Source organism: Paracandidimonas soli (assembly GCF_004342005.1).
Lineage (GTDB): Bacteria > Pseudomonadota > Gammaproteobacteria > Burkholderiales > Burkholderiaceae_B > Paracandidimonas > Paracandidimonas soli.
The window spans coordinates 1-55,608 of the sequence record NZ_SMBX01000014.1 but is presented as its reverse complement, the minus strand read 5'-3'; the positions used below and the strand labels follow the sequence as shown (position 1 = coordinate 55,608).

The 55,608-nt window shown below is 61.2% G+C and carries 58 protein-coding genes and 1 pseudogene (1 of these 59 only partly in view); 32 read left to right on the top strand and 27 right to left on the bottom strand.

What is annotated here, in order from left to right; translation table 11 throughout:
* Window positions 1–72, top strand: the 3' portion of a protein-coding gene (locus EV686_RS17705) for a TOBE domain-containing protein (protein ID WP_132478290.1). It extends 357 nt beyond the left edge of the window; the window shows 72 of its 429 coding nt (coding positions 358–429); the start codon falls outside the window, past its left edge; its stop codon occupies window positions 70–72.
* 27 nt (window positions 73–99) lie between these two features.
* Here the strand turns inward: EV686_RS17705 and EV686_RS17700 are convergent, their stop codons facing one another.
* Complete coding sequence (locus EV686_RS17700; RefSeq protein ID WP_132478289.1) at window positions 100–1,779, bottom strand: FMN-binding glutamate synthase family protein; 1,680 nt, start codon at window positions 1,777–1,779, stop codon at window positions 100–102.
* A gap of 173 nt (window positions 1,780–1,952) precedes the next feature.
* On the opposite strand from EV686_RS17700, the gene EV686_RS17695 reads away from it, so the two are divergent.
* Entirely contained in the window at window positions 1,953–2,420 is a 468-nt protein-coding gene (locus EV686_RS17695) for a GNAT family N-acetyltransferase (RefSeq protein WP_132478288.1), read from the top strand.
* Between the two features lie 26 nt (window positions 2,421–2,446).
* Here the strand turns inward: EV686_RS17695 and recJ are convergent, their stop codons facing one another.
* Window positions 2,447–4,153 carry a single-stranded-DNA-specific exonuclease RecJ gene (gene recJ, locus EV686_RS17690; RefSeq protein WP_165972678.1) on the bottom strand — a complete coding sequence of 569 codons (1,707 nt, stop codon included), beginning with the start codon at window positions 4,151–4,153 and terminating at the stop codon, window positions 2,447–2,449.
* Window positions 4,147–5,148, bottom strand: a complete 1,002-nt coding sequence (locus EV686_RS17685) for a hypothetical protein (RefSeq protein WP_132478286.1) — start codon at window positions 5,146–5,148, stop codon at window positions 4,147–4,149. The genes recJ and EV686_RS17685 overlap by 7 nt, the downstream gene beginning before the upstream one ends.
* A gap of 178 nt (window positions 5,149–5,326) precedes the next feature.
* On the opposite strand from EV686_RS17685, the gene EV686_RS17680 reads away from it, so the two are divergent.
* The 3 genes from EV686_RS17680 to EV686_RS17670 are packed head-to-tail and all read left to right on the top strand — an operon-like array spanning window position 5,327 to window position 8,071.
* A complete protein-coding gene (locus tag EV686_RS17680) occupies window positions 5,327–6,559 on the top strand; it encodes a lipoprotein-releasing ABC transporter permease subunit (RefSeq protein ID WP_377748293.1) in 1,233 nt (410 codons plus the stop codon).
* Window positions 6,552–7,247: a lipoprotein-releasing ABC transporter ATP-binding protein LolD gene (lolD, locus tag EV686_RS17675; protein WP_132478284.1), complete on the top strand. Its 696-nt coding sequence runs from the start codon at window positions 6,552–6,554 to the stop codon at window positions 7,245–7,247. The genes EV686_RS17680 and lolD overlap by 8 nt, the downstream gene beginning before the upstream one ends.
* A gap of 5 nt (window positions 7,248–7,252) precedes the next feature.
* Entirely contained in the window at window positions 7,253–8,071 is an 819-nt protein-coding gene (locus EV686_RS17670; RefSeq protein WP_132478283.1) for a TatD family hydrolase, read from the top strand.
* A gap of 6 nt (window positions 8,072–8,077) precedes the next feature.
* Here the strand turns inward: EV686_RS17670 and EV686_RS17665 are convergent, their stop codons facing one another.
* A complete protein-coding gene (locus EV686_RS17665; protein WP_243650945.1) occupies window positions 8,078–8,737 on the bottom strand; it encodes a TetR/AcrR family transcriptional regulator in 660 nt (219 codons plus the stop codon).
* A 224-nt stretch (window positions 8,738–8,961) separates the two neighbouring features.
* On the opposite strand from EV686_RS17665, the gene EV686_RS17660 reads away from it, so the two are divergent.
* Window positions 8,962–9,405, top strand: a complete 444-nt coding sequence (locus tag EV686_RS17660) for a VOC family protein (RefSeq protein WP_132478282.1) — start codon at window positions 8,962–8,964, stop codon at window positions 9,403–9,405.
* Window positions 9,406–9,553: 148 nt separating this feature from the next.
* Window positions 9,554–12,079 carry a DNA internalization-related competence protein ComEC/Rec2 gene (locus EV686_RS17655; protein ID WP_132478281.1) on the top strand — a complete coding sequence of 842 codons (2,526 nt, stop codon included), beginning with the start codon at window positions 9,554–9,556 and terminating at the stop codon, window positions 12,077–12,079.
* Between the two features lie 55 nt (window positions 12,080–12,134).
* Here EV686_RS17655 and EV686_RS17650 read toward each other — a convergent pair whose 3' ends face one another.
* Window positions 12,135–12,359: a tautomerase family protein gene (locus tag EV686_RS17650; protein ID WP_132478280.1), complete on the bottom strand. Its 225-nt coding sequence runs from the start codon at window positions 12,357–12,359 to the stop codon at window positions 12,135–12,137.
* Between the two features lie 291 nt (window positions 12,360–12,650).
* Between EV686_RS17650 and EV686_RS17645 the strand changes: the two genes are divergently transcribed.
* From EV686_RS17645 to ptsP, 10 genes are all read left to right on the top strand, one after another.
* The gene (locus tag EV686_RS17645; RefSeq protein WP_243650944.1) at window positions 12,651–13,604 is read left to right on the top strand and encodes an alpha/beta fold hydrolase; all 954 of its coding nucleotides are present in this window, start codon (window positions 12,651–12,653) and stop codon (window positions 13,602–13,604) included.
* 12 nt (window positions 13,605–13,616) lie between these two features.
* Window positions 13,617–14,462: a PHP domain-containing protein gene (locus EV686_RS17640; RefSeq protein WP_132478279.1), complete on the top strand. Its 846-nt coding sequence runs from the start codon at window positions 13,617–13,619 to the stop codon at window positions 14,460–14,462.
* Window positions 14,463–14,522: 60 nt separating this feature from the next.
* Entirely contained in the window at window positions 14,523–15,080 is a 558-nt protein-coding gene (gene greB, locus EV686_RS17635) for a transcription elongation factor GreB (RefSeq protein ID WP_132478278.1), read from the top strand.
* Window positions 15,081–15,265: 185 nt separating this feature from the next.
* Window positions 15,266–19,366, top strand: coding sequence for a phosphoribosylformylglycinamidine synthase (gene purL, locus EV686_RS17630; RefSeq protein ID WP_132478277.1), 4,101 nt, complete (start codon window positions 15,266–15,268; stop codon window positions 19,364–19,366).
* Window positions 19,367–19,912: 546 nt separating this feature from the next.
* Complete coding sequence (gene thrS, locus EV686_RS17625; protein WP_132478276.1) at window positions 19,913–21,835, top strand: threonine--tRNA ligase; 1,923 nt, start codon at window positions 19,913–19,915, stop codon at window positions 21,833–21,835.
* 39 nt (window positions 21,836–21,874) lie between these two features.
* Complete coding sequence (gene infC / locus EV686_RS17620; protein WP_207901873.1) at window positions 21,875–22,414, top strand: translation initiation factor IF-3; 540 nt, start codon at window positions 21,875–21,877, stop codon at window positions 22,412–22,414.
* A 120-nt stretch (window positions 22,415–22,534) separates the two neighbouring features.
* Complete coding sequence (gene gshB, locus EV686_RS17615; RefSeq protein WP_132478274.1) at window positions 22,535–23,494, top strand: glutathione synthase; 960 nt, start codon at window positions 22,535–22,537, stop codon at window positions 23,492–23,494.
* Between the two features lie 5 nt (window positions 23,495–23,499).
* Window positions 23,500–23,910, top strand: coding sequence for a PTS sugar transporter subunit IIA (locus tag EV686_RS17610; protein WP_132478273.1), 411 nt, complete (start codon window positions 23,500–23,502; stop codon window positions 23,908–23,910).
* A gap of 87 nt (window positions 23,911–23,997) precedes the next feature.
* Entirely contained in the window at window positions 23,998–24,267 is a 270-nt protein-coding gene (locus EV686_RS17605; RefSeq protein WP_132478272.1) for an HPr family phosphocarrier protein, read from the top strand.
* Between the two features lie 156 nt (window positions 24,268–24,423).
* Complete coding sequence (gene ptsP, locus EV686_RS17600) at window positions 24,424–26,133, top strand: phosphoenolpyruvate--protein phosphotransferase (RefSeq protein WP_279389504.1); 1,710 nt, start codon at window positions 24,424–24,426, stop codon at window positions 26,131–26,133.
* 73 nt (window positions 26,134–26,206) lie between these two features.
* Here the strand turns inward: ptsP and EV686_RS17595 are convergent, their stop codons facing one another.
* Window positions 26,207–27,433, bottom strand: coding sequence for an ammonium transporter (locus tag EV686_RS17595; protein WP_132478270.1), 1,227 nt, complete (start codon window positions 27,431–27,433; stop codon window positions 26,207–26,209).
* A gap of 109 nt (window positions 27,434–27,542) precedes the next feature.
* Entirely contained in the window at window positions 27,543–27,881 is a 339-nt protein-coding gene (locus EV686_RS17590; RefSeq protein WP_132478269.1) for a P-II family nitrogen regulator, read from the bottom strand.
* Between the two features lie 755 nt (window positions 27,882–28,636).
* On the opposite strand from EV686_RS17590, the gene EV686_RS18755 reads away from it, so the two are divergent.
* Complete coding sequence (locus EV686_RS18755; RefSeq protein ID WP_207901868.1) at window positions 28,637–29,074, top strand: hypothetical protein; 438 nt, start codon at window positions 28,637–28,639, stop codon at window positions 29,072–29,074.
* A 101-nt stretch (window positions 29,075–29,175) separates the two neighbouring features.
* On the opposite strand, the gene EV686_RS17575 is transcribed toward EV686_RS18755, so the two are convergent.
* Both EV686_RS17575 and EV686_RS17570 read right to left on the bottom strand, forming a co-directional pair.
* Window positions 29,176–29,973, bottom strand: a complete 798-nt coding sequence (locus EV686_RS17575; protein WP_132478268.1) for an amidohydrolase family protein — start codon at window positions 29,971–29,973, stop codon at window positions 29,176–29,178.
* A 108-nt stretch (window positions 29,974–30,081) separates the two neighbouring features.
* Window positions 30,082–31,047 (bottom strand): Bug family tripartite tricarboxylate transporter substrate binding protein, encoded by a 966-nt coding sequence (locus EV686_RS17570; RefSeq protein ID WP_132478267.1) that lies wholly within the window; start codon window positions 31,045–31,047, stop codon window positions 30,082–30,084.
* 280 nt (window positions 31,048–31,327) lie between these two features.
* Between EV686_RS17570 and EV686_RS17565 the strand changes: the two genes are divergently transcribed.
* The 14 genes from EV686_RS17565 to EV686_RS17500 all read left to right on the top strand — a co-directional run bounded on the left by EV686_RS17565 (window position 31,328) and on the right by EV686_RS17500 (window position 43,957).
* Window positions 31,328–31,993, top strand: a complete 666-nt coding sequence (locus EV686_RS17565) for a GntR family transcriptional regulator (RefSeq protein ID WP_207901866.1) — start codon at window positions 31,328–31,330, stop codon at window positions 31,991–31,993.
* 222 nt (window positions 31,994–32,215) lie between these two features.
* Window positions 32,216–33,082 (top strand): NAD(P)-dependent oxidoreductase, encoded by an 867-nt coding sequence (locus tag EV686_RS17560; protein ID WP_132478266.1) that lies wholly within the window; start codon window positions 32,216–32,218, stop codon window positions 33,080–33,082.
* Window positions 33,083–33,114: 32 nt separating this feature from the next.
* Window positions 33,115–34,086, top strand: coding sequence for a Bug family tripartite tricarboxylate transporter substrate binding protein (locus EV686_RS17555; RefSeq protein ID WP_132478265.1), 972 nt, complete (start codon window positions 33,115–33,117; stop codon window positions 34,084–34,086).
* A gap of 30 nt (window positions 34,087–34,116) precedes the next feature.
* Window positions 34,117–34,785 carry an RraA family protein gene (locus EV686_RS17550; protein WP_165972677.1) on the top strand — a complete coding sequence of 223 codons (669 nt, stop codon included), beginning with the start codon at window positions 34,117–34,119 and terminating at the stop codon, window positions 34,783–34,785.
* Between the two features lie 246 nt (window positions 34,786–35,031).
* Window positions 35,032–35,307: an accessory factor UbiK family protein gene (locus EV686_RS17545; RefSeq protein ID WP_132478263.1), complete on the top strand. Its 276-nt coding sequence runs from the start codon at window positions 35,032–35,034 to the stop codon at window positions 35,305–35,307.
* A 141-nt stretch (window positions 35,308–35,448) separates the two neighbouring features.
* Window positions 35,449–36,969: a YifB family Mg chelatase-like AAA ATPase gene (locus EV686_RS17540; protein ID WP_132478262.1), complete on the top strand. Its 1,521-nt coding sequence runs from the start codon at window positions 35,449–35,451 to the stop codon at window positions 36,967–36,969.
* Between the two features lie 167 nt (window positions 36,970–37,136).
* Window positions 37,137–37,334, top strand: a complete 198-nt coding sequence (rpmI, locus tag EV686_RS17535) for a 50S ribosomal protein L35 (RefSeq protein WP_132478261.1) — start codon at window positions 37,137–37,139, stop codon at window positions 37,332–37,334.
* 12 nt (window positions 37,335–37,346) lie between these two features.
* Window positions 37,347–37,706, top strand: coding sequence for a 50S ribosomal protein L20 (gene rplT / locus EV686_RS17530; protein ID WP_132478260.1), 360 nt, complete (start codon window positions 37,347–37,349; stop codon window positions 37,704–37,706).
* A gap of 99 nt (window positions 37,707–37,805) precedes the next feature.
* Window positions 37,806–38,828, top strand: coding sequence for a phenylalanine--tRNA ligase subunit alpha (gene pheS / locus EV686_RS17525; RefSeq protein ID WP_132478259.1), 1,023 nt, complete (start codon window positions 37,806–37,808; stop codon window positions 38,826–38,828).
* Between the two features lie 65 nt (window positions 38,829–38,893).
* Complete coding sequence (gene pheT / locus EV686_RS17520; protein ID WP_132478258.1) at window positions 38,894–41,308, top strand: phenylalanine--tRNA ligase subunit beta; 2,415 nt, start codon at window positions 38,894–38,896, stop codon at window positions 41,306–41,308.
* Between the two features lie 12 nt (window positions 41,309–41,320).
* Window positions 41,321–41,638 (top strand): integration host factor subunit alpha, encoded by a 318-nt coding sequence (locus EV686_RS17515; RefSeq protein ID WP_132478257.1) that lies wholly within the window; start codon window positions 41,321–41,323, stop codon window positions 41,636–41,638.
* A 60-nt stretch (window positions 41,639–41,698) separates the two neighbouring features.
* Entirely contained in the window at window positions 41,699–42,148 is a 450-nt protein-coding gene (locus EV686_RS17510; RefSeq protein WP_132478256.1) for a MerR family transcriptional regulator, read from the top strand.
* A gap of 242 nt (window positions 42,149–42,390) precedes the next feature.
* Entirely contained in the window at window positions 42,391–42,813 is a 423-nt protein-coding gene (locus EV686_RS17505; RefSeq protein ID WP_165972676.1) for a helix-turn-helix domain-containing protein, read from the top strand.
* Between the two features lie 199 nt (window positions 42,814–43,012).
* Window positions 43,013–43,957, top strand: coding sequence for a GGDEF domain-containing protein (locus EV686_RS17500; RefSeq protein ID WP_165972675.1), 945 nt, complete (start codon window positions 43,013–43,015; stop codon window positions 43,955–43,957).
* A 243-nt stretch (window positions 43,958–44,200) separates the two neighbouring features.
* Here the strand turns inward: EV686_RS17500 and EV686_RS17495 are convergent, their stop codons facing one another.
* The 18 genes and pseudogenes from EV686_RS17495 to EV686_RS17410 form a co-directional block, all read right to left on the bottom strand.
* Window positions 44,201–45,172 (bottom strand): tyrosine-type recombinase/integrase, encoded by a 972-nt coding sequence (locus EV686_RS17495; RefSeq protein ID WP_243650943.1) that lies wholly within the window; start codon window positions 45,170–45,172, stop codon window positions 44,201–44,203.
* 53 nt (window positions 45,173–45,225) lie between these two features.
* Window positions 45,226–45,321, bottom strand: a pseudogene (locus tag EV686_RS19165) (helix-turn-helix domain-containing protein); the annotation flags it as partial.
* A complete protein-coding gene (locus tag EV686_RS17485; RefSeq protein WP_132478251.1) occupies window positions 45,309–45,752 on the bottom strand; it encodes a GIY-YIG nuclease family protein in 444 nt (147 codons plus the stop codon). The gene EV686_RS17485 and the pseudogene EV686_RS19165, both read right to left, overlap by 13 nt.
* 178 nt (window positions 45,753–45,930) lie before the next feature.
* Window positions 45,931–46,671 carry a hypothetical protein gene (locus tag EV686_RS17480; protein WP_132478250.1) on the bottom strand — a complete coding sequence of 247 codons (741 nt, stop codon included), beginning with the start codon at window positions 46,669–46,671 and terminating at the stop codon, window positions 45,931–45,933.
* A 99-nt stretch (window positions 46,672–46,770) separates the two neighbouring features.
* Complete coding sequence (locus tag EV686_RS17475) at window positions 46,771–47,082, bottom strand: hypothetical protein (protein WP_132478249.1); 312 nt, start codon at window positions 47,080–47,082, stop codon at window positions 46,771–46,773.
* Window positions 47,069–47,374, bottom strand: coding sequence for a hypothetical protein (locus EV686_RS17470; RefSeq protein ID WP_132478248.1), 306 nt, complete (start codon window positions 47,372–47,374; stop codon window positions 47,069–47,071). The genes EV686_RS17475 and EV686_RS17470 overlap by 14 nt, the downstream gene beginning before the upstream one ends.
* On the bottom strand, window positions 47,367–47,645 hold the full coding sequence (locus EV686_RS17465; protein WP_132478247.1) for a hypothetical protein: 279 nt from the start codon (window positions 47,643–47,645) through the stop codon (window positions 47,367–47,369). The genes EV686_RS17470 and EV686_RS17465 overlap by 8 nt, the downstream gene beginning before the upstream one ends.
* Window positions 47,642–47,815: a winged helix-turn-helix transcriptional regulator gene (locus EV686_RS17460; RefSeq protein WP_165972674.1), complete on the bottom strand. Its 174-nt coding sequence runs from the start codon at window positions 47,813–47,815 to the stop codon at window positions 47,642–47,644. The genes EV686_RS17465 and EV686_RS17460 overlap by 4 nt, the downstream gene beginning before the upstream one ends.
* Window positions 47,816–48,022: 207 nt before the next feature.
* Complete coding sequence (locus EV686_RS17455) at window positions 48,023–48,478, bottom strand: single-stranded DNA-binding protein (protein WP_132478245.1); 456 nt, start codon at window positions 48,476–48,478, stop codon at window positions 48,023–48,025.
* Between the two features lie 2 nt (window positions 48,479–48,480).
* Entirely contained in the window at window positions 48,481–49,146 is a 666-nt protein-coding gene (locus EV686_RS17450; protein ID WP_132478244.1) for a hypothetical protein, read from the bottom strand.
* On the bottom strand, window positions 49,139–49,879 hold the full coding sequence (locus EV686_RS17445; protein ID WP_132478243.1) for an ERF family protein: 741 nt from the start codon (window positions 49,877–49,879) through the stop codon (window positions 49,139–49,141). Before EV686_RS17445 ends, EV686_RS17450 begins: the two co-directional genes overlap by 8 nt.
* Before the next feature lie 7 nt (window positions 49,880–49,886).
* Window positions 49,887–50,969: a hypothetical protein gene (locus EV686_RS17440; RefSeq protein WP_132478242.1), complete on the bottom strand. Its 1,083-nt coding sequence runs from the start codon at window positions 50,967–50,969 to the stop codon at window positions 49,887–49,889.
* Between the two features lie 9 nt (window positions 50,970–50,978).
* Entirely contained in the window at window positions 50,979–51,206 is a 228-nt protein-coding gene (locus tag EV686_RS17435) for a hypothetical protein (protein ID WP_132478241.1), read from the bottom strand.
* Complete coding sequence (locus tag EV686_RS17430; RefSeq protein ID WP_132478240.1) at window positions 51,199–51,582, bottom strand: hypothetical protein; 384 nt, start codon at window positions 51,580–51,582, stop codon at window positions 51,199–51,201. Before EV686_RS17430 ends, EV686_RS17435 begins: the two co-directional genes overlap by 8 nt.
* Window positions 51,583–52,997: 1,415 nt before the next feature.
* Complete coding sequence (locus EV686_RS17425) at window positions 52,998–53,201, bottom strand: hypothetical protein (protein ID WP_132478239.1); 204 nt, start codon at window positions 53,199–53,201, stop codon at window positions 52,998–53,000.
* A gap of 760 nt (window positions 53,202–53,961) precedes the next feature.
* Entirely contained in the window at window positions 53,962–54,141 is a 180-nt protein-coding gene (locus tag EV686_RS17420) for a CsbD family protein (RefSeq protein WP_132478238.1), read from the bottom strand.
* A 64-nt stretch (window positions 54,142–54,205) separates the two neighbouring features.
* On the bottom strand, window positions 54,206–54,454 hold the full coding sequence (locus EV686_RS17415) for a hypothetical protein (RefSeq protein WP_132478237.1): 249 nt from the start codon (window positions 54,452–54,454) through the stop codon (window positions 54,206–54,208).
* 102 nt (window positions 54,455–54,556) lie between these two features.
* Complete coding sequence (locus EV686_RS17410) at window positions 54,557–54,736, bottom strand: hypothetical protein (RefSeq protein WP_132478236.1); 180 nt, start codon at window positions 54,734–54,736, stop codon at window positions 54,557–54,559.
* Between the last annotated feature and the right edge of the window lie 872 nt (window positions 54,737–55,608).

Sequence of the window (55,608 nt, the reverse complement as noted above, 5' to 3'; positions counted from 1 at the left end):
GGTATCAAGGCGGGCAGCCAGGTGACGGCGATCTTCAAGGCTTCCAGCGTTATCGTCGCCGCCAAGGCCTGACGGTTACGGCAAGGCGCAGTCCGGGCATCAGCCCGGTTGCGCCGATGCCTGCTGCCCTGGAATTTCGGTCATGGTGTTGCCGGACAGGGCGGCGCTCAAGCTGTATGTCGGTGTGAACGTATGCGCTTGAGCCATGGGCCAGGCAGTACGGAAAATGGTCTGGCGGAATTTGCCTTCCAGCAGCTCGCCTTTCTCCAGATCGGGAAACAGCGCCGACAGCACGCGAATCTCTCCATTGGCCAGACGCTGCGCGATATGGTGCGGGCGCAATTGGTTCGGGTGCGGAAGGCCGGCGGCCTCCAGCAGTTCGGCCAGCGCCTTCAGGGTATTGCGGTGGTAGTTTGCAACCCGCACTGATTTGTTCTCCACGACCAGCGCTTTCTGGCGCTTGGGGTCTTGCGTGGCGACGCCGGTGGGACATCGCCCGGTGTGACAGGTCTGGGCCTGAATGCAGCCGATGGCGAACATGAAGCCGCGGGCGCTGTTGCACCAGTCTGCGCCCAATGCCATGGCTCGCACCATGTCGAAGGCGCTGATGATCTTGCCGGATGCACCCAGCTTGATCTTGTCGCGCAGGCCGATGCCGACCAGTGTGTTGTGCACCAGGCGCAGGCCTTCGCGCAGCGGCGTTCCGACGTGATCGACGAATTCGATGGGGGCAGCGCCTGTACCGCCTTCGGCGCCGTCCACGACGATGAAGTCTGGCGTGATGCCGGTTTCCAGCATGGCTTTGGCGATGGCGAACCACTCCCACGCGTGACCGATGCACAGCTTGAAGCCGGTGGGCTTGCCGCCGGAAAGCTCGCGCAGCCGGGCGATGAACTGCAGCAGTTCGATCGGTGTGGAAAACGCGCTGTGATGCGCAGGCGAGTTGCAGTCGATGCCAACGGGAATGCCTCGTGCGGCGGCGATTTCCGGAGTGACTTTCGAGCCGGGCAGCATGCCGCCATGGCCCGGCTTGGCGCCTTGGGACAGCTTCAACTCGATCATCTTGACGCAGTCCTGGCGGGCGCGTTTGGCGAAGACCTCTTCCGAAAAATTGCCGTGGCCATCGTTGCAGCCGAAATAGCCGGAGCCGATATTCCAGATCAGGTCGCCGCCGTGGGCGGTATGGTAGCGGCTGATGCCGCCTTCTCCGGTATCGTGGGCGAAGCCGCCCATGGCCGCGCCTTTGTTCAGGGCCAGCACGGCATTGGCCGATAGAGCGCCGAAGCTCATGGCGGAAATGTTCAATACCGACATGTTGTACGGCTGCGTGCAGTCAGGCCCGCCGATGACAGTGCGGAAATTGCTGTCGGCGATGACCGAAGGCTCGAAGGAGTGGTTGATCCATTCGTAGCCTGCCTTGTAGACATCGCCTTGCGTGCCGAAGGGACGCTTGTCGATTTCCTGTTTGGCGCGCTGGTACACCAAGGAGCGATCCACCCGTGAAAACGGCAATTGCTGCGTGTCGTCCTCGAAGAAATACTGGCGTATCTCCGGGCGTATCGATTCGAAGAAGAAGCGCAGATTGCCGAGAATGGGGTAGTTGCGCCGGATGGCATGGCGGATTTGCGTCAGGTCGTAGAACCCCAGGCAGCTCAGCCCGGCGCAGATCAGTGCGGGAAGCAGCCACCATAGGCTTCCGGTCAGGGCCAGCAGGAAAAACAGAACCGTCAGTCCGATGGCCAGGTACAGCGTCGTATGGCGTGTCAGCATACGTTTCATGGTGCACTCTTTTCCAGATTCGATTATCGAGGATCATAGCAAGCCAGTGAACATAATTGGACGACTGCCAGCCGTTTGGCTTGTGGCAGGCCAGTTTGGCCGGAAATGGGCGACAGTTTGTCGGTAGTACACTGAACAGCCACGGATCGAACTTACAGAGACGGGATGAGTCCATGAGCGAACAGGCGGTTTTCCAGGTATTGCTGCATGAGTGGCAGGAGTGCGAGGTGCAGGCATCCCTTGTGCGAAAGATCGTCTTCATCGACGAGCAGGGCGTCAGCCTGGAAGAAGAGATGGATGGTCGCGACGACCAGTGCGTGCATGCCGTTGCCTGGTCCGGCAACACGGCGGTCGGCACGGGGCGCTTGCTGCCCGAAGGCAGCATAGGACGGATGGCTGTTTTGCGGGAGTATCGCGGCCGAAAGGTTGGAAGCCTGCTGTTGACGGCCCTGGTCGAGTCCGCCAGATCGAAGGGATACGCCCAGGTGTATCTCGCGGCGCAGGAGCATGCCCTGCCGTTTTACCTGCGGCACGGATTCATACCCGAAGGAGAGCGGTTTTTCGAGGCTGGCATAGCGCATGTAATGATGCGCAGGCATTTGTCCGGAACGAAGACGCAGGCGCCTGCCGCAAAGGAATAGCGGCAGTCGCGCCGTGTCGGGACGGCTCAGGCGGCCTGCGCATGTTCGATCAGCAGTTGGACGGACACCCGGTTGTTCCAGACATTGCGATCCAGCCGGTAGGCGACCCGGACATGCTCCGGCAGCGCCTCGGCATGGTTGAACCAGATGGCGTCGAAGCGCTGGTGGCCGCGCTCCAGTTGCAGCTTCAGGTGCTTTTCCTTGAGCAGGCGCTGCTGTACGACGCGGAACTCGTCCAGGAACACGGGAGGGGGGAAACCCGCGCCCCATACCTGCTGCTGCAGCAGCATGGCGACGTCGGCATTGGCATAGCCCGTATCCAGCGAGCCGTCGGTTTCTATGACGGGATCGAAAGAGGATTTTCCGGTCATGGTCTGCACGGCTTCGTCGAAGTGGCGCACGAAGTCGTCGTAGGCGTCTTCCCGCAGACTCAGGCCCGCCGCCATTGCGTGGCCGCCGAATTTCAGGATCATGCCGGGCCGGCGCTTGCTGACCAGGTCCAGCACATCGCGCAGGTGCACGTCGGGAATAGAGCGTCCGGATCCGCGCAGTTCGCCTTCGTCGGATCGGGCGAACGCCAGCGTGGGCCGCCAGTAGGTTTCCTTCAGGCGCGAGGCCACCAGGCCGACGACGCCCTGGTGCCAGTCGGGATGGTACACGCAGACGCTGGCGCCTATGGCGGGCTGGGACTGTTCGATGGAGGCCAGCGCTTCTTCGCGCATGCCCAGTTCGATGGTGCGGCGTTCGCGGTTCATGCCGTCCAGCTCGCGCGCAAGTTCCAGCGCATGGCCTTCGTCGTCCGTGGTGAGGCAATGGATGCCGATGCTCATGTCCGCAAGGCGGCCCGCTGCATTGATACGCGGCCCCAGGGCAAAGCCCAGGTCGAATGCGCTGGCTTCGCGAGGCTCGCGCGCCGCCACGGCGAACAGGGCGCGGACGCCGGCCTGCATCTGCCCGGCGCGCATTTTCTGCAGTCCCTGGGTGACCAGCAGGCGGTTGTTGGTGTCCAGCTTGACTACGTCGGCCACGGTGCCCAGTGCCACCAGATCCGCCAGCGCATCCAGGCGCGGCCCTCCATTGGCCGGAAAGACGCCGCGCCGGCGCAGCTCCGCGCGCAGCGCCAGCATGACGTAGAAGATCACGCCGACCCCGGCCAGGTTGCGTGAGGGGAAGCCGCAGCCGGGTTGGTTGGGGTTCACGATGGCGAGAGCATCGGGCAATGTGTCGCCTGGCAGGTGGTGGTCGGTGACGACGACCTGCATGCCTGCGGCATTGGCGGCGGCCACGCCGTCCACACTGGCGATGCCATTGTCCACGGTCAGCAGCAGGTCCGGCTTGCCTGAGGAATGAGCCAGCGCCAGCTCGACCACGGCGGGCGACAGGCCGTAGCCGGTCTCGAAGCGGTTGGGCACCAGGAAGTCGACGATGGCTCCCATGGAGCGAAGGCTGCGCAGTGCGACTGCGCAGGCGGTGGCGCCGTCGCAGTCGTAGTCGGCGATGACCAGGATGCGCTTGCCTTGCGCGATGGCGTCGGCCAGCACGCTGGCTGCCACTTGCGAATGCGTCAGGCCCGATGGAGGCAGCAATCCGTTCCAGGCGTATTGCGCTTCGGCGGCGGAGGTGAGACCGCGCGCCGCCCACAGGCGGGCCAGCAGGGGGTGGATGCCGTCGCGTTCCAGCGCCTGGCTGGCGTGATCGAATGTGGGCCGTATGACCAGGACGGGGCTTACCACCATGAACTCCAATTGTCGGAAGAGGGTTTGAAAAAGCGCCCCCACGCTGCGCCTTCGGCTTGCTGCCCCCCGAGGGGGCGTTTTTTGCCTTGGGAGCGGCCCGGCGGCAAAAATTTCCGCCACCAGCGTCTGTCGGGCGTGATCTCCACGATGCGCTCGCGGCCTGTCAGCACCAGCCGTTCGGGCGTGGATTGTCCGGCAGGCGCGAAGACCGTCTGCTCCAGATGGCCCAGCGTGGCGATCCAGCCGCCCCAGTCCTGCTTCACAGTGTATTCGTAGAGCGCATCGTATATGGCGTATTCCTGGGCGCCGGGCGCGCTCAGCTGTTGCCTGCTGGCGCCGCCAAACAGCCAGAGGCCATTGATGGGCGGCAATCCCTGTTGCGCGCGCTCGTCATTGACCGGATGGTTGAACCAGCTCATCTGCAGCTCATTGAACAGCCGCCGCCAGGGACGGGTGTCTTCCTGCTGCGTCCACCAGTCGTTGACCGAAGTGATGGAGACCAGCTCGGGGCTGGCGAAGGACGGAGCGAAGCCGGCGGGAGGGCTGATGCGCCATCGGCTCGTGGTATGCGCATGGACGATGAATCCTGTACCTTCGAACAGCAGCTTGGCGTTTTCCAGCAGCGCGGCGCTGTGCGCGTCCGTGATGGACAACTGGGCCGCTGGAATCAGCACGGCGCCGTCTCGCGACGGCGCGATATGCGTCAGTTCGGCCAGCCAGATGTCCTCGGCATCGGGCAGCGTCGATTCTTTCAGCCATAGCGGGCCCAATCCGGAAGCCAGGGCTTGCCCGCCGCGGGGAGCGAAGCCCTGTTCGCGCAGCAGCCATTGCTCGAATGGCGTGCAGCGGGCATCGGCGGTCGGCGCAGGAGTCATGGTTGCGCGGCCGCCAGCCAGCCAGCGGGCCAGCGTCGGCGCTGCCGAGGAAAGGTGCTTGGAAAGTTCGCGCGCCTGAGGCTGCTCAGGCAGTGCGCCGGGTAGGACGATCTGCATGGGATGAATTGTAGTGTGATTCCCGAAATTGCGAGGAGGCCCGGACGATCACCGTACAATGCGGCTTGATCGCATGCAAGGCGCTATGATGCAGCCTTGTCCCGGGATTGATATCGGAAATTTCCTCAAATGGTGATCCATGTCGTATGAGTTCTGGATAGGCGCGCGTTATGCGGGCCTGTCGCGGGGTCGCAAGCGCTCGGCGCGCGGCGACCGCTTTGTGTCATTCATCGCGGCCAGCTCCATGATGGGCATCGCCCTGGGCGTGGCTGCGCTGATCGTCGTGCTGTCGGTGATGAACGGTTTCCAGACCCAGGTCAGGGATCGCATGCTGTCGGTGCTGCCGCATCTGGAACTTTATGCGCCGCGCTCGTCGGCCGATCAGGTGCTGGCGGAATGGAAGGATCTGGCAAACATGGCCAAGGAAAACACGCAGGTGCGCGGTGCGGCGCCGTTCGTTGCGGCTCAGGCCATGCTGGCGCGCGGCAGCGCGCTCAATGGCGTGCAGGCGCGCGGCATCGATCCGCGGTACGAGTCCGATGTGTCGGACCTGGCGGGCCAGATGGCAAGCGGCAGGCTGTCGGACCTGAAGTCGGGAAGCTTTGGCGTCGTGTTGGGGTCGCAGCTTGCCGGCAGCCTTGGCGTGGGGGTCGGCGACACCTTGCTGCTGCTTGCGCCGCAAGGCTCGGTATCGCCGGCTGGGTTCACGCCGCGGATGCGCCAGATGACGGTGGTCGGCACGTTTTCCACGGGCTACTACGAATATGACGCATCGCTGGCCTTCCTGAATGCCGAGGATGCAGCCAGGGTGTTCCGCGACAGCGGAGCGGCCGGCGTGCGGCTGCGCATCGCCGACATGCACCGCGCGCCAGCGGTGGCGCAGCAATTGCGCGGACAACTGCCGCAGTCGCTGTATGTGCAGGACTGGACGCAGAACAATCGTACCTGGTTCGCCGCCGTGCAGACGGAAAAGCGCATGATGTTCCTGATTCTGACACTGATCGTGGCAGTGGCCGCGTTCAACCTGCTGTCGTCGCTGGTGATGGCGGTGAAGGACAAGCAGTCAGACATCGCCATCCTGCGCACGCTGGGCGCCAACCCGGGAGAAATCGCGCGCATCTTCCTTGTGCAGGGCTCCCTGATCGGCGTCATCGGCACGCTGGCCGGCGTGCTGCTGGGGGCGCTGGTCGCTTACAACATCGATGTGATCGTACCCTTCATCGAGAACCTGCTGGGCGTGCAGTTTCTGCCGCAGCAGATCTACTTCATCAGCCAGATGCCGTCCAATCCGCAGGTGGCCGACATGGTGGTCATCGGCGTGACCTCGCTAGTGCTTTCCTTGCTGGCAACTCTGTATCCCAGCTGGCGCGCTTCGCGCCTGCAACCCGCACAGGTGCTGCGCCATGACTGACGCCATGAACAATCCCGTCGTACTCAGCGCGCGCAACCTGAGCAAGCATTACGAAGAGGGCGGCAGCCGCATCGATGTGCTGCGCGATGTCAGCCTGGATGTCTCCAGGGGAGAGATGGTTGCCGTCATCGGCGCTTCCGGTTCGGGTAAAAGCACACTGCTGCACATGCTCGGCCTGCTGGACCGGCCCAATACGGGCTCGGTGCGGATCAACGGCACGAAGACCGATGCGCTCGGCGAAAACGAGCGCAGCCGGCTGCGCAACCAGTCGCTGGGCTTCGTGTATCAGTTTCATCATCTGCTGTCCGAGTTTTCCGCGCTGGACAACGTTGCCATGCCGCTGATCGTGCGCCGCATGAACAGGAACAAGGCGCGCGAGGTAGCGCAGGGCTATCTGGCGCAGGTGGGGCTGGCGGAGCGCATGCACCATCATCCGGGGCAGTTGTCCGGCGGCGAACGTCAGCGCGTGGCGCTGGCCCGCGCCCTGGTGACGCAGCCCGCCTGCGTGCTGGCGGACGAGCCCACCGGCAACCTGGACCGCGAAACGGCGAAGAACATGTTCGACCTGCTCGTCAGGCTGAACCGCGAAGAGGGCACCGCTTTCATCATCGTGACGCACGATCCGGCGCTGGCCGTACTGGCGCAGCGCCAACTGGTCATGGAAAAAGGCAGCCTGGTCGAGGCCTGAACGCCATGCTGATCGATACCCACTGCCACCTGGATGCGCCGGAATTCGATTCCGACCGGATGCTGGTGGCGGCGGATGCTTTGTTGGCGGGGGTCGGGCGCATCGTCATTCCGGCCGTGCACAGGGCCAATTTTTCCGCGGTGCGCGAGCTTGCGCATGCCTTGCCCGAAGGGGCCGGGGCCTATGCGCTGGGCATCCATCCCTTGTATGTGCCAGATGCCGACGAGACGGACCTGGAGGATCTGGATCGCCAGCTTGCCGAGCATGCCGGCGATCCCAGGCTGGTCGCGATCGGAGAGATCGGGCTGGATTTTTTCGTCGATGATTTGAATGAACCGCTCATGCGCGAGAAACAGGAGCGGTTCTACGCGGCGCAGCTGGATATGGCGGTACGCCACGGCCTGCCTGTGATCCTGCACGTGCGCAAGTCGCAGGACGCATTGCTGAAGCAACTGCGCAAGCGCCCGCAGATCGGCGGCATTGCCCACGCCTTTAACGGCAGTTTCCAGCAGGCGCGGCAGTTCCTGGACCAGGGCTTTGTGCTTGGCTTTGGCGGCGCCATGACGTTCGATCGGGCGCTGCAGATCCGCAGGCTGGCGGCGACTCTGCCGGATGAGGCCATCGTATTGGAAACGGACGCGCCCGACATTCCGCCTTCGTGGTTGTCCTTGCCGGGTGAAGCGAAGGGACGCAACGCCCCCGCGGAACTGGCGCGCATCGCGCAAGAGCTGGCTATGCTGCGTTCGCGAAACGTGGATGAGATCCGCCGGCGGACGACAGTCAACGCCTGTCGGGCCCTGCCCAGGCTGGCGGCGCTGGCATGAGCCTGCTCACAATCCCAGTTCGACCATGCGCAGCAGCCGCATACCCAGGCCGCGTCGCGTCTCGGAAGTTGCGTGCCGCAGCGGTCCGTCGATGATCAGCAGCGCCAGGCCGTGCACGGCCGACCAGGCCAGGAACTCGGCGCCGGGCCGACGCTCGGCGGGCAGTACCTTGGCCTGCACCATCTCATCCAGCGCATAGCCCAGCAGTTCGAAAGGATTGAGCCCTTTTTCGCCCGTGCGTGCCGGATCTGTCGGGACAGCCACGTCGTGCTGGCCGAAGGCGAAAGCCGTACGGAACCAGCCGGTTTCGGCTTGCGCAAAGCCAAGGTAGCCGCGGCCCACCGCCGCCAGCATGTCGCGCGCGCGTTCCACGGGGTCGGCCAGTGCTTCGGCATGCCGCAATTCGGCTTCGATGGCGCGCGCCAGGGCGCCAAGCGCCGCCGCGCGCACCGCCTCGAACAACGCCTGGTGGTTGGCGAAATGGCGGTATGCCGCGTTGGGCGCCACGCCGGCGCGGCGCGTGACCTCGCGCAGCACCAGGGCCGGAGGACCTCCCTCGCGCACCAGCGCCAGGCCTGATTCGATCAGGGCGGCACGCAGGTCGCCGTGATGATAGGTGGCTCGGGAGGCGGGGGGCTGGACAGCGGCCATCGGATACAACTCCATGCATTTTTCATGTGGACAGTGTCCATTCTAGCCTCTAGCATTGATGTGTACGTTGTACACACCTGGCCACGCGCGCAAGCCTCGGCCTTCAGGCCGAGGTCGAGCGAGGCAGTATCCATGCGGCGCCGAAGACGCCCCCGTCTTGGGCCGGAGTTCTTCACTGCCGGAGCCGGCTCTCCGATAGGGGTTCCGGCGGCAGGGCGTCCTACACAGAGGAGATCTCCATGTCGTTCACGCCTTATCTCAATTTCGACGGCGACTGCGCCGAAGCCTTCGCTTTCTATGCCGAACTGTTCGGCGGCGCCATCGTCTACCAGGCCACTTTCGGTGAAATGGAGTCCATGGAAGGCATGCCTCCGCTGCAGGAAGAGGCCAGAAACCGCATCATGCATGCGCAACTGCAGCTTGGCGGCGGACGGCTAATGGGTTCCGATGCTTTTCCCGGAGGCGATGAAGCCTGCGGCGGGCCCTATCAGCGGCCCCAGGGCATGTGGGTGTCCGTCGAGGCTGGGGATGCGGCGCAGGGCAAGCGCTTCTTCGACGGCCTGGCGCAGGGCGGGGAAATCCACATGCCCTACGCCGAGACCTTCTGGTCGCCGGGCTTCGGCATGGTGCGCGACCGCTTCGGCATTCTCTGGATGGTTAATGTGCCGGGCCAGGATGGCTGAGGCGGTAAGAGTTGAGGGTCATTTAGAGTCCGTACTTTCCGAGCCGGCTATTTTCCTCTCCGGACCGCTTTTCGCGCGGTAGTCCGCGGATACCATGCCTGTTTTCTATATGCTCCGCGCTGGCTGAGCATGGAGCTTGGTGGCTTGGATGGAAAACAAGCGCTTCCCCTTGGGCCGCAGTTGCCTGGCCGTCAGCCTTGCGTCGATCGGTTTGGTTGTGTTCCTGCCGGCGCAGCCGGTCTTGGCGCAGTGGCTGTCCTGGTGCGTGGCGGCGGCCGTGCTCGCTGTCGCGGCCAGCTGCGGCGCGTGGCTGCTGAGGCCCGGGCAGGCGTCGTTCTGGTGCATCGCCGCCGCCTTGTGGCTGCTGTGCATTGCCGTATCCGTGTCGCTGACAGCATGGCGTGTTGATACGCGTGTCGCGGATGCTTTGCATCCGGATGACATCGACAAGGTTTCCAGAGTGGAGCTGCGCATCGTTGGCCTGGTCCGGGAGTCGTCGCAGAACCGCAGCGTGGAGGCCGAGGTGCTGGACTCCATGCCGAAGGGCGTTCCCCGGAGCATTCAAATCTCCTGGTCCGCGCAAGGCTGGCAAGGCCCATACGGCGGCAATGCGCCGGCTGCGGATTTTCCCGCGCTGCTGCCGGGGCAGGTCTGGCGCATGGCGTTGAACCTGCGGCCGCCGTCGGGCGCGCGCAATCCGCACGGATTCGACTACGAGGGCCATGCTTTTGCGCGAGGCGTCAGGGCGCAGGGCAGCGTGCGGGGCAGTCCCGTCCTGCTGCGCGACGAGCCGTTCCACAGTATCGAAGTCGTGGCGCAGCGTACGCGCTACCTGGTGCGGGAGAGGATGCGCGCTTATCTGGAAGGCATGCGCTACGGTCCGGTGCTGCTGGCGCTGGCCATCGGCGACCAGGCTGGAGTGCGGCCCAGCGACTGGCAGGCCTTCAACCGCGCAGGCATCAGCCATCTTATCGCCATCAGCGGATCCCATATCACGATGATTGCCGCGCTCGGCGGAATCGCCATGTTCTGGCTTTGGCGGCGGCTGCGCTGGAAAGGCGTCTGGCTGGCGGAGCGCATGCCTGCGCAGGTGGCGGCGGCCATGTCGGCGCTGCTGGTGGCATGGCTTTATTGCCTGCTGGCGGGCTGGGGGGTGCCTGCGCGGCGCACCTTCCTGATGCTGGCGGTCATTGCCACGGCCTATGCCGTTCGGCTGCAACCGGGATCGTCACGCATCCTGCTGCTGGCGGCGTGGCTGGTGGTGTGGATGGATCCTTGGGCGCCGATGGCCAGCGGCTTCTGGCTGTCTTTTGGCGCCGTCGCCATTCTCATGCTGTATGGGAGTCGCAAGGATGGGGGCGAGCCGGCATCGCAGCCGTGCTGGGTGCGGTGGCGCAGGGCGCTGCTGTTCGCTTGCGGCCTGCAGCTTGCCGTGTCCTTTGCCCTGATGCCCGTGCTGGGCAGGCTTTTCCACGAGGTGTCCCTGGTGTCGCCTCTGGCGAATGCCTACGCGATTCCCATCATCAGCCTGCTGGTGACTCCGCTGGCCCTGCTTTTGGCGGCAGCATCCGCGATGCCGGGCATGACGGTGGCGGCGGAGTGGCTGGCGATATCCGGGCACCAGATCCTGGCATGGATGATGATCCCGACGGATGCCCTGGTGATGCTTCCCGCGGCCAGCATCGCTACGGCGGCCGTGCCGTGGGCGATCACCCTGCTGGCGATCGGGGGCGTGGTGCTTGCGCTCATGCCTTGCGGCCCGCGCATCAGGAGAGCTGGCTGGCTATTGCTGCTGCCGGCCATGTTCTGGGAGCCGAAGCGTCCGGAAGAGGGAGGCTGGCGCATGGCCGCGCTGGACGTAGGGCAAGGTTCCGCCATCGTGATCCAGACGCGCCGGCATGCGTTCCTGTTCGATGCGGGCGTGCGCCGCAGTCCGGACAGCGAGGAGGGCTCGCGTACCATTGCTCCTTACCTGAAGGCGCGCGGTATACGCCGCCTGGATGCCATGATCGTATCGCACGACGATTTGGACCATGCGGGCGGCGCGTCGGGAGTATTGCAGTCGCTGCCGGTGCTGCAATCGTACGCACCTTTCGATCTGCAGGCATGGCTGGCGAAGGAAGAGCGTCTTCTGGGCATGCCCCGGGACGCCATTCCCAGGCCAGAAGCGATGACGGATTGCGTGCACGGCATGCGCTGGACGGCCGATGGCGTGAGTTTTTCGGTGATTTGGCCACTGCACGGAAACACGGTCTGGACATCGAGCGCCGGCAAGCCTTCCAAGGCCGACAGCAATGCCAATTCCTGCGTGCTGCTGGTCGAGGGTGAGCATCACAGCCTGCTGTTGACGGGAGATATTGGCGCGGCCCAGGAACGGTTATTGGTGGAGAGGGGACTGGGGCGGGCCGATATCGTGCTGGCCGCGCACCACGGATCGCGAGGCTCCTCCTCCGAGGTCTTGGCGCAGACCCTGCGGGCGCGCCACGTCATAGCGCAGGCGGGCATGTGGAATCGTTTCGGCCACCCGCATCCGGCGGTGGAGCGGCGCTGGCAGCGCGAGGGCGCAGCCTTCTGGCGCACGGACCTGGATGGCGCGGTGAGCGCGGAGTCTTCGAGCCGGGGGCTTTCAGTGACGGCCGAGCGGGTGGATCGGTCTCGCTATTGGCAGCGGTAGGCGCGCAGGCGCCCGGGGTTGCCCATCATTGAAATCTGCCACAGTCCGATTACGATTACGTTAGTTGCTGCGCCTTGGCCTTCTGGCGGCGCACCGTCGTGCTTTCTCCGCCCACGCCCCAGTTGTCCATGTCGACCTCTTCGATGATGACGAACGTGGTGGCAGGATTCTTGTTGAGCACGCGAGCGAGAAGCTGCGTTACCTCCCGGATCAGCTCTTGTTTCTGTTCGACGGTCGGCGCTTCGGAGCCGCCGGTCACTTTGATATTCACGTAAGGCATGAGGGATTCCCGGTGTTGTCGATGTTCATGAGCGGGCGGGCGCGCTGCTCTGGCTCTGGTTCTGGTTCTTGCAAGACTGCCGAACCCTGTCGATAGTTTGCGGCCAAACTTGCGGCGCGGCAAGCCTTCAGCTCTTTCGAGCCTCGCATCATCCCTGTTGCCGGCCTGACTGGCCAGCCGGATCCGCTTGCCAGTCGACGGTACGGCGCACCCGGCGAGGATGGGCCGTCAGCAATTACTGGAAACACAGACGCTACAATCAGGACGTCATACGCTTCAGTGAGTCTTGCCATGCCGGATATCGCAGCAACAGATCAACAGGACAGCCAGCCCAGGCTGGATTACGTGACGTGCATCAGTCCGTTCGGCACGCATCGCATGGCGTACTGGGAGTGGGGCGACCCGAGGAATGACCACGTACTCCTGTGCGTGCACGGGCTGACACGCATGGGGCGCGATTTCGACGTGATTGCGCGGCGCCTGTCCGCGCACTACCGTGTCGTTTGCCCCGATATCGTGGGGCGGGGGCAATCCGACTGGGCCATCAATGCTTCCAGCTACGCCATTCCGCAGTATGTATCGGATATCGTGACGTTGCTGGCACGGCTGAGGCCGGCGTCGCTGGACTGGATCGGCACCTCCATGGGAGGGCTGATCGGCCTGGGGTTTGCCGGATCGCTGGCTTTTTCCGAGGCCAACCGGCCCGTGCGTATCGTACCGTCGGAATTGCCGTCCGATGCGGGCCTGCGGCTGGGAAAAATCGTGCTCAACGATGTCGGCCCCAGGCTGGGCGGCAACGGCCTGGAGCGCATTGCGGAGTACGTCGGCCGGCCCGAGAGTTTCAAGGATTTTGCCGAAGCGGTGGAGTACGTCCGCCGGACGTCCGCGGGATTCGGTCGACACACGCAGGCCCAGTGGGAGGCGCTGACGCGCAATGCCTTCCTGTCGCATGACGGGGGCTGGGTGAAGCATTATGATCTGCGTATCGCCGAGCCCATCATGCAGCAGACTCCGCTGGCGCTGCAAGGATCCGAGGCCATCCTGTGGGCGGCCTATGAAAGCATCCGGACGCCGATCCTGCTGGTGCGCGGCCAGGAGTCGGATCTGTTGAGCAGCGCAACCGCCCAGGAAATGCTGGTGCGCAACCCCAATGCGGCCTTGTACGAGGTTCCCGGCGTCGGCCATGCTCCATCGCTGATGCAGGATGAGCAGGTGCAGCGGATAGCGGATTTTCTGCTGGAATAAAGGAGTTTCATCTTGGATGCCGCAACCTGGAAAGTCGATCTGCACAGCCACTCCCTGGTGTCCGACGGGATGCTCACGCCCGGCCAGGTCGCGCAGCGCGCGCATGACAATGGCGTGCGCATGTGGGCGTTGACGGATCACGATGAATTGTCGGGGCTTCCCGCCGCGCGCGAGGTGGCGGAGTCGCTGGGCATGCGCTTCATCGACGGGGTGGAGATCTCCGTGACCTGGTGCCGCCGCACGGTGCACATCGTCGGGCTGAACGTGGACCCGAACAATCTGCTCTTGAGCGATGGGCTGGCCTGGATACGGCAGGGGCGCGTCGAAAGAGCCAGGCAGATGGGCGACCAACTGGCGGCGCTCGGCATGCCCGGATCCTACGAGGGGGCGCTCCGGTACGCGGCGAACCCCTATCTGCTCAGTCGCACGCATTTCGCACGCTATCTGGCGGACCAGGGCTATTGCGCCACCGTCCAGGAAGTGTTCGACCGCTGGCTGGCGGACGACAAGCCCGGCAATGTGCCGATGCAGTGGTCCACGCTGGAGCAGGCGGTGAGCTGGATAGTGGGCGCCGGCGGCAAGGCGATCATTGCGCATCCGGGGCGCTATAAGTATTCCGACATCCAGTTCGACGCGCTGTTCGACGAGTTCCGGCAATTGGGCGGCGTGGGGGTCGAGGTGAATACGGGCAGCCATACGCCGGCGCAGTACGTCGAATATGCACAGGTGGCGCGCCGTTACGGCTTCCAGGCGTCCTGCGGGTCGGATTTCCATGGCGTATCCGAAAGCCGCCTGGACCTGGGGGATCTGCCTCCTTTGCCCAAGGACCTTGTCCCGGTGTGGCAGGATTGGGTATAACGCTGGAAACTCCTGAATTCACTGGAAGGGAAAGGCTTCGCTGTTTTCCCTGGAAAAGGCATGAACAAAGCATTTGTCAAAGAAAACGAAGGGGATGACGACGACGATCTGGACGTGGCGGCGGTAGCCTTGCCGGCCGGATCCAAGAACTACATGACCAAGCAAGGCTACGAGCGCCTGCGCGCCGAGCTGGTCCATCTCATGAACGAGGAACGCCCGGCCGTCGTGCAAACTGTGTCCTGGGCGGCGTCCAACGGAGATCGCTCCGAGAATGGCGATTATCTCTACGGCAAGAAGCGCCTGCGCGAAATCGACCGCCGCATCCGCTTCCTGACGCGCCGGCTGGAAATGGCCGAGGTGGTGGATCCCGCACAGCAGCCCAATCGCGACCAGGTGTTCTTCGGGGCGACCGTGGTCTATTCCGACAAGGCGGGCGAGGAATTCCGCGTGACCATTGTCGGCGTGGACGAGGCCGAGCCGCTGGAAGGACGCATCAGCTGGATTTCCCCCGTGGCGCGCGCGCTGACCAAGGCGCGGGAGGGCGACACCGTGACCCTGCGCACGCCGGCCGGCATCGATGAGCTGGACGTGCTGGAAGTGCACTATCCGGAAACCTGAGAGAGGTTGGTCTTCGTCCCGATGAGCCGTATCCCGCGAGTAATAGCGGGCGAGCGCTGATTGACGCATTGCCGTCCAGCGGGACGCATGGCGCGGAAAGGACAAGGCGCGGCGCAGAATTCCCCGCTGGTTCCAGCAAGCCGCTAAAATGCCGGATTCTCCCTCTTGTTTCCTGTCTGCGCGCCGTGAATTCCATTCTGCATTTCCCCGGTTCTTCCGCCTTGTCCCAATTCCGCCGCGAGCGCCTGCTGCAGCGTTTCTCGCAGCTAGGCCTGCCCGTGGCCGACATCCAGGCCGGTTTCGAGCATTTCGTCTGGCTGGGCGAGTCGCTGGACGCCTCCGAGCATGAGCGCCTCGCCGCGCTGCTCGAGTACGGTACCGAATCCCTCTCCGAGCCAGGCAAGAACGACCTGGTGCTGCGCGTGATTCCCCGCCTGGGCACGGTATCTCCGTGGGCCAGCAAGGCGACGGACATTGCGCACAACTGCGGATTGGCCAAGGTGCGCCGCGTCGAGCGCGGCATCAGCTACCGCATTACGCCGTCGCGCGGCCTGCTGGGCAGCAAGACCATCGAGTCCGCGCAACTGGCGCGGATCGCAGCCTGCCTGCACGACCGCATGACGGAAAGCGTCGTGGACGCTTCGTTCGACGGCCAGGCACTGTTCGCCTCGCTGCCGGGCAAGCCCAAGCAGGTGGTCGACGTGCTGGGCCAGGGCGTCGATGCCTTGTGGAAAGCCAACCAGGAATTGGGGCTGGCGCTGTCGGACGACGAAATCGCCTATCTCGAGCAATCGTTCCGCCAGCTTGGCCGCAATCCCAACGATGTCGAACTGATGATGTTCGCGCAGGCCAATAGCGAGCACTGCCGCCACAAGATCTTCAATGCGCAATGGGTCATCGACGGCGTCGCCCAGGATCGCACGCTGTTCGGCATGATCCGCGAAACGCATGCGGCCCAGCCCAAGGGCACGGTCGTGGCCTATTCCGACAACGCGGCCATCATGGAAGGCGGCGAGGCCTCGGTATTCCGCGCCGATCCCGACTGGGCCAGCCGGCCGGCGGGCGCGGCGCCCTCGGGCTCGGTCTATCGCCGCGAGCAAACCGTGCTGCACACCTTGATGAAGGTGGAAACCCACAACCACCCGACGGCGATTGCGCCGTTCCCCGGCGCGGCCACCGGCGCGGGCGGCGAGATCCGCGACGAAGGCGCGACCGGTCGCGGCTCCAAGCCCAAGGCCGGCCTGACCGGCTTCACTGTTTCGGATCTGCGCTTCTCCGATGCCCTCGAACCCTGGGAGCAGAATCCTGTCGGCGCGCCCGATCGCATCGCCAGCGCGCTGGACATCATGATCGAAGGCCCCATCGGGGGCGCGGCGTTCAACAACGAATTCGGACGCCCCAATCTGCTGGGCTATTTCCGTACCTACGAACAGCCGGCGGGCGGGCGCAACTGGGGCTATCACAAGCCCATCATGATCGCGGGCGGCCTGGGCAGCATCGAACACACGCAGACCAGAAAAGATCCTCTGCCGCCGGGCGCGCTGCTGGTGCAGTTGGGCGGTCCGGGCATGCGTATCGGCATGGGCGGCGGCGCGGCATCCAGCATGAGCGCCGGCGCCAACAGCGCGCAACTGGATTTCGATTCCGTGCAGCGCGGCAATCCCGAGCTGGAGCGCCGGGCGCAGGAGGTCATCGACCGCTGCTGGCAGCAAGGCCAGGCCAATCCCATCCTGGCCATCCACGACGTGGGCGCGGGCGGCTTGTCCAACGCCTTCCCCGAACTGGTCAACGACGCGGGCCGCGGCGCCATCTTCGAATTGCAGCAGGTGCTGCTGGAAGAGTCGGGCCTGTCCGCCGCCGAAATCTGGAGCAACGAGTCGCAGGAGCGCTATGTGCTGGCGCTGTTGCCCGAGGACCTGGCGCGTTTCGATGCCATTGCGCGCCGTGAACGCTGCCCGTACGCCGTGGTCGGCGTGGCGACAGAAGAGCGCCAGCTGCGCGTGACTTATGGCGAAGGCCTGCCGGTGGATCTGGCGAAGTACCTGCCGCAGGAAAGCCTGTCGGCAACGTCGGCCGCGCACGCCGAGGCGGCGGCCGACGAAGGCAGGCCGGTCGACGTGCCCATCGACGTCATCCTGGGCAAGCCGCCGCGCATGACACGCGATGTGCAGCGCCAGGAGCCAGTATCCGAGCAGCTGGACATTATTTCCATCGAGCTGGGCGAGGCTATTTCCCGCGTGCTGCGCCATCCCACGGTGGCCAACAAGACCTTTCTTGTCACGATCGGCGACCGCACGGTGGGCGGGCTCTGCAGCCGCGACCAGATGGTCGGCCCGTGGCAGGTGCCTGTGGCCGATTGCGCGGTAACGCTGGCCGATCACGAAGGCACACGCGGCGAAGCCATGGCCATGGGTGAGCGTACGCCGCTGGCGATCCTGGATGCGCCGGCTTCGGGCCGCATGGCGATCGCCGAGGCGCTGACCAATCTGGCGGCTGCCGATGTCAAGGCGCTCGAAGACATCAAACTGTCGGCCAACTGGATGGCCGCCTGCGGCGCGCCGGGCCAGGATGCCGCGCTGTTCGACACGGTTGCCGCCGTCAGCGCCTGGTGCCAGTCGCTGGGGCTGTCCATTCCCGTGGGCAAGGACTCCCTGTCCATGCGTACCAAGTGGGATGACAATGGCGAAGCCAAGGAAGTGCTGGCTCCCGTCTCCCTCATCATTACCGCGTTCGCGCCGGTGGGAGATGTGCGCAACACGCTGACGCCGCAATTGCGTACAGATGCGGGCGATACTTCGTTGATCCTGATCGACCTGGGGCAGGGCCGGAACCGCCTGGGCGCATCGGTATTCGCGCAGGCATACTCGCAGGTGGGCGATCAGGCGCCGGATATCGAAGATCCTGCGCTGCTGCGCTCTTTCTTTACCGTCGTGCGCGAGCTCACGGACTCCGGCGCCATCCTGGCCTACCACGACCGCTCCGACGGCGGTTTGCTGGCGACGGTAGCGGAAATGGCATTCGCCGGACGTGTGGGTGTGTCCATCAATGTGGATATGCTGACGATCGATCCGCTGACGGAGGATTGCGGCGACTACAAGATCCGTCCCGAACAGGTGGCGTTGCAGCGCAATGAGCTGACGCTCAAGGCCTTGTTCGCCGAAGAGGCGGGCGCCGTGATCCAGGTGCCGCGCGAGCAGCGCGATGCGGTCATGCAGCGCCTGCGCGAAGCCGGCCTGTCGCGCCATTCGCATGTGATCGGCGGGCTGAACGCCCTGGACGAGATCCAGTTCTACCGCGACGGTCAGTGCATCTACCAGGCGCCGCGCGTCGAGCTGGCGCAGCAGTGGAGCGAAGTCAGCCGCCGCATCATGGCGCTGCGCGACAATCCGGAATGCGCACAGGCCGAATTCGATGTGTGGGCCGATGCGAAGGATCCAGGCCTGAGCCCGGTCGTGGCCTTCGATCCCCAGGAAGACATCACCGCGCCGTACATCGCCAAGGGCGCGCGCCCCCGGGTCGCCATCTTGCGGGAGCAGGGCTGCAACAGCCAGGTCGAGATGGCCTGGGCGTTCGATACGGCGGGCTTCGAAGCCTGGGACGTGCACATGACGGACCTGCTGTCCGGCCGCGTGCGCCTGGACGGTGTGCAGGGCCTGGTGGCCGTCGGCGGCTTCAGCTATGGAGACGTGCTGGGCGCGGGCGAAGGCTGGGCGCGCACGATCCGCTTCAATGCGGATCTGCAGGACCAGTTCTCGGCCTATTTTGCACGGCCGGATGTGTTCGCGCTGGGCGTGTGCAATGGTTGCCAGATGATGGCGGCGCTGGCCGGCATGATTCCGGGCGCGGAGCATTGGCCGCGCTTTACGCGCAACCAGTCCGAGAAATACGAGGCGCGCCTGTCGCTGGTGGAAATCCCCGAATCCCCGTCCATTTTCCTGAAGGATATGGCTGGGGCCCGGGTGCCGATCGCCGTCGCGCACGGCGAGGGCTTTGCGAATTTCACGCACCAAGGCGATGCCGCCAACGTACATGCCGCCTTGCGCTATGTGGACAATTACGGCCAGGTGACGGAACGCTATCCGTTCAATCCGAACGGCAGCCCGCAAGGCCTGGCCGGCGTGACGACGGCGGATGGCCGCTTCACGATCATGATGCCGCATCCCGAGCGAGTGACGCGCAATGTGATGATGTCCTGGGCGCCCGAGTCCTGGGGAGAAAAGGATTCCGGAGGCCAGTACACTCCGTGGATGCGCATGTTCCGCAATGCGCGGCGCTGGCTCGGTTGATTTTTTTGCGGCGGTGGAAATCTTTCTTCTGTCGCGTCAGTGTGGCAATATCGGATAGCTGCGCCATCGGACGGCCTGGCCTTCGGCCAGGCTTCCCGCGCCTTCCTCGTCCAGGCGGGCGGCGGGCGAATTCGCGCCGGCTGCGCCGGCGCTCAAACACGCCCGCCGACAACCCCCGCCTTCCCTTCGGAAGCCCGCGGCGTCCTCAAGGACTCCGCTATCCGATATTGCCACGCTGACGCTGGCAGCTGTTTAGACTGGGGCGCTTGGCTTTTTTTGAAGCATCGAGGGCATGCCGATGCTGCTGGATTGGCCTAGCTCCCGGGGTAGGGAAGTTTTCATCGAAACCAGCGAATAATGTTAGAATAGAAAACTACAGCAATATTTCTGATTTCTTGAAGAAACCATGCATTTGAAGACGACGCGAACTACCACCACACGGCTCAACTGAGTGTTGCCGCGTCGATTTTCCTTTGCTCCAGCAGCAAGATAATTCACCTTACAACGCGGCGATTGGCCGCGTTTTTGCTTTGTCAGGACACACGAATGGTTCAGATCACCTTGCCGGATGGCTCCAAGCGAGAGTTTCCCGGTCCCGTCACGGTTGCCGAAGTCGCGCATTCCATCGGAACAGGACTTGGGCGCGCAGCGCTGGGGGGCCGTGTCACCATCGGCGACGCTGAGCCTAAACTGGTCGACACCAGCTACACCATCGGCCAGGACGCGCAGCTTGCCATCGTCACGGCCAAGGACAAGGACGGCCTGGATCTGATCCGCCATTCGACCGCGCACCTGTTGGCCTATGCGGTGAAGGAACTGTTCCCCGACGCCCAGGTCACCATCGGCCCCGTCATCGACAACGGCTTCTATTACGACTTCTCCTACAAGCGCCCGTTCACGCCGGAAGACCTGCAGGCTATCGAGAAGAAGATGACCGAGCTTGCGCGCAAGAACGAAACGGTCACGCGCGAAGAATGGCTGCGCGACGATGCAGTCAAGTTCTTCAAGGGCATCGGCGAAGACTACAAGGCGGAGATCATCGCCTCCATCCCGTCGAACGAAACCATCAGCCTGTACCGCGAAGGCGATTTCATCGACCTGTGCCGCGGCCCCCACGTGCCCTCCACGGGCCACCTGAAGGTGTTCAAGCTGATGAAAGTGGCCGGCGCCTACTGGCGCGGCGACAGCAACAATGAGATGCTGCAGCGTATCTACGGCACGGCCTGGGCGACCAAGGAAGACCAGGCGGCCTACCTGACCATGCTGGAAGAGGCCGAGCGCCGCGACCACCGCCGCATCGGCCGTGAACTGGACCTGTTCCACTTCCAGGAAGAGGCCCCGGGCCTGATCTTCTGGCATCCCAAGGGCTGGATTCTGTGGCAGCAGGTCGAGCAGTACATGCGCGCGGTCTATCGCGACAACGGCTACCAGGAGGTCAAGGCGCCGCAGATCCTGGACCTGTCCCTCTGGAAGAAGACCGGCCACTGGGACAACTATGCCGAGAACATGTTCACGACCGAATCCGAGAATCGCGTCTACGGCCTCAAGCCCATGAACTGCCCGGGTCATGTGCAGATCTACAACGCCGGCCTGCATTCCTATCGCGAGTTGCCCATCCGCTACGGCGAATTCGGCCAGTGCCACCGCAACGAGCCCTCGGGATCGCTGCACGGCATGATGCGCGTGCGCGGCTTCACGCAGGACGACGGCCATATCTTCTGTACTGAAGACCAGTTGCAGGACGAGTGCGCGGCGTTCACGGCGCTGCTCAAGAAGGTATATGCGGATTTCGGCTTCGGCGAGATCCTGTACAAGGTGGCGACGCGCCCGGAAAAGCGCATCGGTTCCGACGAAGTCTGGGACAAGGCCGAGCAGGCGCTGATGCATAGTCTGGAACGCACGGGCTGCGAATACGAGGTCACGCCGGGCGAGGGCGCCTTCTATGGCCCCAAGATCGAATACACGCTCAAGGACGCCATCGGCCGCCACTGGCAGTGCGGCACGATCCAGGTCGATTTTTCCATGCCGCAGCGCCTGGGAGCCGAGTATGTCGACGCCAATGACCAGCGCCGCACGCCCGTGATGCTGCATCGCGCCATTCTGGGGTCGCTCGAGCGCTTCATCGGCATGTTGATAGAAAACCACGCGGGCGCCATGCCCGCATGGCTGGCGCCGGAGCAGGTCGTGGTGTGCTGCATCTCCGATCCTTCCGCGGATTACGCGGCCGAGGTCGCGGCAAGCCTCGTGAAGCAAGGATTCAGGGCGTCTCCGGATTTGCGTGGCGAAAAAATCACTCGTAAAATCCGGGAGCACAGCATGCAGAAGGTCCCGTATATACTGGTGGTTGGCGACAAAGAGCGCGAGGCCGGTACGGTGGCCGTGCGGGGCCGGGGAAATGCGGACCATGGCGTCATGCCGCTGGACCAGTTCATCGCTCGCCTGAAGCATGAAATCGAAACGCGCGCGTAACAGCCGTCCAATGCACGGCACGCGTCATATTGAACAATTCTGGGAGTTTTAGACATCGCAACCGAAAAGTCGAATCGCATCAATGGTGAAATCCGTATCCCCGAGGTACGTCTCATTGGTATTGATGGAGAACAGCTGGGGGTCGTAAGAACCTCCGAAGCGCTCGACCTGGCAGAACAGCACGACGTCGATCTCGTCGAGATCGCGCCGAACGCACAGCCCCCCGTCGCACGTCTGATGGATTATGGTAAGTTCAAGTATCAGGAACAGAAGCGCCAGCACGAAGCCCGCGCCAAGCAGAAAGTCATCCAGGTCAAGGAAGTCAAGTTCCGCCCCGGCACCGACGAAGGCGACTATCAGGTCAAGCTGCGCAACCTGCGCCGCTTCCTCGAGGACGGCGACAAGGCCAAGGTAACGCTGCGCTTCCGCGGACGCGAAATGGCTCACCAGGAACTCGGCATGCGTGTTCTCGAACGCGTGCGCGACGACCTCGTCGAGATCTGCCAGGTCGAATCCATGCCCAAGATGGAAGGCCGCCAGATGATCATGGTGCTGGCGCCACGCAAAAAAGCGGTTTGAAGCAGGCCAAGGCGCATCCGTCGGGATGCGTCGGCACGCAATGCCTCGCGCGCCCATCGCGGGATCGCGGGGCGCTTTTCCTTTCGGAGCCCAGGGCTCGCGAATAACCAGGTGCGCACTATGCATGTTCTGTTCGTCATCGATCCCTTGCCTCAGCTGAAGGCATACAAGGATTCCTCCGTCGCCATGATGCGGGCGCTGGCCGCGCGCGGCCATACGCTCAGCGTGGCGCTGATGGGCGATCTTTATATCGAGCTGGGGCAGGTCAAGGCACGGACACAGGCCATCAGACTGATGCCTGATGCGGACCTGCACGAAACAGGCTGGTGGCGGGACGAAGGCGAGCCTTCGGACCAGGCGCTGGCCGCGTTCGATACGGTACTCATGCGCAAGGATCCGCCGTTCGACATGGAATACCTGTACGCAACGCACCTGTTCGATCATGCGCAGGCGCAGGGCGCGCGAGTCTTCAATACGGGCTCGGCGATCCGCAACCATCCCGAAAAGCTCGCCATCACCGAATTCCCGGAATACACCGCTCCCACCCTGGTCAGCCGCGATATGGCGCGCCTGCGGGCATTCCACGCCCAGTACGGCGACGTAGTCGTCAAGCCGCTGGACGGCATGGGCGGCTCGGGGATTTTCCGGCTGCGCCCCGGGGAGCACAACCTGGGTTCCATCCTGGAAAGCCTGACCGCCAATGGCACGCAGACCATCATGGCGCAGCGCTACATTCCGGAAATCGTCGACGGCGACAAGCGCGTGCTGATCATCGACGGCAAGCCGCTGCCCTATGTGCTGGCGCGCATCCCGCTGGCCGGCGAGACGCGCGGCAACCTGGCCGCGGGCGGCCGCGGCGTCGCGCAGCCCATCGACGAGCACGACCGGCAGGTGGCCGAAGCCATCGGCGCGAAACTGGCCGGACGAGGGCTGTTGCTGATCGGGCTGGATATCATCGGACGCAACGTCACGGAAATCAACGTGACCAGCCCGACGTGCTTCGTGGAAATCACCGAACAGACCGGCTTCGACGTGGCGGGACATTTCGCCGATGCCCTGGAGCGGGCGGCAGGGGGCTGATCGACATGGTGCGCATCGTACTGGTCATGCATGAGCCCATGGGGGCCGCGTTCTCCGCCTGCGCCGAGCACGTGCTGGGCAGGCGGCCAGACATGACCGTGTTCGACGTGCCCCCCGACGGCAGGCCAGAGGATCTCGTTCCCAGGCTGGAGCAATTGCTGATGGAGCACTCGGCCGACGAAACCCTGGTGCTTTGCGATCTGTATGGCGCTACTCCCTTCAATATCGCGGTGCAGGCCCTGAAGCAGGGCATGGCCCGGGGGCTGGTCGCCCATCTGATCACCGGCACCAATGTCTGCATGGTGCTCAAGGCGCTCACGGACCAGTCGCGCGAGCCGGAAAAACTGGCGGAACGCGTGCGGCAGGGAGCGCTGCGCGGCATCGTTTCCGCCGACGAAGCCTGCTGCAATCCCTGATCCGTCCTTTCACGCTTTCCCGCATCGACAAGATGGCTGGCCCTGTGCCACCATCGCATTACCCATATATTTTGACAAGAACACCCTATGCAAAGCATCGATATCGTCGTCAGTAACAAGTTGGGCCTGCATGCCAGGGCGGCGGCAAAGTTGACGCAGCTTGCCGCGAAGTTCGTCAGCGAAATCCATATCGCCAGGGGCAGCCAGCGCGTCAACGCCAAAAGCATCATGGGAGTCATGATGCTGGCCGCGGGGATGGGCGTGACGGTGACCGTGGATGCCGAAGGCCTGGACGAAGACCAGGCCCTGCAGGAAATCCAGGAACTGTTCGCCAACCGCTTCGGCGAACCCGATTGATATCGAATGCAGGTTTTTCCGGCGCTTTTGCCGCCGGGCCGTTTCAAGGTTAAAAACGTCCTCTTTCGGGGCGGCAAGCAGAAGGCGTAGCGCGGGGACATTTTTTTCATGATACAGACTGCCGCAGTTTCAGATACATCGTCGCGCATGGGGGCCATGCTTTGCCTGCAGGGGCTTGGCGTGGTCAAGGGATTCGTGATCGGACGGGCGGTCGTCATGGGGGCGGCGGCTCTGGAAGTGCCGCACTATCGCATTTCCTCGGATGAGGTGGCTGCGGAAACGGAACGCCTGAGGTCTGCGCTGCGCGCGGCCAGCGCAGACCTGGATACGCTGGCGGAGAATCTGCCGGAAGATGCGCCCAAGGAAATGGCAGCGCTGCTGTCCGTCCATAGCATGCTGCTGAACGATCCCATGCTGGAAGAAGCTGCGGCGGTCCTGATCGCGGAGCGCTTCTACAATGCCGAATGGGCGCTGACCACGCAGGGCCAGTTGCTGGGCGAGCAGTTTGCGCTGATGGAGGATGAGTACCTGCGCGAGCGGGGCGCCGATGTGCGCCAGGTCATCGAGCGCGTGCTGCGCGTCATGACCGGCGCCCACTCCGCCTTGCCCGCCGACGGATGGGATGCGGGGGACGATACGCTGATCGTGGTCGCGCGCGATATCTCTCCCGCCGACATGCTGAAGCTGCGCGGCGGCAGGTTCGGCGGCTTCCTGACCGATCTTGGCGGACCGACGTCGCATACCGCCATCGTGGCCCGCAGCATGAATGTGCCCGCCGTCCTTGGCCTGGGCAATATCCGTTCGCTGGTACGGGATGGCGACACTCTGATCGCCGATGGCACCAGCGGTGCGGTGGTCGTCAACCCATCGCCGCAAGTGCTGCTGGAATACCGCCGCAGACAGGCGGCGTACGCGGACGAGCGCGCGGCGCTGGAACTGCTGCGTGATGCCCCCGCGATTACTCTCGACGGGGTCAACATCAGCCTGGAAGCCAATATCGAATTGCCGGAAGAGGCGGCTGACGCCCTGGCTGCGGGCGCGGATGCCATCGGCCTGTTCCGCAGCGAGTTCCTGTTCATGGGACGCAGCGATCTGCCCAGCGAAGAAGAACAATACCAGGCATATACGTCTGTGGTGAAGACCATGAATGGCAGGCCCGTGACCATTCGCACGCTCGATATCGGGGCGGACAAGACGCTGGATGGCGAGACTACGGTGGCCACCAACCCGGCGCTGGGCTTGCGGGCCATACGCTATTGCCTGGCCAATCCCGAACTGTTCCTGACCCAGCTGCGGGCGCTGCTGCGCGCTTCCGCGCATGGCCCCGTGCGCATCCTGCTGCCCATGATTGCGCATATGCACGAGGTCAAGGCGGCATACCGCGCCATTGCGATCGCCAAAGAACAGTTGATCGCGCGTGGACAGGCCATCGCAACGAATGTGCAGGTGGGCGCGATGGTGGAAATCCCCGCCATTGCGATCGCCATCGAGCCCTTCGTCGAGGCGCTGGATTTCCTGTCCATCGGCACGAACGATCTCATCCAGTACACGCTGGCGGTCGATCGCGGCGACAGCGAGGTCGTCGATCTGTACGATCCCATGCATCCCGCCGTGCTGCGCCTGATTTCCAATACGATCAATGCAGGCGAACGCACGGGCAAGCATGTCGCCATTTGCGGGGAAATGGCGGGCGATGCCGCCATGACGCGCATGCTGCTGGGATTGGGCCTGAAGGCGTTTTCCATGCATCCCCAGCAACTGCTGGACGTCAAGAAGGAAGTTCGTGAGTCCCACACGAATGCACTGCGCAACAAGGTCGCTTCCGCCCTGAACAGGGCGCAGCGCATCGATCTGAACGATCTGTAGCGGGAACCCCGGCACGGAAAAAGGCGCTGCCCTTCGAGGAAACAGCGCCTTTCGACCGTTGAAGCGGCCGGAATCAGTTGTGGTAGGCCGATTCGCCGTGCGAGACGATGTCCAGGCCGATGCTTTCTTCCTCCTGGCTGACGCGCCAGCCGCAGACCGCGTTGGCGACGATGCAAGCGAACCATGCAACCAGGCCGGACCAGAGCAGCGTGATCAGCACGCCTTCCAGTTGCAGCCAGAGCTGGTAGGGTACGGCGGACAGGCTGTCCAGGCCGGGTCCGCCCAGCGCCTGGGCATTGAACAGGCCGGTCAGCAGCGCGCCGATGATGCCGCCGAGGCCATGGATGCCGAACACGTCCAGCGCATCGTCGGCCTTGAGCATGCGCTTCAGCCCGTTGACGCCCCAGACGCAGATCGCGCCGGCGGCAATGCCGATGATCAGGGCGCCGACAGGGCCGACCAGGCCTGCGCCCGGTGTGATGCCGACCAGGCCCGCGACCGCGCCGGAAGCCGCGCCCAGCAGCGAAGGCTTGCCCTTGACGATGCGCTCCACGACTAGCCATGCCAGGATCGCGCCCGCGGTCGCCAGCAGCGTGTTGAAGAAGGCGAGGGCGGATTGCGTATTGGCGCCCAGGGCCGAGCCAGCGTTGAATCCGAACCAGCCCACCCACAGCAAAGCTGCGCCGGTGAGCGTCATGGGCAGGTTGTGCGGCTGCATCGGCTCGCGGCCGTGGCCCAGGCGCTTGCCCGCATACCATGCGCCAACCAGCGCGGCGATGCCGGAGTTGATGTGCACGACAGTACCGCCTGCGAAATCCAGCGCGCCGCGCTCGAACAGCCAGCCGCCCGGAGCCCATACCATATGCGCGATGGGCAAGTAGGAAAGCGTCATCCATATGGTCAGGAACACGATAACGGCGCTATAGCGCACGCGCTCGGCAAAGCCGCCCACGATCAGGGCGCAGGTGATGCCCGCGAACGTAGCCTGGAAGGCGGCAAAGCTCAGTTCGGGGATGCTGCCCGACAGGGCGTAGGAGTCGGCGGACAGATCGAACATGCCCGAGAATCCGAGCCGGGAGAGGCCGCCGATAATGGCATTGCCTTCCGTGAAGGCCAGCGAATAGCCATAGAAAAACCACAATACGATTGCCAGGGCGAATGCGGTGACCACCTGGATGGAGACGGACAGGACATTCTTGCTGCGCACCAGGCCGCCGTAGAAGAGAGCGAGTCCGGGCACCACCATCATCAGTACCAGGAGGGTCGAGAGGCTGACCCAGGCCAGATCGGTTGCGTTCATATCAATATTCCTTTGAGAGCATGGAGCTGCGTTCATACCCCTGATGGGTTGGCGCAGCGCTGCGGTTCGGTTGGGCGGGACTAAGGCTTCGGCTTCTCTGCCGGTCGGCTCAGAGCGCGCTTTCGCCGCGTTCGTCCGTACGGATGCGGATCGCCTGTTCCAGAGGGGTCACGAAAATCTTGCCGTCGCCGATGCGTCCGGTCTGGGCCGACGCGCAAAGGCTTTCCAGGACCAGGTCAAGGTCAGCGTCGCGCACGGCGATTTCCACCCGGAGCTTGGGAATGAAGTCGACGGCGTATTCGGCGCCGCGATAGAGTTCCGTATGGCCTTTCTGGCGGCCGAAGCCCCGGGCCTCGGTAACCGTCATGCCCTGGACGCCTAATTGAGACAAGGCTTCGCGTATGTCTTCCAGCTTGAAGGGTTTGATGATGGCTGTAATGAGCTTCATGGCAGTTCCTTGTTGGGAGGTTCGGTTTTCATGAAGCAATTGGCGTGCCAGGGTGCGATTCGCCTGCCGTTCCCTGCGTTTTGCCTTTCTGGCGGACAAAAAGGCGTCGGTTTGGTGCGCAATCATTGCTGATTTGCACCAAAACGGGACATGCGCGCGGAAAGAGGGCATGCTGGTGCATCTTTGATGTAACAATTAATTGTAACAGCGAGGCTTTTGTGTCGAGGTGTGTTGCCGGCAAGGCTTGGGATTTACCCTAGCTCAATATAGGTGATTGTTTTTCATTGATTTTTTTGGCGATCTTAATGTGATTTCTGTCATCAGGATTTACACAGGGTCCCTTTCTCCCTGGTGAGCAGTGACTAGAATGACCTTGTAGTTGCTGCAGGGGCGCTCGTCGCACCGTCCCGGCAAAGCATCAAAAGCGACTTAGGAACAGGAAGGGAATTGCATGAAAACGAATCGTACTTACTTCGCAATGGCGGCTGTCATCTCCATGGGTCTGCTGGCGGCCTGCTCGGACAGCAACGATTCCGAGGCGCCGGCAGGAAATGCGCCGGCAGTTGAATCGCCTGCTCCGGCCCCAGCCCCGGCTCCAGCGCCCGCTCCCGAGCCCGCACCGGCACCCGAGTCTGCTCCGGCTCCCGGGGCATCTCCCCAGTAACTGGAGCGAGCCTGTAGTCAGCACAGCCGGGCGTTCGTCGCACCGTCGCGGCACAGCATCAAAGGCGACTTAGGATCAGGAAGGAAATTGTATGAAACAGAACCGTACTTACTTCGCAATGGCGGCTGTCATTTCCCTGGGCCTGCTGGCAGCCTGCTCGGACAGCAATGATTCCGAGGCGCCGGCAGGAAGTGCGCCGGCAGTTGAGTCGCCTGCTCCCGCTCCGGTGCCTGGACCGGCGCCAGCTCCCGAGCCCGCACCAGCCCCGGAACCCACGCCGGCGCCCGAGTCTTCCACCAGCAGCGCAACGGATTCGCTCAAGCAGTCTGGCGCGCAACTGAAGGAAGACGCCAAGGAAGCCGGCTCGACCATCGCCGAAAAGGCGGGAGATCTGAAGGATTCCGCTTCGGAGAAGATGAGCGATATGGGTGATGCCATCAAGGAAGGCGCAGCCAAGGCTGACAAGTCCATTCAGGATGCCGTCGGCGGCGACGGCAAGCCTCCCAAGGAAGCAGAGCCGGCCTCGTAATGGGCCAGGGCGCGTAGAGCCCGGCATAACCTGAGAGACAGGGGCGTGGTCACGCTGGTGACGCGCCCCTGTTTTTTTATATCAGGCGTTTGTCTGCGGCTTTACTGCCTTGTGCTCATCGAATCGTGGTAGCGATAGAGTTGCCGTGGGTTTTCAACGAGTATCGCATGCCGTATACCGGGGTCAGGCACCCATCGGGCGAACAGATCCAGCAGCTTTGCGTCATCTGGCTTTTCTCGTTCTGTAACGTGTGGCCAGTCCGATCCCCATACCAGCCTGTCGGGGTAGCGTGCTACCAACTTTGATACGAAAGAGTCGAGCATGGCGCTGGTATGAGGAGGGCTTGGGTGCATCATGTATGCACCCGAGAGCTTGAGCCAGCCGTGCCCGCTGTCCATCAGTCTCAGAACTCCTTGATCGACCCTGTCTTTGAGCGATTCGTCATGGCAGATACCGGCAAAGTGGTCCATGACGACATCAATTTTCAGTTCAATCAACTGATTGATCACCCGAATAAAAAACTGTGGCGGCAAATGAACCTGCAGATGCCAGCCGAGCATGCGTAGTACAGGAGCCAGCTTGTCCAGCATGCCAGTATCGGTAACGCTTTTCTGGACGAGATTGAGACGTGCGCCAACTACATTTGCATCAGTCAATTGCCGCAATGTTGCCGCGTCTGTTTCGGGGGTGATGACTCCAATGCCTTTTGCCGCTGGACCGAAACAAGACAAAGCATTCAGAAGCACGCGGTGGTCGGTGCCGTAAGATGATGGCTGCACGACCACCATGCGCTGCAAGCCCAGCCGCTGCTGCAATTTACGATACTGGCTGGGGCTGGCATCGCCATGCTTCAGGGGGGCGACGGGAGCAAAGGGATAGCGATTGTCGAATATATGCATATGACAGTCGCAAGCTCCCTCAGGAAGAACGAATGAGGGGGCATGAATTCCCGCTGAATGATGTACGCCGGCCTCTGAGAGGCCGGCACGGTACTGGTTGGCAGACACTTATTGCAGGCCTCTATCTATGGAGTTCCAGAATTTATAGGTAGACTCCAGTTCGGTTTTCGCCGATTCCAAGGTGGAGCTGGGTACAAGCTCCATCGACATCTCTTCCACTTTGGTTCGGACATTTGGATCCGTCAGTACTTTGCGCAGTGCGTTGTTGAAAGCTTGCGCTGTTTTTTCAGGTATGCCTTTGGGAGCAAAAAAAGCATTGAAACTGCTCAAGGAAAGATCTGTCATGCCAAGTTCGGAAAATGTGGGGACGTCCGGCAAGAGAGCGGAGCGCTTTTCTCCGGTGATAGCCAGGATGCGTACTTTTCCCGCATCGTGCATGATGACCCCTTCGGGGGAGCCAGTTACTCCTGATGCCAGTTGGCCACCCATTAATTGAGGCATCAACTGTCCAGAACCTCCAAAGGGAATTGGCTCCATCGATACGTTTGCCATATCTCCCACGCTTTTCCCCATGAAATTGGGCATGCCTCCAATCAGGGGAACGCCGTAGTGCCGGCTGGCAGGATTGTCTTTGATGTGTTGCGCAAACTCCTGCAGGGTTTTTGCGGGGCTGCTGTTGGGAACCGCGAATGTCCATTCGAATCTGGCGATGGTGCCCAATGCTGTAAGGTCTCGGATGGCATCATAGTCTGCGCTGGGAGTGATCAGCGGCACAATAACGACGGAGTGATCGAGTGCAAGCAAAAGGACTGATCCGTCCGCGGGCGCTTTCTTTACATATGAGACTCCGATCTGTCCGCTTGCTCCCGGGCGGTTTTCAACCACAACGGTCTTGCCGAGTTCTTTTTCCAATCCCGGAGCGAGTACGCGCGCAATGTTGTCGGTGGCTCCTCCGGCCGCAAATGGCACGACTACTCTGATCGGTCCGCGAAAGTCGAAGGCGCCTGAGGCGGCGACCGATGTCGATAGCAGCAGGCCGGCTGATACGGATAGGATGCTGCGGATAAGTTTCATTGCTGGTCTCCCTTGGAATTATCGCGTCAACTTGCTTGGTGAATCTCTTGCGGACTGAATAATACAAAAAAAAGACAATTTATTGTGTTTGATTCTGGATTTCTAGGGAAAACGATATGTTTTTATATAGATAAAAGAACAAAAAAAATACATATTAGGGATGGGCTTATCAGCGTTGAGCACACGGTCCGACACTGCTACATTCATTGTTTTCAAGAAGCCGAAGAAGGAGCAGGGTATCCTGCAGGTACGCGTACAAACGCTATATCCGGGTCGCAACATGAAGATGAACAGCCAGAAAATCTACGAGATCCTTAAAAAGCGGGTCGTCGCCGGTCACTATCAGGCGGGAACACAGCTCAAGGAAAGCCATATCGCTGCGGATATGGAGATAAGCCGCACTCCGGTACGAGCTGCGCTGAAACGATTGGTGGAAGACGGTCTTGCCGTAGCCGAGGAAGGGCGAGGAGTGTTTGTGGCAGGCTGGACACGGTGGGACATCGAGGATATGTTCCGGCTGCGTATCCGCCTTGAGCCTTTTGCTGCACGTCTTGCAGCGGAAAGAGCAGGGATGGATATCATTGAAAAACTGAAGCGATGCAATGCTCAGATGGAACAGGCGATCGATGCCAGTCTTAACGGGGCGGAATCAATTGCTGAGATACAGGCGGCTAACAGTGCTTTTCATCATCTGCTTCTTGAGGCGGCAGGTTCCCAACGCTTGAAGGTCATGCTGGCGACGATGATCGATATGCCAGTAATTACACGCTCGTTCTTCCTGTATGACATTGAGGATTTTCGGCGCAGCCTTCAGCACCACAAAGATATTGTCATGGCGGTGGAGCTTCGGCACGGGGACCTTGCCGAGCAGATCATGTCCTGCCATTTACTGACATCCAATCAGATATTCATGAGCCAGCGCCTGGATGGTTCGCCTTCTGCGTGACAGGTTTTCGTTCAATTTCCCGCTCCCATCCGATTCAGCGGCGTGGACAAGCAAGCGGGCAGGATCCGGACGGCTATGAGGCTTCAATAGGCTGTCGCAATGCGTTCGACGGTCCTTATCTAGTATTTAAATACAATTATTATACAAAACAAGGGTAATCACTAGGGTTGATTGGGATAATATCGCTTATCATAGCAATATTGTTTTTTTTATTGTATTTTTATGAATATAGCGATCATCGGGTGCGGGGATGTCGGCCGCTGTTATGCGGCGGCGTTGAGCCAGGCGGGACACCAAATTACCGGCGTATGTGACAGCAACCCAGGACGTGGGCTTGAGGCATATGCCAATGAGATTGGTGCGCTGCTCCACTCTTCATCAGGGCCTTGGCTGGCGCAGGTGGATTTGGTCATCTCCGCGGTATTTGGCGGTGTGGCTCTGGATGTCGCGCGCCAATCTTTGCCAGATATGCGAAAAGGCGCGATTTACGCGGACTTCACCACGGGAAATCCCGGGGATCTGCGAGCTTCGGGAGAGCTGGCCGCCGCCGCCGGCGTGAAATATGCGGATGTGGCAATCACAGGTGCGATCGGCTTGGGCGGCGCTCGTACTCCTTTGCTATGCGCAGGAGACGCTGCTGATGAACTGATAGAAATCATGCGTGCCGTCGGCGCACCCTCGAGAAAGGTTGGCGCTGCCGCTGGCGATGCGGTCGCGCTCAAGTTGCTTCGCAGTGTATTCACCAAAGGCCTCGAGGCATTGGCGGTTGAGTGTCTGATGGCGGCGGAACAGCGAGGGTTGAGACAGGAGCTGTATGAAGTCTTGTCCGATATCGACCAATCTCCTATCCGTAGTTTCATGGAAACGGTTGTCACTACGCATGTAAGACATGCGGGCAGGAGATTGAAAGAGGTGCAGGAGGCGCGCGCGCAGTTGCGGCAAGATGGAATTCAACCGCTTGCGCTGGACGGCGTGATGGCATTGTTCGAAAGAACATCGGGGTCGATAGCTGCGGATCCTCTGCTGGAAGAGCCGACGATCCAGAACAGTCTCGACTGGTTGTTCGAACAGCAAAAAAACAATTCTTGATGGCTTGCTGTACTCATAATTAGGAGATATACATGGCATACCGTTATGCGAAAGGGGCGTTTCTTGCCGCCGCATTGCTGTTGGGAGGAGCGTCCGCGGCGTCTTCTCTTGGGCAAGGGGCTGTTACTTTCATCGCGCCTTATCCGCCCGGGGGCGGTACGGATACGCTGACCCGCATGCTGGCGAACACCATTACCAGTCAAACGGGATGGAATATCGTTGTGGAAAATAAGCCGGGGGCGGGAGGGAATCTAGCTTTGGATACGACTGCGCGTGCGAAGCCGGATGGGCATACTCTGGTAATGGCGCAGACTGACAATATTGCCCTTAACCCTTGGCTGTATCGCAAGCTTTCATACGATACTTTCAAGGACTTCACTCCGATTGGCCTAGTGGCCAGTTCTCCCAGCGTCTATGTGGTTGCGCCGAGTTCCCCCTTCAATACGCTGGCCGATATCGTGATGGCGGCGAAAGAGAAGCCAGGAGTCATCACCCTGGGCATACCGGGCGTGGGCGGTACGGGAGATCTGCTGGGGCATTTATTCGGGAAAGCCGCGGGCATTGAGTTGAGTCATGTGCCGTATCGCGGCTGGTCGCAGGCGTTCCCTGATCTCAGCAGTGGCCGGATCGATATCTATACGGGATCAGTGGCCTCGCTGCTGCCTCACATTCTTTCCAAGGATGTCAAGCCTATTGCCGTGATCGGCGAGGCTCGTTCGCCTGCTTTGCCTGATATTCCGACGTTTGCCGAATCGGGGTATGCGGATGTCAAGCAGGCTATCTGGTGGGGGCTGGCCGGGCCGGCGGGCATTCCTGAGGATGTGGTCGCCGAGCTGAACAAAGCGATGCGGGATGCGGTTGCCAGCGCTGAGATGACAGAGAGGCTCAAGCAAGCCGGATATGCGCCTATCGGAAGCAGCGCGGCGGATATGGCGGAGCGCCAGAAAGAGGATACCGATCTGTTCGGTGGCCTGGTCAAAGAGTCGGGAATTGAGCCTCAATAATGGCTCGTAACACGTCAATTTGGAAAAATCATGATTGGATTTCAGATTAGACAGCGTGCGCGTGCCGTCGACGCCGCTGTCGTCGAGCGCTACCGCCAGCTACCGGTGGCCAATGTCAGCGATGTGATGTCGCGTATGTTTGCCGGAGGCGCCCAATTGCGTCCCATGCATGATGGCACGGTAATGGGGGGACCTGCCGTTACTGTGCGCTGCCGCCCCGGCGATAATCTTATGGTGCACAAGGCTTTGGAAGTGGCCCAGGCAGGCGATGTAATCGTCGTGGATGCAGGCGGAGATCTTACCAATGCCATCATTGGCGAGATCATGGTCGCTTACGCGAAGAAGCGAGGTTTGGCGGGTATTGTCATCCATGGCGCCATTCGCGATTCCGCCGTAATCCGCCGTGGCGACTTTCCGGTGTTTGCCGCCGGTGTCACGCATCGAGGCCCTTACAAGGATGGCCCGGGAGAAATCAATGTTCCGATATCTCTTGGCGGCATGGTCATCGAGCCGGGCGATCTCATGATTGGCGACGCTGATGGCTTGCTGTGCGTATCTTTCGATGATGTCGAGCATATCTATCGGGAAACCGCCAAAAAACATGCAATCGAAGAACAGACATTGGCCGATATCGATGCCGGCGCCTACGATGCAAGCTGGGTCGATGCGCGACTGAAGGCTTTGGGGGCGGCGCCGTAAGCCCGAAAATATTCAGGCAGCGCTTCCTGGCAAGCGTCAGCGCAAAAATGCTGACGCTTGTTCTTTTGCCGCCGGGCCGCCCCAAGGCAAAAGGTGTCCCCTTGGGGGGAGGCGGCAAGCAGGCGTCAGCCTGCGCAGCGTGGGGGATTTTTTTGGCGGTTCTTGTGGTTTGATATCAGGCGTTACACTACGCCTTATCGTTGTGCGTACGATGCCACGACACTTACGTCACAGGAGAATGTGTATATGAACACACGCAACGAATGGTTCGAGGAATTCCAGAAGAATGTATCCGACCTGATCGCCAAGAGTCCGGCGGCCGACATCGAGCGCAATGTCAGGGCCATGATGACGCAGACATTCTCCAGGCTGGATCTGATTACCCGCGAGGAGTTCGATGTGCAGGCCCAACTGCTCGAGCGGGCGCTGGCCAGGATCGTGGCCCTGGAGGCCAGGATGCGCGAGCTGGAGCCGCAGTCCGGCACTGCCGGCGAAGCCGGTTCGGAGCCGTCCGCCGACTGAACAGGCGTAGTTCTACGCATGGACGAAAGCGTGCATCTTGCGTGATGCCGCGCGGCCATGCCCGCATACTGGGCTTTTGCCGGCCTGTATGCCATCGATTCCATGTCGCCATGCAGGTCATCCATAGCCCAAGAGGATGGCATGTCGCTTGCCGTATTGTCGAGTTGCGCGCTGCGTGGATTGCAGGCGCTTTGCGTGCGCGTCGAAGTGCATGTGGGGACGGGGCTGCCGTCCTTCCAGGTGGTCGGGCTGCCCGACGCCGAGGTCCGGGAAAGCCGCGAACGTGTCCGTGCCGCCATCGTCAGCAGCGGTTTTTCCTTTCCATCGGGGCGCGTCACCGTCAATCTGGCTCCCGCGGACCTGCCCAAGGAGTCCGGGCGCTTCGATCTTCCGATTGCACTGGGAGTCATGCTGGCATCCGGCCAGATTGCCGTATCGGACGGGCAGGGCGAACCAGCGCCGCCGGACGTGCAGGGATACGTATTTGCCGGGGAGTTGTCCCTGACGGGGGCCGTGGTTCCCGTGTCGGCTCCGCTGGCGATTGCCCTGGGAGTGCGGCGTCTGATGCCGGATGCCAGGCTGGTGCTGCCGGAAGGTTGTGCGGGGCAGGCGGCGATGGTTCCCGGGCTGAAGGTGCTGTCCGCATCGTGTCTGGCCGAAGTCGTGGCGCATTTCTCGCAGGCCATGCCGCTTGCCCGGGCCGCGCCGCAAGAGGCTTGCGATGCACCGGGCGAGGCTCCGCTGTGCCTGTCCGACGTCCAGGGCCAGGGCATGGCGCGCCGAGTACTGGAACTGGCGGCGGCGGGCGGCCACAGCCTGCTGATGTCGGGATCTCCCGGCGTGGGGAAAAGCATGCTGGCCCAGCGGCTGCCGGGGCTGCTGCCCGATCTGTCGATAGCGCAGGCCCTGGATGTCGCCGCATTGCATGGTCTCACGGGACGCGAGACGGGAATCAGCCTGCGGGCGCCGTTTCGCACCCCGCATCACAGCGCCTCGGTGCCTGCGCTGGTCGGAGGCGGAGCGATCCCCAGGCCGGGAGAAATCAGCATGGCCAACCATGGCGTGCTGTTTTTGGACGAGTTGCCGGAGTTCGACCGGCGGGTGCTGGAGTCCCTGCGGGAACCCATGGAAACCGGGCATGTCTCCATTGCGCGGGCAAGAGGATCGGTGTCCTTCCCGGCGGATTTCCAACTGGTGGCGGCAATGAACCCTTGTCCTTGCGGCTGGTTCGGACACAAGCGGCGGCCCTGCACCTGCACTCCGGACAAGGTGCAGCGTTATCGCGACAGGCTTTCGGGGCCGCTGCTGGACCGCATCGATCTCCAGATCGGCCTGCCGGCGCCCGATGCCGGCTGGCTGGAACTGCCTGCAGGGGAAGCCTCGAGGGACGTCCGCGCCAGGGTGCTGGCCTGCCGCGAATTGCAGTTGCGCCGGCAGGGCGGCCTGAACGCCCGGCTGGGGCTGGAGGCGATGAAGTCGGCCTGCAGGCTGTCGAGTGCCGCGCGTGGCCTGCTGACGCAGGCGATGGAGCGTTGGGACTGGTCCGGCAGGGTGGTGCACAGGGTGATGCGCGTTTCCAGGACGATTGCCGACATGGCGGCCGAGCCCGTGATCGACGTCGCGCACGTGGCCGAGGCCATCCAGTATCGGCAGCCGTGGTGAGAGTGTGCACAAAGACGGGCCGCTGCTGGACAAACACGAGCGCAACATTCTATAATCAGAGGCTTTCCTGCTTTTGGGCAGGGAAAACACTAAGTGATTGCTGGGTCGTCAAGAGCCGCTTTTCGTATAGCTGCCACCCGCCGTCATGCATTAACAGAGTTTGAATCATGCCTAAGATGAAAACCAAGAAGGGCGCTGCGAAGCGCTTCAAGGTTCGCGGCAGCGGATCCATCAAGCGGGGTCAGGCCTTCAAGCGCCACATCCTCACCAAGAAAACCACAAAGAACAAGCGCCAGCTGCGCGGTTCTACGGCTGTGCACGAGGCGGACGTCGCTTCGGTCAAAGCCATGTTGCCTTTTGCTTGATAGGAGGATTCTATGCCACGCGTAAAACGCGGCGTCACCGCACACGCACGCCACAAGAAAGTCATCAAAGCAGCCAAGGGCTATCGCGGTCGCCGCGGTAATGTATTCCGGGTTGCAAAACAGGCGGTCATGAAGGCCGGGCAGTATGCCTACCGCGACCGTCGCAACAAGAAGCGTACCTTCCGTTCCCTGTGGATTGCGCGTATCAACGCAGCCTGCCGCGAACTGGGCGTTACGTACAGCGTCTTCATCGCTGGTACCAAGAAGGCGGCCATCGAACTGGATCGCAAGGTGCTGGCCGATATGGCGGTCAACGACAAGGCCGGCTTCGCCGCCGTCGTCGCCAAGGCGCAGGCGGCACTGACAGCCTAAGCTGTCTGGGGAGGTCCTGAATCAGGGTCTCCTTAAAATCCGGTATTATTGCGAACGGGGCTCTAGAGGGCTCCGTTCGCATTTTGGGAACCCGTATTCATGACATCAACGGCTGATGACCTGGTCGTCCAGGCGCAAGAACAGTTTGCACAGGCTGCCGACGCGGCGGCTCTTGAAAACGCCAAGGCCCGCTTCCTTGGAAAACAGGGGGCGCTGACGGAACTGCTGAAGGGCCTGGCAAAGCTCGATCCCGAGCAGAAACGCACCCAGGGCGCGCATATCAACCGCATCAAGCAGCAGATCGAAGCGCTGCTGGACGAGCGGCGCGGGCAGCTTGCGCAGGCCGAACTGGACAGGCGCCTGGCGCTGGAAACCATCGATGTCACTCTGCCTGGGCGCGGACTGGGCTCGGGCGGCATCCATCCCGTCATCCAGAGCTGGCAGCGCGTCGAGGCCATTTTCCGTTCCATCGGTTTCGATGTGGCCGACGGTCCCGAGATCGAGAACGACTGGACCAATTTCACTGCGCTGAACAATCCGGAGAACCATCCCGCGCGCTCCATGCAGGACACCTTCTACGTCGACATGAACGACGAAGGCGGGCTGCCGCTGCTGCTGCGTACGCACACCAGTCCGATGCAGGTGCGCTATGCGCGCATGCACCAGCCGCCGATCAAGGTCATTGCACCGGGACGCACCTATCGCGTCGACAGCGATGCCACGCATTCCCCCATGTTCCACCAGGTGGAAGGACTCTGGATCGCCGAGGATATTTCCTTCGCCGATCTCAAGGGTGTCTACACCAACTTCCTGCGCGCCTTCTTCGAAAGCGACGACCTGTCGGTGCGCTTCCGTCCGTCCTTCTTCCCGTTCACGGAACCGTCGGCGGAGATCGACATGATGTTCACGTCCGGCCCCAATCGCGGCCGCTGGCTGGAAATCTCCGGCGCGGGGCAGGTGCATCCCACGGTCGTGCGCAATTTCGGCCTGGATCCCGAGCGCTACATCGGTTTCGCCTTCGGCTCCGGACTGGAGCGCCTGACCATGCTGCGCTACGGAGTGAACGACCTGCGCCAGTTCTACGAGGGCGACCTGCGCTTCCTGCGGCAGTTCAACCGTTGATGCCGGCCCGTCGCCGATAGTCTCCGCGGCTTGCATGCCGCCAACCTGAATCCGTAAAGAACATTATGCAATTCCCTGAGTCCTGGTTACGCGCATTTGCAGATCCCGATATGGAGTCGCAGGCATTGGCCGATTGCCTGACGATGGCTGGCCTGGAGGTCGAGGAAGCCGAGTCGGCCGCGCCTCCCTTCAGCGGCGTGGTGGTGGCGCGCATCGCCGGCGTCGAGCCCCATCCGAATGCGGACAAGCTGCGCGTCTGCCGCGTGGACGACGGCTCCGGCGAACTGCTGCAGATCGTCTGCGGTGCGCCGAATGCGGCCGAAGGCCTGAAGGTGCCGCTGGCTCGCCTGGGCGCCAGGCTGCCGGGCGGATTCGCCATCGGCAAGGCCAAGATGCGCGGCATCGAATCCTTCGGCATGCTGTGCTCGTCGCGGGAGCTCGGTCTTTCACAGGAGCACGACGGCCTGCTGGTGCTGGACGATGCCTTGCCTGAGGGACAGGACATTCGCGAAGCGCTGGACCTGGACGATACGGTCTTCACGCTCAAGCTGACGCCGAACCGCGCCGACTGCCTTTCCATCCTGGGCGTGGCGCGCGAAGTCTCCGCCCTGACTGGCGCGGCGCTGACGCTGCCGGAATACACGCCGGTGCCGGTCACGCTGGACGAGCGCCTGCCGGTCGAAGTCAAGGACAAGGACCTGTGCGGCCGCTTCGCGGGCCGCGTCATCCGCGGCGTCAATGCGCGCGCCCAGACACCCGCCTGGATGAAAGCGCGGCTGGAACGGGCGGGACAGCGCTCGCTGTCCGTGCTGGTCGACATTTCCAACTACGTCATGCTCGAACTGGGGCGCCCGTCGCATGTGTTCGACCTGGACAAGATCCAGGGCAGCCTGGAAGTGCGCTGGGCCCGCAAGGGCGAGCAGATTACGCTGCTGAATGGACAGACGCTGGCGCTGGAGCCGGACGTCGGCGTCATCGTTGCCGGCGATGTGCCGGAAAGCCTGGCGGGCATCATGGGTGGAGAAGCCACTTCCGTTACGCTGGACACCACGAACATCTACCTCGAGACCGCCTATTGGCATCCCGAGGCCATCATGGGCAAGGCCCGGCGCTATCGTTTTGGTTCCGAGGCCAGCCATCGCTTCGAGCGCGGCGTCGATTTTTCCTCGATCCCCGAGCACATCGAACGCATCACCCGCCTGATCGTGGACATCTGCGGCGGCAGCGTCGGTCCGGTGGACGACCTGTGCGTGGCGTTGCCTCCGCGCAATCCCGTCGGCATGCGTCTGTCGCGCTGCCAGCGCGTACTGGGCGTGGATGTCACGCACGACGAGGCGGCCTCTATCTTCACGCGGCTGCAACTGCCGTTCACGGTCGAGGGCGAAACCTTCGTCGTGACGCCACCGGCCTATCGCTTCGACCTGTCCATCGAAGAAGACCTGATCGAGGAAGTGGCGCGCGTTCATGGTTTCGAGAACATTCCCGACGTGCCTCCTGTCGCCGAGGCGCGCATGAATGTGCCGCTGGAAGTGCAACGTAGCCCGCACGAGCTGAGGCAGGCCATTGCGTCGCGCGAGTACCAGGAGGTCATCAATTTCTCGTTCGTCGAGGAGGCCTGGGAGAAGGAATGGGTGGGCAACGCCGACCCCATCCAGCTGCTCAATCCCATCGCAAGCCATCTTTCCGTGATGCGCTCCAGCCTGATTCCGGGGCTGGTGGCCAATATCGTGCATAACGCCAAGCACCGCCAGAGCCGTGTGCGCGTGTTCGAGCTGGGCCGCGTATTCGCTCGCGATGCCGAGGTCAAGGATGCGGATCTGCATGTCGCGGGCATTCGCCAGCCGCAGTACCTGGCCGGCGCTGCCTGGGGGCCCGCCTTCCAGGAGCAGTGGGGCGTGCCTGTGCGCCAGGTCGATTTCTTCGATGTGAAGAAAGATGTGGAGGTCCTGATGGGGGCCAAGACCGATGCGCTGGTGTGCAAGGCCGACCAGCATCCCCTGCTGCATCCGGGGCGCGGCGCCCGCCTGGTGTTCGAGGGCAGGCCGATCGGCTGGCTGGGCGAGCTGCATCCGCGCTGGGTGCAGGAAAGCGGGCTGGCCCATGCGCCGGTTGTGTTCGAGCTGGACGCCCAGGCCGTGTCCCAGGCAAGGCTGGCCCAGGCCGGCGATCTCTCGCGCCAGCCTGTCGTTGTGCGCGACCTTGCGGTATGGGCCGGGGTGGATGTAGAGTATCAATCTTTGCTGGATACATTGCACAAGACGATCGCTGCGGAAGCATCCTTGGCCATCGTGCGCGAAATCCGGCTGTTCGATGTGTGGCGCGATACCTCCGCCGGGCAGCAGGCGACTGAAAAGAGCCTGGCCCTGCGTTTCTGGCTGCAGGATGCGGAGGCCACGCTGGACGATCAACGGGTGGAGCAGTGCATCCACCGTCTTCTGGATGCGCTTGTGCGCACGCACGGCGTGCGCCAGCGCGCTTGAGGGAGTCTGACCATGCTGCAGGAGCCGCGTACACTCACCAAGGCCGAACTGGCGGAACTGCTGTTCGAGCGCGTAGGCTTGAACAAGCGCGAAGCCAAGGACATCGTCGACAGCTTTTTCGAGGAAATCCGCGATACGCTCGCCCAGGGCGACGCGGTGAAGCTGTCGGGATTCGGCAACTTCCAGGTTCGCGACAAGCCGCCGCGTCCTGGGCGCAATCCCAAGACGGGCGAGGTCATCCCCATTGCCGCGCGCAGGGTGGTAACCTTCCATGCCAGCCAGAAGCTCAAGGCTTCGGTGGAAAATACAGTGCCTGCGACGCAGGAGTGACGCGCCCGGCCGCATTGTGTTAGGGTACCAGCTAACTAACAGGCATATGATTTTCCCATCATGAGTTCAAACGAAAAATCCGTCGTCCTGCCTCCCATCCCGGCCAAGCGGTACTTCACCATTGGCGAGGTCAGCGACCTGTGCTGCGTCAAGCCGCACGTGCTGCGCTACTGGGAGCAGGAGTTCACTCAGCTCAAGCCGGTAAAGCGCCGTGGAAATCGCCGCTACTACCAGCATCATGAAGTCCTGCTGATCCGCCGTATCCGCGACCTGCTGTACGAGCAGGGGTTTACCATCAGCGGCGCGCGCAACAGGCTGGGCGATGCGAACGATGTGCCGTTCGACCAGGACGCTGCTGTCCGTCTCAGCGGTCAGGAACTGTCGGCGCTGCGCTCCGATCTTTCGCATGTGCGCGAACTGCTGGCCAAGGCAGTCCAGGAATCCTCGCCCGACGTGGGCGCGGCGGCGGGGCAGGCGAGCTCGCTGCGCGAGGAGTTCCGCCTTTCCTGAACACGCGCTCTGGCGCAAGCCCCGGCCTTCAGGCCGGGATCGTCCTCGATATATACGCAGCATCGCTGGCATCCGGGCAGGCATCGCCCGGATGCCAGCGAACATTTTGTCAAGGCATTACACGCTTTATTTCCGCCTTTCCATGTCCCTTATTCAATAATCGTCTTGTCCTTCATTCGGATAGGCCCGGATATGAAGCAGCCTTCGTGGATTGCTTCATGCCGGCGAAAAGGCGGAGACTGATGGCAAAACGCGGAGACAAGAATAGCGATGATGCCGATACGGTTGTATCCGGATCGGGGCAGGACACGATCCGTCTGATTCTGCAATGCATCGAGCGGCACATGTCGGATGCCGGCCTGGAGCAGCGCATCGCATCGGAAGTGAACATGGATCGCGACGGCCTTTCGCTGCTGATCGAGCAAACCTTCGGGCAGACGCTGGAGGCGTATATTCTTCAGGAGCGCATGCGCGCCGCGCAACGCATGCTGCTCGAATCCTCGGCCAGCATTGCTGCGATCGCGCGGGCCGTGGGATACCCCAGCACGTCCGCCTTCACCAGCATTTTCCGCAAACAGCTCAGAATGGCGCCAACCACCTTCAGGAAAACGGCTCCGCTGGAGAAGCTGACCTCCTCGGCCGGCGGAATGCTGCGCTGGGGATGATCCAGGCCGCATTCGGGCGGCTTCGGCGAAATGGTTGGGCAATCATGCGGCAAGCCGGCCCGGACATTTCAAAAAATGACAGTTCTTTTGATTTCATGTCTGGTACGGACTTTCAACTGCAAGCATAATGGCAACCGATGCCTGGACGATGGCAGATGTCGCCATCGCCACTCGATGGATCCGAGGAGCCGATATGCAAATGATTGCGAAAAACGGTATTGAACATACCCCTTCGCTGGAAGAGCTCCTGCTGATACTGGACATGCTGCCCATTCCCATCAGTTGCGCCACCCTTAGCGATCGCAGGATCCGCTTCCATAACAAGGCTTTTACGCGCAGGTTCGGCCATATCGCCGACAATATTACGACGATCGACGATTTCATCAGGTCGTATACCCAGGAAATGCAGCGCGGAGAGATCGAAAGGCTGTGGTCTTCCCTGTGGAACGATGCACCCGTCGAAAGCGGCGTTGAAATCATTGCAGAGACGGAGATCGATATCAAGTCGGTCAACGATACGGTGATTACGGTAGCGCTTGGCGGGATGATTCTTCATGCCAAGGACCTTTCCATCGCGTTCTTCGACGATATGCCGGCACGCGACCAGATGCAGAAGAGCATTCTGCGCCACGCCTACGAGGATTTTCTGACAGGGCTGGCGAATCGGCGCAAGCTGATGATGCATTGGGATCAGGCGCGGGGCTCGACTCGGGAGGCGAAGGTCGCGTTCCTGATGCTGGATCTGGACAGGTTCAAGCATGTCAATGACCAGCTCGGCCACGATGCGGGAGACGAAGTGCTGCGCGTCGTGGCCAAGCGCCTGCTGTCCTGCGTGAGGGAGAGCGATCTGGTGTGCCGGTTCGGCGGCGATGAGTTCGGCATTCTGCTGGCGGAATCCGTCGATGATGCGCAGGTCGGGCATATATGCGATCGTGTGCTGGAGGTCGTGAAAGCGCCCATGCTCATCGGGGGAAGCGAAGTCTGCATCAGCACGAGCATCGGAGCCAGCCGCGTGCCGGACCATGGCGATACATTCGACGAGATATTCAAGGCGGCGGATGAGGCACTGTATCTGTGCAAGCTCAAGGGCAGGGGCTGCTGGCGCTGGGCGGATGCCGGCGAGAATCTCGCCGCGGAGGGCTGAAGGCTCGGCCGCGGCAGCCCCCTTCAAAAGCAAAATGCCAGCCTGGGAAGGCTGGCATTTTGCCGATCTGCGCATAATCTGGTGGGCCCCCCGAGAGTCGAACTCGGCACCAACGGATTATGAGTAAGTGCCGGGAAGTATGCGATCCCTGCAAACCCGCATGGATACTGCGTTCTCGTTTTGCGCTGACCGCCCCAAAACCCATGTTTTGCCCTGGCTCTGTCAAGATTTCCCCCATCAGAATCAGGCTACTTTCTTGCGACCAATCTGAGTGAGGGCGTCTTTTATGGAGTCGGTGGCAAGGTGAGCGTAGCGCTTTGTGCTGACCGCTGACTTGTGTCCCAGCACCGCGCCCACAGTGTACAGGTCGACGCCGGCATTGATCATCTCGCTGGCGGCGCTGTGGCGTAGGTCATGGAAGTGCAACCAGTCCATTCCGACAGCCTTCCTGGCATCTCGGAAATGCTTGGATATCCGGCTCTGGTCGGGCAGGGCGATACCCACGCAGCAGCGTATACGTGGGTGGATCGGCACATGGCGCGGCTCGCCGTTTTTTGTGTCGTGCAGTACGAACATGCCATTGACTCGTTCAGCGCGCTTGATCTCTGATATTCGCATGCCGCTATAGAAAGCAATGCGGATTGCAGCGCGAGTCGCACGGTGTTTGCTGGCCCGGCAGAGTTGCAGCATCTGGCGGCGGTCGATGAAGAACCGTCGCTCATTGCGCACGGTGGGCGATATCACCCTGTCAGCTGGGTCGTGCTCGCTCATGCCGTGATGCTTCCAGGCGTATCGGCAGGCGCTTGTCAGGTAGCGAATGCGGTTGCGCAGGGTGGCGGCAGCCAGTTTTGAGCCGTTCGCCTTTCTTGCTTTCGCCGTGTACTCCTTGCAAGCATCCGCCAGGGCGGACATTGGCCTGCCCTGATATGCCCAGTACATCTGCGCGAGCTCACCCATAATGTTGTCGCCGGATTTCAGTCCTGGCACACGTTCCTTGAGATATATAGCAACAGCGTCCTCTATCGTGTGCTGGTGCCGTTCGACACGAGTTGCAACGGCGTAGAGTCTGGCCGCTTCTTGTCGGTCGTAGGCGTCAGCTTGGGCTCTCGTCCACGTTTTCGGAAGTAGCTTTCGAGCCCTGACCCGCTGGCCCTCAACGACACGGTCGAATTCAAAAACGAAGCAACCTCGCGTTTTATCTCTGTATATCGGCATGACCGCAGATACTCCTGTATGTCTTCTTCTGCAAAGATGATTCTGCGCCCGATCCGATGGCAGGGGATCGGCCCGGCGGGCGCAGCCAGATCGTATACGGTGCGCGGCGAGACGCCCAGGCGCTTGGAGGCCTCTATTACTGAGAGCATGTGGACTCCTTCGTAACACCCGTTTCTTGATCTGCCATCGCCTGGTGATACACCGGGGCGGTGCGCCTTATATCGGACAGGGACACCGGCGCAACAAGATATCCAGCGACTCGCACGAAGTTCAACTTTGGGCGATACCGATGAATGAATATCGACTCAACCATGTTGAGCGCTGACTGCTCGCATTCGATGTAGGCGAATCGTTCAAACGCCTTATCGACGTGCTGCGCGATTCGATTGATTATGTTGGTCGACTGCCCTATGTAAACAATGTCGTCGCCGTCCAGCAGGAAATAGACGCCGCACAACCTCCTACATGGTTCGGCACGTTCTAGTACGTTGCTTTTATCGAGGAATGCGTCGGCGGTTTCGCCCGCAAATAGCCTGGCAAGCCGGCCCATTGGCGCCACCTCATCGGGCGTGAGAAACATATCCTACTCCCTTAAATCACGAACGCCCCAATGGGGCGCTCAGCTTCCAGTGATGGGCCGTCACTCTCAGGACGGCCTCGATTCGCTCAGTCATCATCCGTCCTGGCTGAGATCAGCCGAGATCCGCTCTTGAGGATGATGCAGCGCACCCATTTGCCGTTTACTAGGGCGTATCGGGTCATGGTTGCTCCTTTGTGGTGGCGTAGCGGGCGAGTAGGGCGCGTGCAAACTGCCTGTACCCCCAAGATTTCAACCAGCTATTTGCGCCATCAGGCATGTCGTTGAAAACCGCATCAATATCCGCATCACTCGGCACCTTCACCGGCTCGGCGGGTTGTGGGGCAGCAAATGCGTACTCAATCCGATACTGTCCGCTCTTTTCCGAGTCTTTCACCAGGTCCGCGTCCGGGACGCCATCGCACCAGGGTCGGCCGTCCGTCACCCACTCGCCGTCAGCGTTCTTGCGCAGTAGACGGTACGCCACCGGCTCACCCCTGCGCTTGCGGTCGGCTTCGATGGCGGCGCGGGCATAGGCTTGCATTTGGGACTCCGTGAACCAATTGATTGCCGACCCGTAATCGAAGCTCGTCATTCCTGGCTCTGGCAATGGCGGCAACTCTCCGGCATTCCCGGATGGTTGGGGCTGGGCGGCAACGGGGGCGGCGTAGAGGTTTATCGAACCAGCCGAGATGCCCATGCGAGTTGTCTTGACTGCTTCAAGCGCCTTTATTGTGCGGTCGAATAGTCCCGTGTATGCAACTTCGCCTTTCTCGGTGAAGAACGCGGTCGCAACAGGTTGCAAGCTTGGGTTGCATGCTTTGGTTGCATGCTCCCGCGCCGCCGCATTCTGCCGCTCAATCTCCCGGCCAGCAGCGATGCCAGCGTGCCAGGCGTCCTGTTCTTTCTGTGTGATTCCCATATCAACCCCCAGACGCCCATACAAGGGCAGCGATAACTGCGGGGAAAATGACCCCGTAGACGACGATCAGGCAGAGGATCAGGGTGCGGAGTTTGATTTTCATGGTTGCTCCTGTTCATGGCTGGCGTCCTGGGTGCGGGCGCGGAGCATGGCGTCGGCCATACGGTAGCGATATGCCGCCTCGACGCGCATCCACCAGTCGATATGCACGGACGCTGGCTCAACGCTGTTGGGCGCCTGCTCACCGATCAACGCCTCGCCCCATTTCGCGCTGTAGTCATCCGGCAGGCGGACGGACATTGCCATTGCATCGCGCAGGCTCATGCCGCCATAGCCGCTATCGAATCGGGCGCGGCACTGCTCGTCATTTACCGGCAGCGGATACGCTGGCCCACCGTCATTGATCGCCATGCTTTTCTCCTTGGTGTTGGGCCAGGGCGGCGCGAACTTCCTGCATTACATCATCGGTGATAAACCAGAAGCGCTTACCGTCATTGCCGGTCGCTGCCATGCGCTTTCCGTGCTGGTCCTGCCACTCTTGGGACGCAAGATCGGCAACCGTATGCATAGTTTCCCGCAGCGCATCCCGCTCTGCCAGCAGGTCGATGATCAACTGTGCCCGTGGATTGATGCCGCCTTGGCGTCGGGCCTCATCGACCAGTTCGGGTAGCGCAGCCCGCAGTGTTTCGTACTTGTCAGCCATTGGATTCTCCCGATAGGGCGGCGCGGGCGCGGCCACCGTAGTCCACCGCAAAATCCTTCATCAGCGCGAGAATGGATTGGCTGTCTTGGTTCAGTGCTGCTTTTCCCATCTGCTTTGACATGCTGGCGTACCATTCCAGAGCCTCCCGCAGCCGTTCTATCTCCGCTGCCTGTGCGTCGATGTGGTCTGCTGCTGCTAGCGCAGGCCCGCGAAGGAGGCCGTCACCGGACTCGATTGCGCGTTGGCGCAGCTTCTGTGTATTGATAGTCATGCCTCACCCCTCACCCGATAGCGGTTGATGACCGCATTCACCGTTGACAGCGATGCGGACACGCGATGCGCAATCTCGCGCTGTGTTGTGCCGCGATCATGCATTTCAAGGATGCGCTGATGTTTTTCCGGGAGGCGCAAATGCTGCGCCGTCTGCAACTGGTTGACCATTGCCTGTATTCCGCTCATTTTCTGTCCTCAAAATCGCTGATCTGACTCTTGATTGCAGCGGCGATGTCCTCGGCCGTGGAGCCTGGTGGGGCGATTACGTCTACTGTGTAAAACGTGGCGTCAGGGTGCTGTTTGGCCGTCCCCCATGGCGGGATTTTCATCCATAGGGAGACGGCGACTTTGATTTGAGACATTGGCGATCCCCGATCAGAAAGGCGGCTCATCGTCATAGTCAGCCATTCCGCCGCCACCCTGCGGTGGATTCGGGGCAGGGCGCTGCGCTGCCTGTGCGCGCTGCTGGGCCTGTTGTGGGGCGCGGGCCTGAGGCTGCGCTCCGTTATCGGGGCGCGATGCGAATTCGAGGTTGCTGATTCGGCCAGTCAGCTTGATGCCTTGCGAGCCGTCCTGTTTTTGGAATGTTTCGATATGAGGATCATCAATAGTGACGTGCAGCAAGGTTCCTTTGAGCAGATATGGTGCCAGCGATTCGGCTCTTTGCCCCCACACAACGCCCTCTACCCACTGGGTAGGCTTGTTGTTCGTGTTCGGGTCTTTCTTCCCGTAGTTGTAGGCTAGAGAGATGCTTGCCACAGCGTCGTTCTGCTGCGTGTATCGCAGTTCTGCATCGCGTCCGATTCGAAAAAGCCCTGTGAGTTGTGCCATATTTAAGCCGCCTCCATCGCGGCATGTGATTGTTCGAATTCCTCAATGATCTCGCCCATGTACTCGCGCGCGGCCTTAACCTTCGCCATCATTTCCCGCTCTTTGTCGAAGTCGCGCTTGATGACGACTGATGTCAGACGCATGCGCTCTGGGATATGGGATACCAGATGCAGGTCTAGTGGCTCATCTCGGATGAGGCGCTCTGGCGTGTCTACCAGCGCGTAATTGACCTCCCACTCATCCGCATCCCACAGCCACATGTACCCGCGCATTTGCCATTCATACGTGCCGTTGATGGCATCTACCGTCCAGGCTGGGAACGTTTCGAGCGACCATGATGATTTCAGGTCATGCCCTCGGCGGTTCCCGACATCGAACAGGTCACACTCGCCGGTGATGTAGTCGTTGGCCTTGCGCTCCTGGTTCTTCTCCAAGGCCAAGCCGCGAACGCGGTTCAGCAGGGCAATCGATTCGCTTTCGACCTCGATCCCTTTCTCGGTGTATTTGTTCGAGAACTCAAAATCGACACCGAAAATCTCCTGCTTGGCAAGTTCCCGGATATAGGTCTTTGCGCCCACCGAGAGGATTTCTCCGGCCTTGATCGCGGCAGCGGTGGGCGACGCCATGAGCTTCCCGATACTGCTGCACCGAAACTTGTAATCAAGCATCTTGGCCTCCTTGGATTTCGTCCATGCGCCCGGAAACCGCCTGCATGAATGTCTTATATCCGTCGCGGTCGCGGGCCTTGGTGAAGATCTGGGCGCCTTCCTTTTTGATGCTGATCAGTACCTTGGCGTCATGTGCGGTGCGTGCTTTCTCGATCCATTCGTCAACTGTGGCCTGCCGATACACGTTGCCGTCAGTGTCGTCGGATTCTTCGGACAGCCCGAGAATGGCCTTGAGTGTGTATCGTTCCAGATAAGTCTTGGTGCTGGCGCGTGCCTGGATCGGATTCTTTGCTCCGCCAGCATCCGGCGGGCCGCCCATGCTGACTTTTTCCTCGTGGCCGTTGATGTGGCGAAGGTAGCAAGTGACCTCCATCCAGTCCTTTTCATCCTTCGTCAGCCGCCACCATGTTGACAGCCCATGCTTGGAAAGCGCTTCGGTGACTGCATTAACCACATCGTGCAATTCCGCGTAGCTCTTGCCCTTGAGCGGGCCATCCGTTACCTGACGGCCCTTGATAATCTTCACGCCCTCTGCCTTGAACGCAGCAAACGCTTCGTCGTAGGCTTTCTTTGCTTGGGCAGCGTTGTACCGATCCTGCAAATCCATCATTTGCCCGATTTGCTCGGGCGTCATGCCGGATTGCAACGCGGCGATTGCCAGTGCCATGGGCGAACCAGCAGGGGCGGGCGCGGCGACTGACGATTGCGGCGCTTCGATAATTTCTGTTGTCATGATTCCCTCAGAAATTGATAGTGACGTGAGGAACTTCACCGCGCGCGATCTTCAGCACGATGGAGCGAGCCAGTTCTTCGGTGATGTTCATGCCCATGAACGCTTGCTTTGCCTCGCCCATGATCTTGATTCGGTGCTGCTGGTCGGCTTCGCGCTTGCGCTGCTCGGCCTCTGCCGCTGCTTTTTCGTCAGCCTGCCGCCTGATTTCAGCCAACCTCGCAGCTTCAGCAGCATCCTTGGCGCGTTGCTCAGCCGCCAGTTTCTCGGCTTCGGCGCGGGCTTCGGCTTGCTTCTGGCGCTCGATGGCTTCCTGGCGGTCACGCTCGGCCTTCTCGGCTGCGGCCTTTGCCTCGGCTTCGCGCTTCGCAGCTGCTTCACGTTCGGCCTGGGCCTTGGCTTCAGCATCTGCCTTGGCCTTTTCGGCGGCTTGGCGGGCAATCTCGGCCTCACGGTCTTTCTGCTCCTGCTCGGCCTGCTTGCGGCGCAGTTCGGCAAGTTCCGCCTGTTCGGCTTCGTACTTCTCGCGGGCAGCCAGAGCGGCAGTCAGTGAGTCCAGGGCGCGGGCTTTCATTCGATGGGCTTCAGCCTCGAATTCCTCCCACGTCTCGTCCACGACGCGGGCGCCGACTTCCTCAATGCTGGCCCGCAACTCGGCGCTGTCCAGGTCGCGGTCCTCATCGGCACGCAGGTGGAACCATTCGATGCCTGCCTTGTGCTTGGCGATCCGGGCATTCTCAGCGGCCTCCCATTCATCCAGCGGGGCGCGGACTTCGGCTTGAATCGCTTCCAGCCCTTCCTTCAGGTAACGCCGACCAGCATCTACCTTTTTCGGCAGTTCCTTCAGTTCCGCCGACACCGCAGCGCCCAGCTTTTCCATTGCCGTCTTGCTTCGCGCCACTTTGTACGCGTCGCTGGCGCAGGCTTCACGGTCTTTGCGCTTGTCCATGTCGTAGACGGTGCCAACGACCTTGGCGCGAACCGTGCCCAGAATCTCGTCCAGTTTTTCGGTATCAGTAAACACCTGCAGCGCCGTTTCTTTCGGCGGCAAAGTGACCAATTCGGTCGATTCTTTTTCGATGACTTCGCTCATTTCCTTTCCTTAAAACCCCGCCGCCACGGCAACATGCATAAAGCCGATTGCGCCAACAATAACTAGCACAGCGACAGCCCATGCTTTCTTCGGAATCCGTCCACTGTTCTTTGCATAGCCGCCTTTCCCATCGCATTCCGCCCATGAGCCGTAGTAACTGCGATGGCTGCGCGGGATGCTTCCCGTCCAGTTCGAATGTCCATAGTCGATGCCGTTGGGCCAGTTTTGGTTATTCATACCTAAGCCTCCGTGCGGTTTCGTGGGCAAGAGTGACGACGGCGGCGTCGAATGCGACACTCGCCCGGTGAGCGGCAGACTGACAGCCATCCAGTGCGGCAACCATGTCTGCAATGACGCCGGACTGCTGCAGCATCTGCTCATGAATGACATCAGCAAGATCAGAGCGACCGACCGGCACGACGTATCCGCGCAGGGCGATTCGAACGCTGGACTGGCTGCCTCGTAGCACTGCCGTCATTTGGGTGCGGACTTGCTCGGCTATGACATATTTGTCGCTGTTCGGGACGATGCTGTCCGCGCCGAGCCAGTCTCTTTGTACCCAGCCAAAGCCGCCCGTGCGCTCATCAGGCGGGAGCGTTTTGAGTGTTTGCATGGTGTTCTCCTGTTTGATGGGCGGCAATCAAGGCGCAACACTCCTGCCGACAAATGCCTGGCCTTCACGTGCTAGGTTTGGGTTGGTAGGAGTAGGGGAGTGCTGCGGCTTCATTGCCGCGATGGGTGAATTGGCTCGTTTCGTGAGCCACTCGTCCAGATCACGCCATCCCGGATGACAGGGAAGGAGCGCGTGTCTTGTCCGTATCTGTCCTGCGCTCTCGCGCTGCTTTTCGCAAACCTGCCCGACCCGACGGGCTTAGAGGATCAGATCAGAGGACATGCGTGGCGCTCTGGATGCCGGTGATAACGTAAATCCGCTCGACCGGCCTACGGATCCAGGTCTATCCGCAATGCGGCCCGTCCTGGCTACGGGTTTTGATTGGTGCCGGTTACCCTCGTCCGGCGCTGCGTCAGCCCCGCGGTGGGCCATGTGTGCAGCGGGTGCGGTCATGCGGATGACCGGCCAGACCAGCACCGGAGGCTCGATGCTGATCGTTCTATGGCGGGCCTACGTCCTGCAGATCAGCGCTCGACCTGCATTCGGATTGCCACGGTGTTCTGTGGCGCGGCCCTCTCGGGGTGCATTCGTGGCCGCTTACGGTCGGCCAGTCGGGGTAGAGTTTCCGGCTCTTGAGCGAATCCCACGCCCGCAATACCTGTCCGGTTTCGGTCCAGCCGTTCCCACCCTAGGCTGGCATCTAGCGCCAGGTACTAACCGAAGCGTTCGCTGGCCGGTGGTAGACATTCTTGAATTCGGCGGGGCCGTATCGTGGACCCCATACGCGAAGCTGCACAGCTGCGCTGGCGTAGTTCCTCCCGCCTAGGACAGGACGCGACGGCATCCGCTTCGATTTGATGGTGGCCGGGCTACCTTCCCCGGCTCCGAGTATTGTTTGCCCACAAGTGAGCAGTAGATCCCTCGGGACCCACTCCGCAGCAGGTCAGTTTCAGTCATGCGGCCACCATCAAGGATCCATACTAGCTGCGAAATTTTCCCCACGGCTTCCGTGGTTCGGCCTTCGTCTATTACCTCCCGGAACGGCCAAGCGGGCGGCGCAGTATGGATTCTTGATGACCCCGGCTAACCGAACCGGGCGGGCCTGAGCCTGGGTGATGCTCTTATCCCAGCTATGCAGGCGTTGATTGATCGATATATCGGGCTTTATTTCGGTATATGGCCTATGCTGAAGGGCTAGGCCACAACAAATCCGATGTGGCCGCCATTGGCCAATGGAGGTCAAAAATGGACAAGCAAGGTAAACCGCCTAAAAAGGCAAAGACAACGAAGGCTGATCCAGCCCTTAATAAACAGGGCTGGCCTGCTCAGGCCCCAAATGAAGGAATAAAAAGAGCGAGTGCCGGTCATGACCATAAACCGATCAGCAGGGGCTCGGGGAGAGGAAGGTAAGCCTGCTAGAGCCACCCAAGCACAGCCCCTAGCGGGGCCAAAAACACCCCGATGACGCGGGCGATTTCGAAAGCGCCCCAATCACCAAGAGACATCGGGATTTGAAATATCTTGACGATGTTCAAAATCCACCCGATAAGCCCCGCGATGCAGGTCGCAAACCAAAGCACCCAAGCGGTGCTGGTGATCGTCTCTTTTGCGTTGAACATATCTTTCTCCTTGATCATCCGGCGCGGCTCTCACTGAAAGCCGCCTCGGATTCGGCCTGTTTCCAGGCCGTGGTTACTTCTCCTGCGCAACTCCCGCCTCTATTGGCGGCTCGCAGTGTGCCGGTCTTTCCCGGTCTGTCATCCTCCAAATACCTCGCGCTCGGTGGAATCCACGCGCTGGCTGTATGTCGCCAGTCACCGGATCGCAGCGCCCTTGTGCGGTCTCACACCGCAGGCACTGATTGCCGGTTTTCACTCTATTGCTTGTTGGCGCGGAGTGGATCCGTTGCGCGCCTTCCCGGTCGCATTTCCCCTAAAGGGGCCGGGTGCTGTTGTCGGCATTTTGTTAAAGAGCATTCCGCCGTTGGCGGGGTACTGCTGACTCATTACTTGCTGCCCTTGGGGCTAGGCGTTCTGTGAGTCGATGGGTGTAATAGTGCCACTAGTTATTGGGGTTGTCAATAGTGGCGCTAGTTATTTTGTTGAATCAAGGAAAACCCCACCATCAGCAGGGCGGGCCATATCAGGTCAGAGAGGCATGTAGGATGGCGAAGTCGATCCCAGGATGATCGGATGATCATCGGGTGTCGGAGCGAGGGGAGAGGGCGCCCAGAGGACTTGGTGCAGGAGCAGGACGCAAAAAAGCCCCTCGGAAAAGGGGCTTGCGATAGGAGTCTGGAGTTTAGGTGCGATACGTCTATCGCAGACAATCCGATATTTCCTGAGCGCTACTTAGTGGTGTCGGTGAGTTGTCAGGTTCTCACAACTTGTTCTTTTGAGCAGCATCCTTAGCATCGCCGAACTTGCGTTGCATTGTGCCGATGTCTTTTTCAGCCTTTCCTTTCACTGTGGTCGACGGCTTCTCTGTAGCTTTGCCAAAGGCCTCTTTTGCGCCGCCTTTTACTTCTTTAATGGTGCCTTTTGCTTGATCTTTGTTCATGGCTTTACTCCTTGCGTAGCAGTGAGCTTCGGTAGAACGGGGAACTGATGCCCCCGTATAAAGCTTACTGAGGATTTTTCTTGTTCTGATCTAGGTCTTTTTTGTCTTGCCCAGGCTGTTCCTTGGGTTTCTGACCTTCGTTCTCAGCTCGTTGAAGATCGTTCTGATCTTGATTCTGCTGTTCTTGAGCTTGCTGACCAGGATTCTGGTCTGCATGATCTGGGTCGCGTTGTGCCGGGTTTTGATTGGCGTGATCGGGACCTGGCTGACCTGGTTTGTTTTGATTCGTTTGTTGGGTGGGTTTCTGTTCCATGATGAACTCCTGGTAACTTACCGCCTGTGTCGTTCAGTGCGAACTGGCTTGAGGCGTAATACGGTGAGGGTAGGGCAAATGTCTGCCGGGCCATCCTGCGGCTTAAGTGCGCAGGCCGGGGATTGGATCTTTCATCAGCCGCAGGATACGCTGGCGCAAGTGCACGCGGCGCTTTCCATGGCCTATTTCATCAATTTGAGAAGGTGGGTGTGGAGGGGAATTCATATCCGTGGCGAGAAGCTTTCGCAGCACGAACCCTAAATGATATTTTTGCTGGAGCATGATGGCTCCTCTATGTGTGCTGCCTATGATTGAGCTAAGCATCAAGGCAGGTGAGTCACCCTTCGCGGGAAAGTGTAGCTTCGACGAAGCTAACGAGCGATGGGCCATATGTGTCAGACATATGATTCTGAACGAGGCAAATTGGCGTTTGGGCCGGAGTGAGTGTTTGTTGCCTCAGGGTATTCAGTGTGGACCTTATCAGGTCAGATTGACAGCTTTACTTTGTATTTTATGTTACTGAAACTGGGGCTAAACGAATGTAGTCGGTCTTAGAATGGTAGGCCCGGATAGCGGGCGTTAAGGGCTGCAATTAGTTTTTTGCGGGTTGTAGTTATTTCGGCTTGTGTTGGGCTGCCGTAAAAGCTCTTTCGAGCTACGAGTTTCTTGAAATCCTCTATCGGCGGTACCGGTAGCAACGAGTCGGGCTTTGTGAGTACGATCATTGTGTTCTCCAGGTAATATTTGGGCGAAGGCTCCAAGATTATTCAACATGAGATCATGGATTGTGAGTCAACTTGACGGGCCCATAATGGTGAAAGCTCTTGATGGAAGCATTCTGGCGTTGGTGAAGCAATGGAGTACTAAGCATCATGCATCCACTCTGCGATGTACATCGTTACTTTGTAATAGTTTCCCATGATGTCCCGGAAGCCAGCATCAGGAATCGTGGCGGACACATAAAAGCCCCGGCAGGGCGGGGCATGAAAAAGCCGCCTGGGTGGGCGGATATTTATGATCGCTATGATACGTTCTCAGCGCGGGCGCTAAATTCATAAATGAATCGCCCCGGGTTTTGCGGAGGCTCCAACCTTTGAGAGAATGGAGCCACTATGAGCAAGCAGAACAAGTTTTCCCCCGAAGTCCGTGAACGC

Excerpts from the sequence above, each read along its gene's own strand:
- EV686_RS17645 (WP_243650944.1), top strand. The coding sequence starts at position 12,651 with ATGCCGGATATCGCAGCAACAGATCAACAGGACAGCCAGCCCAGGCTG.
- EV686_RS17495 (WP_243650943.1), bottom strand. The coding sequence starts at position 45,172 with ATGCCGATATACAGAGATAAAACGCGAGGTTGCTTCGTTTTTGAATTC.
- EV686_RS17605 (WP_132478272.1), top strand. The coding sequence starts at position 23,998 with ATGCAAAGCATCGATATCGTCGTCAGTAACAAGTTGGGCCTGCATGCC.
- EV686_RS17485 (WP_132478251.1), bottom strand. The coding sequence starts at position 45,752 with ATGTTTCTCACGCCCGATGAGGTGGCGCCAATGGGCCGGCTTGCCAGG.
- EV686_RS17570 (WP_132478267.1), bottom strand. The coding sequence starts at position 31,047 with ATGAAACTTATCCGCAGCATCCTATCCGTATCAGCCGGCCTGCTGCTA.
- EV686_RS17435 (WP_132478241.1), bottom strand. The coding sequence starts at position 51,206 with ATGAATAACCAAAACTGGCCCAACGGCATCGACTATGGACATTCGAAC.
- EV686_RS17430 (WP_132478240.1), bottom strand. The coding sequence starts at position 51,582 with ATGCAAACACTCAAAACGCTCCCGCCTGATGAGCGCACGGGCGGCTTT.
- EV686_RS17515 (WP_132478257.1), top strand. The coding sequence starts at position 41,321 with ATGCTGCAGGAGCCGCGTACACTCACCAAGGCCGAACTGGCGGAACTG.
- EV686_RS17455 (WP_132478245.1), bottom strand. The coding sequence starts at position 48,478 with ATGGCACAACTCACAGGGCTTTTTCGAATCGGACGCGATGCAGAACTG.
- EV686_RS17510 (WP_132478256.1), top strand. The coding sequence starts at position 41,699 with ATGAGTTCAAACGAAAAATCCGTCGTCCTGCCTCCCATCCCGGCCAAG.
- thrS (WP_132478276.1), top strand. The coding sequence starts at position 19,913 with ATGGTTCAGATCACCTTGCCGGATGGCTCCAAGCGAGAGTTTCCCGGT.
- EV686_RS18755 (WP_207901868.1), top strand. The coding sequence starts at position 28,637 with ATGAAACAGAACCGTACTTACTTCGCAATGGCGGCTGTCATTTCCCTG.
- EV686_RS17450 (WP_132478244.1), bottom strand. The coding sequence starts at position 49,146 with ATGCTTGATTACAAGTTTCGGTGCAGCAGTATCGGGAAGCTCATGGCG.
- EV686_RS17670 (WP_132478283.1), top strand. The coding sequence starts at position 7,253 with ATGCTGATCGATACCCACTGCCACCTGGATGCGCCGGAATTCGATTCC.
- EV686_RS17500 (WP_165972675.1), top strand. The coding sequence starts at position 43,013 with ATGATTGCGAAAAACGGTATTGAACATACCCCTTCGCTGGAAGAGCTC.
- EV686_RS17665 (WP_243650945.1), bottom strand. The coding sequence starts at position 8,737 with ATGGAGTTGTATCCGATGGCCGCTGTCCAGCCCCCCGCCTCCCGAGCC.
- EV686_RS17440 (WP_132478242.1), bottom strand. The coding sequence starts at position 50,969 with ATGAGCGAAGTCATCGAAAAAGAATCGACCGAATTGGTCACTTTGCCG.
- EV686_RS17410 (WP_132478236.1), bottom strand. The coding sequence starts at position 54,736 with ATGCTCCAGCAAAAATATCATTTAGGGTTCGTGCTGCGAAAGCTTCTC.
- EV686_RS17590 (WP_132478269.1), bottom strand. The coding sequence starts at position 27,881 with ATGAAGCTCATTACAGCCATCATCAAACCCTTCAAGCTGGAAGACATA.
- EV686_RS17700 (WP_132478289.1), bottom strand. The coding sequence starts at position 1,779 with ATGAAACGTATGCTGACACGCCATACGACGCTGTACCTGGCCATCGGA.
- EV686_RS17550 (WP_165972677.1), top strand. The coding sequence starts at position 34,117 with ATGATTGGATTTCAGATTAGACAGCGTGCGCGTGCCGTCGACGCCGCT.
- EV686_RS17560 (WP_132478266.1), top strand. The coding sequence starts at position 32,216 with ATGAATATAGCGATCATCGGGTGCGGGGATGTCGGCCGCTGTTATGCG.
- ptsP (WP_279389504.1), top strand. The coding sequence starts at position 24,424 with ATGCTTTGCCTGCAGGGGCTTGGCGTGGTCAAGGGATTCGTGATCGGA.
- EV686_RS17475 (WP_132478249.1), bottom strand. The coding sequence starts at position 47,082 with ATGGCGATCAATGACGGTGGGCCAGCGTATCCGCTGCCGGTAAATGAC.
- EV686_RS17505 (WP_165972676.1), top strand. The coding sequence starts at position 42,391 with ATGGCAAAACGCGGAGACAAGAATAGCGATGATGCCGATACGGTTGTA.
- EV686_RS17465 (WP_132478247.1), bottom strand. The coding sequence starts at position 47,645 with ATGACTATCAATACACAGAAGCTGCGCCAACGCGCAATCGAGTCCGGT.
- rpmI (WP_132478261.1), top strand. The coding sequence starts at position 37,137 with ATGCCTAAGATGAAAACCAAGAAGGGCGCTGCGAAGCGCTTCAAGGTT.
- pheT (WP_132478258.1), top strand. The coding sequence starts at position 38,894 with ATGCAATTCCCTGAGTCCTGGTTACGCGCATTTGCAGATCCCGATATG.
- EV686_RS17470 (WP_132478248.1), bottom strand. The coding sequence starts at position 47,374 with ATGGCTGACAAGTACGAAACACTGCGGGCTGCGCTACCCGAACTGGTC.
- EV686_RS17480 (WP_132478250.1), bottom strand. The coding sequence starts at position 46,671 with ATGGGAATCACACAGAAAGAACAGGACGCCTGGCACGCTGGCATCGCT.
- EV686_RS17445 (WP_132478243.1), bottom strand. The coding sequence starts at position 49,879 with ATGACAACAGAAATTATCGAAGCGCCGCAATCGTCAGTCGCCGCGCCC.
- EV686_RS17695 (WP_132478288.1), top strand. The coding sequence starts at position 1,953 with ATGAGCGAACAGGCGGTTTTCCAGGTATTGCTGCATGAGTGGCAGGAG.
- EV686_RS17660 (WP_132478282.1), top strand. The coding sequence starts at position 8,962 with ATGTCGTTCACGCCTTATCTCAATTTCGACGGCGACTGCGCCGAAGCC.
- EV686_RS17540 (WP_132478262.1), top strand. The coding sequence starts at position 35,449 with ATGTCGCTTGCCGTATTGTCGAGTTGCGCGCTGCGTGGATTGCAGGCG.
- gshB (WP_132478274.1), top strand. The coding sequence starts at position 22,535 with ATGCATGTTCTGTTCGTCATCGATCCCTTGCCTCAGCTGAAGGCATAC.
- rplT (WP_132478260.1), top strand. The coding sequence starts at position 37,347 with ATGCCACGCGTAAAACGCGGCGTCACCGCACACGCACGCCACAAGAAA.
- EV686_RS17650 (WP_132478280.1), bottom strand. The coding sequence starts at position 12,359 with ATGCCTTACGTGAATATCAAAGTGACCGGCGGCTCCGAAGCGCCGACC.
- EV686_RS17610 (WP_132478273.1), top strand. The coding sequence starts at position 23,500 with ATGGTGCGCATCGTACTGGTCATGCATGAGCCCATGGGGGCCGCGTTC.
- EV686_RS17575 (WP_132478268.1), bottom strand. The coding sequence starts at position 29,973 with ATGCATATATTCGACAATCGCTATCCCTTTGCTCCCGTCGCCCCCCTG.
- pheS (WP_132478259.1), top strand. The coding sequence starts at position 37,806 with ATGACATCAACGGCTGATGACCTGGTCGTCCAGGCGCAAGAACAGTTT.
- EV686_RS17425 (WP_132478239.1), bottom strand. The coding sequence starts at position 53,201 with ATGTTCAACGCAAAAGAGACGATCACCAGCACCGCTTGGGTGCTTTGG.
- EV686_RS17595 (WP_132478270.1), bottom strand. The coding sequence starts at position 27,433 with ATGAACGCAACCGATCTGGCCTGGGTCAGCCTCTCGACCCTCCTGGTA.
- EV686_RS17545 (WP_132478263.1), top strand. The coding sequence starts at position 35,032 with ATGAACACACGCAACGAATGGTTCGAGGAATTCCAGAAGAATGTATCC.
- EV686_RS17685 (WP_132478286.1), bottom strand. The coding sequence starts at position 5,148 with ATGCAGATCGTCCTACCCGGCGCACTGCCTGAGCAGCCTCAGGCGCGC.
- EV686_RS17460 (WP_165972674.1), bottom strand. The coding sequence starts at position 47,815 with ATGGTCAACCAGTTGCAGACGGCGCAGCATTTGCGCCTCCCGGAAAAA.
- greB (WP_132478278.1), top strand. The coding sequence starts at position 14,523 with ATGAACAAAGCATTTGTCAAAGAAAACGAAGGGGATGACGACGACGAT.
- EV686_RS17415 (WP_132478237.1), bottom strand. The coding sequence starts at position 54,454 with ATGGAACAGAAACCCACCCAACAAACGAATCAAAACAAACCAGGTCAG.
- EV686_RS17655 (WP_132478281.1), top strand. The coding sequence starts at position 9,554 with ATGGAAAACAAGCGCTTCCCCTTGGGCCGCAGTTGCCTGGCCGTCAGC.
- EV686_RS17420 (WP_132478238.1), bottom strand. The coding sequence starts at position 54,141 with ATGAACAAAGATCAAGCAAAAGGCACCATTAAAGAAGTAAAAGGCGGC.
- lolD (WP_132478284.1), top strand. The coding sequence starts at position 6,552 with ATGACTGACGCCATGAACAATCCCGTCGTACTCAGCGCGCGCAACCTG.
- EV686_RS17565 (WP_207901866.1), top strand. The coding sequence starts at position 31,328 with ATGAAGATGAACAGCCAGAAAATCTACGAGATCCTTAAAAAGCGGGTC.
- EV686_RS17555 (WP_132478265.1), top strand. The coding sequence starts at position 33,115 with ATGGCATACCGTTATGCGAAAGGGGCGTTTCTTGCCGCCGCATTGCTG.